55 protein-coding genes and 2 pseudogenes (1 of these 57 cut by a window edge) are annotated in these 56,501 nt (G+C 61.4%); 34 read left to right on the top strand and 23 right to left on the bottom strand.

Translation table 11 applies throughout. The features are described from left to right. The 3 genes in view from HME9302_RS00970 to HME9302_RS00960 are tightly spaced (each overlapping or abutting the next) and all read left to right on the top strand, a layout consistent with a single transcriptional unit that may run on beyond the window. On the top strand, window positions 1-724 hold the end of the coding sequence (locus HME9302_RS00970; RefSeq protein ID WP_115365454.1) for a GTPase domain-containing protein. Its footprint begins 737 nt before the window's first position; the window shows 724 of its 1,461 coding nt (coding positions 738-1,461); its start codon lies beyond the left edge, outside the window; it ends in the stop codon at window positions 722-724. Continuing rightward, window positions 721-1,869: a cupin domain-containing protein gene (locus HME9302_RS00965; protein ID WP_115365453.1), complete on the top strand. Its 1,149-nt coding sequence runs from the start codon at window positions 721-723 to the stop codon at window positions 1,867-1,869. Before HME9302_RS00970 ends, HME9302_RS00965 begins: the two co-directional genes overlap by 4 nt. After that, entirely contained in the window at window positions 1,866-2,420 is a 555-nt protein-coding gene (locus HME9302_RS00960; RefSeq protein ID WP_115365452.1) for a pseudouridine synthase, read from the top strand. Before HME9302_RS00965 ends, HME9302_RS00960 begins: the two co-directional genes overlap by 4 nt. Before the next feature lie 9 nt (window positions 2,421-2,429). On the opposite strand, the gene HME9302_RS00955 is transcribed toward HME9302_RS00960, so the two are convergent. From HME9302_RS00955 to HME9302_RS00940, 4 genes are all read right to left on the bottom strand, one after another. Beyond that, window positions 2,430-3,104, bottom strand: coding sequence for a potassium channel family protein (locus HME9302_RS00955; RefSeq protein WP_230079813.1), 675 nt, complete (start codon window positions 3,102-3,104; stop codon window positions 2,430-2,432). Further along, the gene (locus HME9302_RS00950) at window positions 3,094-4,422 is read right to left on the bottom strand and encodes a TrkH family potassium uptake protein (protein WP_115365451.1); all 1,329 of its coding nucleotides are present in this window, start codon (window positions 4,420-4,422) and stop codon (window positions 3,094-3,096) included. The genes HME9302_RS00955 and HME9302_RS00950 overlap by 11 nt, the downstream gene beginning before the upstream one ends. 66 nt (window positions 4,423-4,488) lie before the next feature. Further along, window positions 4,489-6,900 carry an FtsK/SpoIIIE family DNA translocase gene (locus HME9302_RS00945; protein ID WP_115365450.1) on the bottom strand — a complete coding sequence of 804 codons (2,412 nt, stop codon included), beginning with the start codon at window positions 6,898-6,900 and terminating at the stop codon, window positions 4,489-4,491. Between the two features lie 106 nt (window positions 6,901-7,006). Then, window positions 7,007-7,537, bottom strand: coding sequence for a thiamine phosphate synthase (locus tag HME9302_RS00940; protein ID WP_115365449.1), 531 nt, complete (start codon window positions 7,535-7,537; stop codon window positions 7,007-7,009). A gap of 26 nt (window positions 7,538-7,563) precedes the next feature. Here HME9302_RS00940 and HME9302_RS00935 point away from each other — a divergent pair, with 26 nt between their 5' ends. Continuing rightward, window positions 7,564-8,247 (top strand): YggS family pyridoxal phosphate-dependent enzyme, encoded by a 684-nt coding sequence (locus tag HME9302_RS00935; RefSeq protein ID WP_115365448.1) that lies wholly within the window; start codon window positions 7,564-7,566, stop codon window positions 8,245-8,247. A 42-nt stretch (window positions 8,248-8,289) separates the two neighbouring features. Here HME9302_RS00935 and HME9302_RS00930 read toward each other — a convergent pair whose 3' ends face one another. Then, window positions 8,290-11,055 (bottom strand): [protein-PII] uridylyltransferase, encoded by a 2,766-nt coding sequence (locus HME9302_RS00930; protein ID WP_115365447.1) that lies wholly within the window; start codon window positions 11,053-11,055, stop codon window positions 8,290-8,292. Window positions 11,056-11,064: 9 nt separating this feature from the next. Further along, the gene (locus HME9302_RS00925; protein ID WP_115365446.1) at window positions 11,065-12,759 is read right to left on the bottom strand and encodes a class I adenylate-forming enzyme family protein; all 1,695 of its coding nucleotides are present in this window, start codon (window positions 12,757-12,759) and stop codon (window positions 11,065-11,067) included. Window positions 12,760-12,935: 176 nt separating this feature from the next. Here HME9302_RS00925 and lgt point away from each other — a divergent pair, with 176 nt between their 5' ends. The 3 genes from lgt (at window position 12,936) to HME9302_RS00910 (ending at window position 15,438) form a co-directional block, all read left to right on the top strand. Then, complete coding sequence (lgt, locus tag HME9302_RS00920) at window positions 12,936-13,829, top strand: prolipoprotein diacylglyceryl transferase (RefSeq protein ID WP_115365445.1); 894 nt, start codon at window positions 12,936-12,938, stop codon at window positions 13,827-13,829. 40 nt (window positions 13,830-13,869) lie between these two features. Then, entirely contained in the window at window positions 13,870-14,931 is a 1,062-nt protein-coding gene (locus HME9302_RS00915) for a class I SAM-dependent methyltransferase (protein ID WP_115365444.1), read from the top strand. An 81-nt stretch (window positions 14,932-15,012) separates the two neighbouring features. Continuing rightward, window positions 15,013-15,438 carry a DUF2147 domain-containing protein gene (locus tag HME9302_RS00910; protein WP_115365443.1) on the top strand — a complete coding sequence of 142 codons (426 nt, stop codon included), beginning with the start codon at window positions 15,013-15,015 and terminating at the stop codon, window positions 15,436-15,438. 18 nt (window positions 15,439-15,456) lie between these two features. Here HME9302_RS00910 and HME9302_RS00905 read toward each other — a convergent pair whose 3' ends face one another. From HME9302_RS00905 to HME9302_RS00895, 3 genes are read right to left on the bottom strand one after another with little or no spacing between them, the layout of a single operon-like run. Next, the gene (locus HME9302_RS00905; RefSeq protein WP_115365442.1) at window positions 15,457-17,010 is read right to left on the bottom strand and encodes an ABC transporter permease/substrate-binding protein; all 1,554 of its coding nucleotides are present in this window, start codon (window positions 17,008-17,010) and stop codon (window positions 15,457-15,459) included. Then, on the bottom strand, window positions 17,007-17,813 hold the full coding sequence (locus HME9302_RS00900; protein WP_181815639.1) for an ATP-binding cassette domain-containing protein: 807 nt from the start codon (window positions 17,811-17,813) through the stop codon (window positions 17,007-17,009). Before HME9302_RS00900 ends, HME9302_RS00905 begins: the two co-directional genes overlap by 4 nt. Next, entirely contained in the window at window positions 17,810-19,249 is a 1,440-nt protein-coding gene (locus HME9302_RS00895; RefSeq protein ID WP_230079812.1) for a PAS domain-containing protein, read from the bottom strand. The genes HME9302_RS00900 and HME9302_RS00895 overlap by 4 nt, the downstream gene beginning before the upstream one ends. A 203-nt stretch (window positions 19,250-19,452) precedes the next feature. On the opposite strand from HME9302_RS00895, the gene HME9302_RS00890 reads away from it, so the two are divergent. The 7 genes from HME9302_RS00890 (at window position 19,453) to HME9302_RS00860 (ending at window position 25,384) form a co-directional block, all read left to right on the top strand. Next, window positions 19,453-20,616 carry an isovaleryl-CoA dehydrogenase gene (locus tag HME9302_RS00890; protein ID WP_115365440.1) on the top strand — a complete coding sequence of 388 codons (1,164 nt, stop codon included), beginning with the start codon at window positions 19,453-19,455 and terminating at the stop codon, window positions 20,614-20,616. Between the two features lie 58 nt (window positions 20,617-20,674). Then, window positions 20,675-21,112, top strand: a complete 438-nt coding sequence (locus HME9302_RS00885) for an endonuclease domain-containing protein (protein WP_115365439.1) — start codon at window positions 20,675-20,677, stop codon at window positions 21,110-21,112. Beyond that, window positions 21,109-22,710, top strand: a complete 1,602-nt coding sequence (locus tag HME9302_RS00880) for a carboxyl transferase domain-containing protein (protein ID WP_115365438.1) — start codon at window positions 21,109-21,111, stop codon at window positions 22,708-22,710. Before HME9302_RS00885 ends, HME9302_RS00880 begins: the two co-directional genes overlap by 4 nt. A gap of 8 nt (window positions 22,711-22,718) precedes the next feature. Next, window positions 22,719-23,267, top strand: coding sequence for an HXXEE domain-containing protein (locus HME9302_RS00875; protein ID WP_181815638.1), 549 nt, complete (start codon window positions 22,719-22,721; stop codon window positions 23,265-23,267). A 102-nt stretch (window positions 23,268-23,369) separates the two neighbouring features. Further along, window positions 23,370-24,029, top strand: a complete 660-nt coding sequence (locus HME9302_RS00870; RefSeq protein WP_230079811.1) for a lysophospholipid acyltransferase family protein — start codon at window positions 23,370-23,372, stop codon at window positions 24,027-24,029. After that, window positions 24,026-24,838, top strand: a complete 813-nt coding sequence (locus tag HME9302_RS00865) for a DUF1295 domain-containing protein (protein ID WP_115365436.1) — start codon at window positions 24,026-24,028, stop codon at window positions 24,836-24,838. Before HME9302_RS00870 ends, HME9302_RS00865 begins: the two co-directional genes overlap by 4 nt. An 81-nt stretch (window positions 24,839-24,919) precedes the next feature. Beyond that, window positions 24,920-25,384, top strand: a complete 465-nt coding sequence (locus HME9302_RS00860; protein WP_115365435.1) for a copper resistance protein NlpE N-terminal domain-containing protein — start codon at window positions 24,920-24,922, stop codon at window positions 25,382-25,384. A gap of 94 nt (window positions 25,385-25,478) precedes the next feature. Here HME9302_RS00860 and HME9302_RS00855 read toward each other — a convergent pair whose 3' ends face one another. The 4 genes from HME9302_RS00855 to gyrB all read right to left on the bottom strand — a co-directional run bounded on the left by HME9302_RS00855 (window position 25,479) and on the right by gyrB (window position 31,858). After that, window positions 25,479-26,828: a metallophosphoesterase gene (locus tag HME9302_RS00855; RefSeq protein ID WP_115365434.1), complete on the bottom strand. Its 1,350-nt coding sequence runs from the start codon at window positions 26,826-26,828 to the stop codon at window positions 25,479-25,481. A 63-nt stretch (window positions 26,829-26,891) separates the two neighbouring features. Further along, on the bottom strand, window positions 26,892-28,061 hold the full coding sequence (locus HME9302_RS00850) for a BaiN/RdsA family NAD(P)/FAD-dependent oxidoreductase (RefSeq protein WP_115365433.1): 1,170 nt from the start codon (window positions 28,059-28,061) through the stop codon (window positions 26,892-26,894). A gap of 7 nt (window positions 28,062-28,068) precedes the next feature. After that, on the bottom strand, window positions 28,069-29,205 hold the full coding sequence (locus HME9302_RS00845; RefSeq protein WP_115365432.1) for an AI-2E family transporter: 1,137 nt from the start codon (window positions 29,203-29,205) through the stop codon (window positions 28,069-28,071). A gap of 25 nt (window positions 29,206-29,230) precedes the next feature. Next, window positions 29,231-31,858, bottom strand: a complete 2,628-nt coding sequence (gyrB, locus tag HME9302_RS00840; RefSeq protein WP_115365431.1) for a DNA topoisomerase (ATP-hydrolyzing) subunit B — start codon at window positions 31,856-31,858, stop codon at window positions 29,231-29,233. A 145-nt stretch (window positions 31,859-32,003) separates the two neighbouring features. Between gyrB and HME9302_RS00835 the strand changes: the two genes are divergently transcribed. The 6 genes from HME9302_RS00835 (at window position 32,004) to HME9302_RS00810 (ending at window position 38,516) form a co-directional block, all read left to right on the top strand. Continuing rightward, entirely contained in the window at window positions 32,004-33,581 is a 1,578-nt protein-coding gene (locus HME9302_RS00835) for a class I adenylate-forming enzyme family protein (protein WP_115365430.1), read from the top strand. Between the two features lie 502 nt (window positions 33,582-34,083). Then, window positions 34,084-35,691, top strand: a complete 1,608-nt coding sequence (gene guaA / locus HME9302_RS00830) for a glutamine-hydrolyzing GMP synthase (RefSeq protein WP_115365429.1) — start codon at window positions 34,084-34,086, stop codon at window positions 35,689-35,691. 72 nt (window positions 35,692-35,763) lie between these two features. After that, the gene (locus HME9302_RS00825) at window positions 35,764-36,585 is read left to right on the top strand and encodes a class I SAM-dependent methyltransferase (RefSeq protein ID WP_115365428.1); all 822 of its coding nucleotides are present in this window, start codon (window positions 35,764-35,766) and stop codon (window positions 36,583-36,585) included. 75 nt (window positions 36,586-36,660) lie between these two features. Then, window positions 36,661-37,104, top strand: coding sequence for a CHRD domain-containing protein (locus HME9302_RS00820; RefSeq protein WP_115365427.1), 444 nt, complete (start codon window positions 36,661-36,663; stop codon window positions 37,102-37,104). Window positions 37,105-37,125: 21 nt separating this feature from the next. Continuing rightward, window positions 37,126-37,845, top strand: coding sequence for an endonuclease III domain-containing protein (locus HME9302_RS00815; protein WP_115365426.1), 720 nt, complete (start codon window positions 37,126-37,128; stop codon window positions 37,843-37,845). Next, window positions 37,791-38,516, top strand: coding sequence for an endonuclease III domain-containing protein (locus HME9302_RS00810; protein WP_230079810.1), 726 nt, complete (start codon window positions 37,791-37,793; stop codon window positions 38,514-38,516). The genes HME9302_RS00815 and HME9302_RS00810 overlap by 55 nt, the downstream gene beginning before the upstream one ends. Here the strand turns inward: HME9302_RS00810 and HME9302_RS00805 are convergent. The 5 genes from HME9302_RS00805 to HME9302_RS00785 form a co-directional block, all read right to left on the bottom strand. Further along, window positions 38,506-39,060 (bottom strand): DUF924 family protein, encoded by a 555-nt coding sequence (locus tag HME9302_RS00805; RefSeq protein WP_115365425.1) that lies wholly within the window; start codon window positions 39,058-39,060, stop codon window positions 38,506-38,508. The genes HME9302_RS00810 and HME9302_RS00805 overlap by 11 nt on opposite strands. Then, window positions 39,057-39,491 carry a hypothetical protein gene (locus HME9302_RS00800; RefSeq protein WP_181815637.1) on the bottom strand — a complete coding sequence of 145 codons (435 nt, stop codon included), beginning with the start codon at window positions 39,489-39,491 and terminating at the stop codon, window positions 39,057-39,059. Before HME9302_RS00800 ends, HME9302_RS00805 begins: the two co-directional genes overlap by 4 nt. A gap of 80 nt (window positions 39,492-39,571) precedes the next feature. Further along, complete coding sequence (gene tldD / locus HME9302_RS00795) at window positions 39,572-40,996, bottom strand: metalloprotease TldD (RefSeq protein ID WP_115365424.1); 1,425 nt, start codon at window positions 40,994-40,996, stop codon at window positions 39,572-39,574. A 58-nt stretch (window positions 40,997-41,054) separates the two neighbouring features. Then, window positions 41,055-41,366: a zinc-finger domain-containing protein gene (locus tag HME9302_RS00790; RefSeq protein WP_115365423.1), complete on the bottom strand. Its 312-nt coding sequence runs from the start codon at window positions 41,364-41,366 to the stop codon at window positions 41,055-41,057. Window positions 41,367-41,458: 92 nt separating this feature from the next. Then, the gene (locus HME9302_RS00785; protein ID WP_115365422.1) at window positions 41,459-42,061 is read right to left on the bottom strand and encodes a DUF4402 domain-containing protein; all 603 of its coding nucleotides are present in this window, start codon (window positions 42,059-42,061) and stop codon (window positions 41,459-41,461) included. Window positions 42,062-42,197: 136 nt separating this feature from the next. Here HME9302_RS00785 and HME9302_RS00780 point away from each other — a divergent pair, with 136 nt between their 5' ends. From HME9302_RS00780 to HME9302_RS00745, 11 genes and pseudogenes are all read left to right on the top strand, one after another. Beyond that, the gene (locus HME9302_RS00780) at window positions 42,198-43,151 is read left to right on the top strand and encodes an ABC transporter ATP-binding protein (RefSeq protein ID WP_115365421.1); all 954 of its coding nucleotides are present in this window, start codon (window positions 42,198-42,200) and stop codon (window positions 43,149-43,151) included. Between the two features lie 2 nt (window positions 43,152-43,153). Then, window positions 43,154-44,740 carry an L-aspartate oxidase gene (nadB, locus tag HME9302_RS00775; protein WP_115365420.1) on the top strand — a complete coding sequence of 529 codons (1,587 nt, stop codon included), beginning with the start codon at window positions 43,154-43,156 and terminating at the stop codon, window positions 44,738-44,740. Window positions 44,741-44,851: 111 nt separating this feature from the next. Next, window positions 44,852-44,923, top strand: a pseudogene (locus HME9302_RS13620) (GIY-YIG nuclease family protein); the annotation flags it as partial. Next, window positions 44,914-45,048: pseudogene (locus HME9302_RS13615) on the top strand (hypothetical protein); the annotation flags it as partial. The pseudogenes HME9302_RS13620 and HME9302_RS13615, both read left to right, overlap by 10 nt. Beyond that, a complete protein-coding gene (locus tag HME9302_RS13610; RefSeq protein WP_407641338.1) occupies window positions 45,049-45,177 on the top strand; it encodes a GIY-YIG nuclease family protein in 129 nt (42 codons plus the stop codon). Between the two features lie 55 nt (window positions 45,178-45,232). Further along, window positions 45,233-46,117, top strand: coding sequence for an alpha/beta fold hydrolase (locus tag HME9302_RS00765; protein WP_115365419.1), 885 nt, complete (start codon window positions 45,233-45,235; stop codon window positions 46,115-46,117). Between the two features lie 383 nt (window positions 46,118-46,500). Continuing rightward, entirely contained in the window at window positions 46,501-47,052 is a 552-nt protein-coding gene (locus HME9302_RS00760; RefSeq protein ID WP_115365418.1) for an energy transducer TonB, read from the top strand. A 626-nt stretch (window positions 47,053-47,678) separates the two neighbouring features. Further along, window positions 47,679-49,745, top strand: a complete 2,067-nt coding sequence (locus HME9302_RS00755) for a ribonucleoside-diphosphate reductase subunit alpha (protein WP_115365417.1) — start codon at window positions 47,679-47,681, stop codon at window positions 49,743-49,745. Window positions 49,746-49,781: 36 nt separating this feature from the next. Beyond that, window positions 49,782-49,952, top strand: a complete 171-nt coding sequence (locus HME9302_RS13210) for a hypothetical protein (protein WP_181815636.1) — start codon at window positions 49,782-49,784, stop codon at window positions 49,950-49,952. A 73-nt stretch (window positions 49,953-50,025) separates the two neighbouring features. Continuing rightward, on the top strand, window positions 50,026-50,184 hold the full coding sequence (locus HME9302_RS13205) for a hypothetical protein (protein WP_181815635.1): 159 nt from the start codon (window positions 50,026-50,028) through the stop codon (window positions 50,182-50,184). A gap of 216 nt (window positions 50,185-50,400) precedes the next feature. Further along, window positions 50,401-50,586 (top strand): hypothetical protein, encoded by a 186-nt coding sequence (locus tag HME9302_RS00745; RefSeq protein WP_115365415.1) that lies wholly within the window; start codon window positions 50,401-50,403, stop codon window positions 50,584-50,586. A gap of 86 nt (window positions 50,587-50,672) precedes the next feature. Here HME9302_RS00745 and HME9302_RS00740 read toward each other — a convergent pair whose 3' ends face one another. The 3 genes from HME9302_RS00740 to HME9302_RS13200 form a co-directional block, all read right to left on the bottom strand. Beyond that, window positions 50,673-50,909, bottom strand: a complete 237-nt coding sequence (locus HME9302_RS00740) for a DUF2171 domain-containing protein (RefSeq protein ID WP_115365414.1) — start codon at window positions 50,907-50,909, stop codon at window positions 50,673-50,675. A gap of 86 nt (window positions 50,910-50,995) precedes the next feature. Further along, a complete protein-coding gene (locus tag HME9302_RS00735; RefSeq protein ID WP_115365413.1) occupies window positions 50,996-51,250 on the bottom strand; it encodes a hypothetical protein in 255 nt (84 codons plus the stop codon). Beyond that, window positions 51,247-51,408: a hypothetical protein gene (locus HME9302_RS13200; protein ID WP_181815634.1), complete on the bottom strand. Its 162-nt coding sequence runs from the start codon at window positions 51,406-51,408 to the stop codon at window positions 51,247-51,249. The genes HME9302_RS00735 and HME9302_RS13200 overlap by 4 nt, the downstream gene beginning before the upstream one ends. A gap of 104 nt (window positions 51,409-51,512) precedes the next feature. On the opposite strand from HME9302_RS13200, the gene HME9302_RS00730 reads away from it, so the two are divergent. The 3 genes from HME9302_RS00730 to HME9302_RS00720 all read left to right on the top strand — a co-directional run bounded on the left by HME9302_RS00730 (window position 51,513) and on the right by HME9302_RS00720 (window position 54,589). Beyond that, window positions 51,513-52,037 carry a hypothetical protein gene (locus HME9302_RS00730; RefSeq protein WP_147270736.1) on the top strand — a complete coding sequence of 175 codons (525 nt, stop codon included), beginning with the start codon at window positions 51,513-51,515 and terminating at the stop codon, window positions 52,035-52,037. A gap of 214 nt (window positions 52,038-52,251) precedes the next feature. Next, window positions 52,252-53,316, top strand: coding sequence for a ribonucleotide-diphosphate reductase subunit beta (locus HME9302_RS00725; RefSeq protein ID WP_115365411.1), 1,065 nt, complete (start codon window positions 52,252-52,254; stop codon window positions 53,314-53,316). A 4-nt stretch (window positions 53,317-53,320) separates the two neighbouring features. Continuing rightward, a complete protein-coding gene (locus HME9302_RS00720) occupies window positions 53,321-54,589 on the top strand; it encodes an AAA family ATPase (protein WP_115367368.1) in 1,269 nt (422 codons plus the stop codon). A gap of 407 nt (window positions 54,590-54,996) precedes the next feature. Here HME9302_RS00720 and HME9302_RS00715 read toward each other — a convergent pair whose 3' ends face one another. Together HME9302_RS00715 and HME9302_RS00710 are read right to left on the bottom strand one after the other, a co-directional pair. Continuing rightward, window positions 54,997-55,686: a thermonuclease family protein gene (locus HME9302_RS00715; protein ID WP_115365410.1), complete on the bottom strand. Its 690-nt coding sequence runs from the start codon at window positions 55,684-55,686 to the stop codon at window positions 54,997-54,999. A 124-nt stretch (window positions 55,687-55,810) separates the two neighbouring features. Continuing rightward, complete coding sequence (locus HME9302_RS00710; protein WP_115365409.1) at window positions 55,811-56,482, bottom strand: hypothetical protein; 672 nt, start codon at window positions 56,480-56,482, stop codon at window positions 55,811-55,813. Window positions 56,483-56,501: the final 19 nt, after the last annotated feature.

Below are 56,501 nucleotides of genomic sequence, written 5' to 3'. Positions count from 1 at the left end.
CGACCGCGAAAGCGTGCGCGGCTCCACCTGGCGCGACGAGCTGGGTAGCGCCTTGCGTGCAGGGCGCGGCGAACGGCCGGAAACGCGCGAAGCCATGACCAAACTGGCGGAGCGTCTGGCGGCGGGCACGCATAGCTCCACCGACGCGCTTATCCAGCTGCACGGATTGTCGGGCAAGGCATCGCGCAAGGTCCTGGAACGCATCGCCGCGGACTATCGTAGCGAGGAAAAAACACCCGAAGGCGCAGCAGCCTTGCTGGGCGGTCTGGCATCGGGCGCGGTGACAGGCCTCGCTGCAGACCTTGCCGCAGGTGGGCTGACGCTGGGCGGCGGCATGATCGTGGGCGGCATCCTTGGCGCGTTGGGCGGCGGCGGGCTGGCGCGCGGGATCAACATGGCCAAGGGCGAGGATGGCAGCGTGGTGCGCTGGTCGGACGATTTCTTCGCCGATCTCGTTGGCACATCGCTGCTGCGCTATCTCGCCGTGGCGCATTTCGGGCGCGGGCGCGGCGAATGGGAGGAAGGCGAACACCCCGCCTTCTGGCACGACCGCGTGCGCGCGGTGGTAGAGAAACACCGCGAAACCATCGACCGCCTGCACCGCGATGCGCGGCGTATGGATGCAGGCGAACTGGCCGGCGGGATCGATGATGTCATGCGCCAGATGGGTGCACAGCTCCTGATCGATTTGTACCCCAAAGCCGCACAGGTTCTTTCGCGGTGAGGCTGCATGGGCTGGAGCCGGCACAATTCCTGCGCGAAAATTGGCAGAAGAAACCGCTGCTGCTGCGCGGTGCATGGCCAGACTGGCAGAACCCGGTCGCGCCGGACGATCTGGCCGGGCTAGCTTGCGAAGAAACCATGGAGTCACGGCTGGTGGTTCAGCAAGGCGATGCGCTGAGTGTCGAACACGGTCCGTTTGATCCTGGACGTTTCGATACGCTGGGGCGGAGCGACTGGACTTTATTGGTGCAAGGCGTGGACCGGATCGACCCGGATGTCGCCGCCATGATCGAACCGTTTCGCTTCATCCCCGACTGGCGGATCGACGATGTGATGGTCAGCTTTGCCGCGGAATGTGGCGGGGTGGGCGCGCATTTCGATGCGTATGATGTGTTTCTGGTGCAGGGCCTCGGCCGCCGCCGCTGGCGTATCGGGCAAGTGTGCGACGCTGACACGCCGTTGCTGCCGCATAATGATCTGAAACTGTTGGCTGACTTTCAGCCGGTCGCGGAATATGTGCTGGAGCCGGGCGACATGCTCTACGTACCGCCAGGCATTGCGCATGAAGGGACAGCACTGGCAGGCGATGGGGGTGGCGCGGACGAAGGCTGCATGACCTACTCGATCGGCTTCCGCGCGCCGTCGGACATCGAATTGCTGGCCGACTATACCGACGATATCGTCGCGGAATCCTTGGCAGAAACGCGCTACACTGACCCCGACCTGCGTTGCGCAATCAATCCGGGCGAGATCGGTGAAGACGCGATCGACCAGATGCACGCCATGGTGCTCGCCCGGTTACAGGATCGCGAAAGCTTCACGCAGTGGCTCGGCGCGAACCTGAGCTCCGGGAGGCATGGCCCGCCGGACAGCGATCCGGACGCTGTTTTCCACCCGGCAACTGCGCTGATGCGTAACCCCGAAAGCCGCTTCGCCTATATCGCGGCTGGACCGGACAATGTGACCTTGTTCGTGGATGGCGAGGCCTATGAATGCAGCGGGCCATGCGCCGAATTTGCAAAACGTCTCTGCGCTGCGTCGCACGGTCAGCTGGATGACGAGCTGCTTGCGAATGCGGCAGACCGCGATCTCATCGAGGCCCTACTGGTATCGGGCGCGCTGATTCCTGCGGACGATATGGAATGAGCGGCACGCTGGTCCTGTTCAACAAGCCGTTCGGCGTGCTGTCGCAGTTCACCGACGCCAAGAGCCCTACCGAACGCCCCACCCTGTCGCTCTACATCGACCGGCCCGGCGTGTATCCCGCGGGCCGCCTCGACCGCGATAGCGAGGGGCTGTTGCTGTTGACCGATGACGGCAGATTACAGGCGCGCATTGCCGATCCGAAGTTCAAGACGCCCAAGACCTATCTTGTGCAGGTCGAAGGCGAACCGGACGAGGCTGCGCTGGAAAAACTGCGCGGCGGTCTGACACTGAAGGATGGGCCGACACTGCCCGCACAAGCTCGCCGAATTGACCCGCCCGACTTATGGCCGCGCGATCCACCGGTGCGCTTTCGCAAGACAGTGCCGGATTGCTGGCTGGAAATCACTATCCGCGAAGGCCGCAACCGCCAGGTCCGCCGGATGACTGCCGCCATCGGCCATCCCACCCTGCGGCTGGTGCGCTGGCGCATTGGCGACTGGTCGCTGGACGGCCTCAACAGCGGCGACTGGCTGCTCAACGCGCCGCGCTGAAAAGCGTCGTCAGCGCTTGGCTGTCGCGGCGAAGCGTTCCACTTGTGCAGTTGTGCCCGATACGATCATCAGATCGTCCGCCAGCACCACGGTATCGGGTACGGCATAGACGAAATCCGCTTGCGGGCGCTTCACCCCTACAACCGTCACGCCGAACTTTTCGCGCACCCCGCTTTCCTCCAGCGTCCTGTCCACGATTGCGGTGGGCGCGCGCATTTTTGCAATGGCGAACTCGTCATCGAATTCGATGAAATCTATCATCTGGCCGGTCAGGATATGCGCCACGCGCTCACCCATCCGCGCTTCGGGATAGACGATGTTGGTCGCTCCGGTGCGTTCCAGAATGCGGCCGTGATTGTCGTTTACCGCCTTGGCCCAGATGCTGGTAACGCCCAGATCGCTCAGCGCCAGCACGGTCAGCACGCTGGCCTCGATATCGCTGCCGATGCCGACCACGGCCGCGCCGAAATCCTCCATCCCTAGCCGCCGCAGCACTTCGATATCGGTCGTGTCCGCCTCGATCACGGAGGTCAGCGATCCGGCCATCGCCTGCACACAGCCAGGGTCGCTGTCCACGCCCATCACCTCGTGACCCATGCGTAGCAGCGAGTTTGCCACCGCACTGCCGAAGCGCCCAAGGCCAATGACCATGATCGGTTTCTTGATGTCTGCCTTATCCGACAATGGGGTTCTCCTCCGGGAAACGATAGGGTTTGCGCGCCGCACCCAGCGCCAATGCGGTGGCCACGGTGATCGTGCCGACGCGGCCGATGAACATTAGCGCGATGATGATGGCCTGTGCGGGCGCGGGCAGATCGCCGGTTACGCCGGTTGACAGGCCGACGGTGGAAAAGGCGCTGATCGCTTCGAACAGGGCGTCCTTCATATCCATGTCGGTAAAGGCGAGCAGCCCCATCGCCCCTGCGCCGATCAGGCTGGCGGCCAGCACCGCGACTGACAACGCCTGCCGCTCGATGCCAGTACCGAACCGCCGTCCGAACATGCTGGCATCGCGGTGGCCGCGGATTTCCGACCAGACGACCGCCAACAGCACAACAAAAGTGGTGATCTTGATCCCGCCCGCCGTGCCCGCACTGCCGCCGCCGATAAACATCAACACGTAATTCACCGCCAGAGTGCTGTCTCTAAAACTGCTGACATCCAGACTGTTGAACCCGGCGGTGCGCGGCATCACGGAATGAAGCAGCGCATTCAGCGCCTTATCGCCCAGCGCCATCGGGCCCAGCGTATCGGCATTCGCCCATTCCGCCCACAATATCGCGATAAACCCTGCCGCCAGCAGCACAGCGGTCCAGGTCACCGTAATCTTGGTATGCAGCGTCCATTTGCGAAACTGCAAGGGGGCAGCGCGCAATTCCTGCATGACCGGGAAACCCAGTGCGGTGACGATCACGGCAAGCATGATCGGGGCCAGCATCAGCCAATCCGACTGGAACCCCATCACGCTGTCGGAAAAGCTTGAGAAGCCTGCATTGTTGAACGCGCTAATGGCGTGGAACAGCCCGTGCCAGGCGGCATCCGCCCATTCCATATCGTAGAAAAACCGCAATCGGCAGGTCAGAATGAGTGTCACCAGTGCCTCCACCGCGATGGTGATGATCAGCACCAGCTTGAGCACTTCGTGCCCATGGCCCAGATCCAGCCTGCTGCGTTCCACTTGCGTGGCCATCTTGTCCGACAGGCGCACGCCGCGTCCGACCGCCAGGCCCAGAAATGTGGCGGCTGTCATGATACCGAAGCCGCCGATCTGGAACAGCGCCATGATGATCCACTGTCCTGCCTGCGACCAGTATGTCGGCGTGTCGACCACTATCAATCCGGTAACCGCCACCGCGCTGGTGCTGGTGAACAAGGCCGTCATCAGCGGCGCTGCGCCCGCCCCCGCCCGCGCGAAAGGCAGCATCAGCAAAACCGTGCCGAGCAGGATTACACCCAGAAACAGGACCGGGATCAGCTGGACCGGATTGCGGGTTTTCAGCATGGTTCGGACAGCACGTACAAGTATCCTTCGGCGACGCCTTTCGGCAGCGCAAATCGTGTTACGCCCCTAAAGCGGGCTGCCATCCTTGTCGCGGTAGATGTCACGGCGGCCGACGTGGTTGGCGGGGCCGACCAGCCCTTCGCCTTCCATCCGCTCGATCCACTTGGCGGCGGTGTTGTAGCCGACGCCCATCTGCCGTTGCAGCCAGCTTCCGGACGCCTTCTGGTTTTCGAAAACCACCTGGCAGGCCTGCAGATATTTGCGCTCGTCCGGATCGTCGCTGGCGGTCATGTCGTCGCCGCCGAATGCGAAGCCGCCATCTTCGGGTTCTTCGGTCACGGCGTCGATATATTCGGGCGTGCCCTGCGCGCGCCAGTGATCGGCCACCACTTCGACTTCCTCGTCCGACACGAACGGGCCGTGGACGCGCACCGTCGCGCCAGTGTTGGGCTTGTACAGCATGTCGCCCTTGCCCAGCAGCTGTTCCGCGCCCTGTTCGCCCAGGATCGTGCGGCTGTCGATGCGGCTCGTCACCTTGAAGCTGATGCGGGTGGGCAGGTTGGCCTTGATGACGCCGGTGATCACATCGACCGACGGGCGCTGCGTCGCCATGATGAGGTGGATGCCCGCCGCGCGGCTTTTCTGGCTGAGGCGCTGGATCAGCACCTCGATTTCCTTGCCCACGGTGACCATCAGATCGGCCAGTTCGTCCACGATCAGCACGATCAGCGGCAATGGCTGGTAATCGAGCTGTTCTTCCTCGAACAGTTCCTCGCCGGTGTCGGGATCGAAGCCCGTCTGCACGCGGCGGCCGAGCGGCTTGCCCTTGGCAGCGGCGGTGCGGACTTTCTCATTGAAGCCGCCGATATTGCGCGAATTCACGCTCGACATCATGCGGTACCGCCGCTCCATCTCCTCCACCGCCCATTTCAGAGCGCGAACGGATTTGGCAGGCTCCGTCACCACGGGGGAAAGCAGATGCGGAATATCGTCGTAGCTCTTCAGCTCCAGCACCTTGGGATCGATCAGGATCAGGCGGCATTCCTCGGGCGTAAAGCGATAGAGCAGACTGAGGAGAATGCAGTTCAACCCGACTGACTTGCCCGAACCGGTGGTGCCCGCAACCAGCAGATGCGGCATGGCGGCAAGATCCGCCACGATCGGTTCGCCGGCGATATCCTTGCCCAGGATAATCGGCAGCATCCCATCGGCATCGGCAAAGTCTGCGCAGGCCGCCAGTTCCTTGAGCGCCACCATCTGCCGGTCGGCATTGGGCAGTTCGATGCCCATCACGGTCTTGCCCGGGATGGGCGAAACACGTGCCGAAATCGCGCTCATATTGCGGGCGATGTCTTCTGCCAGCCCGATCACGCGGCTGGCCTTGATACCGGGCGCCGGTTCCAGTTCGTACATCGTGACCACAGGCCCTGTGCGCACGGCGGTAATCTCGCCCTTTACGTTGAAATCGTCGAGCACGGTTTCGAGCAGGCGCGCATTGCGTTCCAATGCCATCTTGTCGAGCGCGGGCGCCGGGTGTTCCGGCGGTTCGGCCAATAATTCAAGGCTGGGAAGTTCGTAATCGGCGAACATGTCGCGCTGGCTCTTCTTGGTCGGGGTAGCCTTCTTCGGAGGAGCGCTGCGATCCGCGATGGTGGGCGCGCGGCGTCCCGCATCCTCGATAATGGGAAGGGTGGTATTCGGGGTTCGCGTATCGTCTTCGGCTGGCGCGTTTCCTGTATGCGTTTTGGCCGCAGGACGCGGTTCGGGCGAGCCTGAGCGGCGCGGCAGGATGGACCACATAGCGCGGCTGACGCTGTTATTTATCAGGAAATGCGGCAGCGTCAGCAGCGATGCCCAGTCGATCGCGAAAACGCGGGTGACAAGCGCCGTACCGCCGCCCAGAGCCAACAGCGCCATTGCCAGCACCAGCCAGCCGGACATTTTGCCGCCGAACCGGTCTGCCACTGCCTCGATCCCGCCAGCGCCCAACAGGCCGGTGACCCCACCCATGGATGCCGGCAGCGTGCCGCCGGGGCTATCGAATGCAAGGCTGAGAGTGGTGGACAGCAGCGCCATCGCCAGCAGCAACATGGCGAACGGCATCCACCAACGCGTGGTGGTGTCGCGGTCCTCCTCCTCCACATCGCGCCACAATTTGCGCGCGAAAATGTACAGCATCGGCAACAGCAGCACGCCGACCACACCGAACAGCATCAGTACACGCTCCGCCGCCCACGCCCCGCTTGCCCCCATCCAGTTGCGGATATCTGCGCCCGATGCCGCGGTGGAATTGCTGGGGTCGGTCTGGGTATAGCTGGCCAGGGCAAGGCCGAGGAACACCATGGTCGCGGCCAGCACGGCAGCGCCGGTCATCTGTATCGTGCGTCGCAGGCTACGCCGGAACGCAGCGCGCCAGTCGACCGCCTTGCCACCCCTCGCCATGCTATTCCTCGAGTGTCCCGCCGCGCGCGTTGCCATTCCATGTCCTCTGGTTCGAGCCCTATCCATGAATCGCGCAGGCCAGCGGGTCAAGTTTTGCGCGGTGTATCGGTGCCTCCGACAGACCCGTTCAAGACAGGCCCACTCAAGATAATCCGTCGATCGCCGCCCAATGGGGATGGCCTAGCAATCGCGCCCGCATCCGAGTCATTCCGCCCAAGGCGATAACCGGCAGGCCGGCGTGGCGCGCCAGCAGCCGGAACCGCGCCGGGCCGAGCGAAGTGCCGTTTGGGTGAGAGCGGGTGGAAAAGACCGGCGACAGAAACGCCGCGTCCGCTCCTGCTCGCGCCGCAGCGCGAAGTTCCGACCGGTTATGCGCGGTGGCGAGAGTCAGCAGCCCGTCCGATCCCCCCAGCATGTCCGGCGTGCCGTATGTTCCATCAGCTTTCCACCTGACGGCAAGGCTCGCAGGACCGGACAGGACCACCGCGTGGCCGTGCGCCCGCGCGATTGCCGAAATTTCGGAAAACCGCTGGCGGCGCGCTTCTTCAGCCAAGTGATAGTGCCGAAAGACCACGCCTGATCCGCGCGGCAAGCGGGTGATCGCACGCTCCAGCACGGCGTCGTTGCGGGCATCGGTCATCAGCCAGATGCGGGGAAGGAACTGGCGTGGCATGGTGCAGACGCTATAGCGCGAAACCCATGGACACAGCACCCGAAACTTCCGCTCCCGATACACCGCTGTCTGCTGTGAACGCTGCCATTGCCAAAAGCTGCAAGATTGCGCGCCGCGAACCGGACGAGGTTACACTGATCGCGGTCAGCAAGACGCGCGAAGCAGGCGAAATTGTTCCGCTGCTGCAGGCCGGTCACCGGGTGTTCGGCGAAAACCGCGTGCAGGAAGCGCAGGCGAAATGGCCCGCCCTGCGTGAGGCGTATGACGGCGTCGAACTGCACTGCATCGGCCAGTTGCAGTCCAACAAGGCGGAGGACGCCGCCGCCTTGTTCGATTGCATCCATTCGCTCGACCGGACGAGCCTGCTCAAGGCATTGGCCAAGGCGTTCGACAAGACCGGCCGCCGCGTGCCCTGTTTCGTGCAGGTCGATATAGGGCGCGAACCGCAGAAGGGCGGCGTGCCGATCGAAGAGTTGTCAGCGTTTCTCGCCAAGGCGCGCGAGATGGACGTGCCGGTCGTCGGGCTGATGTGCCTACCGCCGTCCGACATCGAGCCGGCCCCGTTCTTCGCCCTCCTGCACAAGCTGGCGCACGACAACGGGCTGAACCAACTCAGTATGGGCATGAGCGGCGATTACGAAACCGCTGTGCGTTTGGGCGCGACCCATATTCGCGTAGGAACGGCGCTGTTCGGCCCGCGAGCAGGCTGACTTCCGCGCGCCGCCCGACATCAGCGGCGCGCTAGAAAGCTCCTAGGCGTTTTCCATTTCTTCCTGCCATTCGTCGCTGGCGCATTCCACCAGTGCCGTTTCGATCGCCTGCAACTTGTCCGGTGCGGTGACTTTGCCGTTCGTCAGATCGGTCACGTAGAACACGTCGACCGCGCGTTCCCCATAATGGGTGATGTGGGCGGAATGCACCATCAGGCCTGCTTCGAACAATGCGCGGGCGAGACGGTTGAGGAGGGCGGCACGGTCGCGGGCGTTCACCTCGATCACGGTGAAGCGCCCCGAGGCATCATTGTCGATAATAACGCGCGGCTGGACATCGAAAGCCTTCGACCGGCTGTGGGTCAGCGGGCGAGCGGCGAGCTTAGGGATAAGTTCCACCCGGCTGGCCAGCGCATCCGCGATGCTGCGCTTGATCCGTTCCAGCTGCGCTGCTTCCCTGAATGGCCGACCATGCGGGTCCTGAATCAGGAAGTTGTCAACAGCGAAGCCGCTGCGCGTGGTGTGGATGCGCGCATCGATGATGTTCGCACCGGCAAGGTGGATGCCGCCGGCAATGCGGAAGAACAGCCCCGGATGGTCGGCTGCAATGACTGTCACCAGCGTGGCTCCGCGCGCTTCGTAATATTCGCAGTGGACCGACAATTCGTGGTCGAGCCTGCGGGCCGCATCATACTGCACGATGTTGAGCGCGATGATGTCTTCCGGTTCCGCAATGAAATAGGCGTCGGGGAACTCGGCTTTGTGCGTTTCCAGCACCGCCACCTTGTCACCCAGCGACGCGCGCACGGCATCGCGCTTGGCAGTGACTTTCTGCGCCCGGCCATGGCGCTTGTGACCCAGCCGCAACCGCTCCTGCGAGGCGTCGAACAATTCGCCCAGCAACTGACCTTTCCAGCTGTTCCAGACGCCCGGTCCGACCGCGCGGATATCGACCGCTGTCAGGATGGCAAGCTGGCGCAGGCGCTCCATGCTCTGCACCTCACCGACGTAATTCTCGATTGTGGCCGGATCGGTCAGGTCGCGCTTGAAAGCGGTATGACTCATCAGGAGGTGCTGCTTCACCAGCCAGCTGACAAGCGCCGTCTCACCCGCATCCAGCCCGAAACGCGGACACAGTTCGTGGGCAACTTCTGCCCCAAGTTCGGAATGGTCGCCGCCCCGCCCCTTGGCAATATCGTGCAGCAACACGGCGACATAAGCCGCGCGGCGGCTGGCAACGCGGTGGATTTCGCGGGTGGCGCGCGGATGGTCGTCCTCCAGCTCGCCGCGCTCGATACGGGACAGCAGGCCGATGGCGCGGATCGTATGTTCATCCACCGTATAATGGTGATACATGTCGAACTGCATCTGCGCGTTGACTTTGCCGAAATCCGGCACGAACCGGCCGAATACCCCCGCCTCGTTCATCCAGCGCAGCACGCTTTCAGGATTGTTGCGGCCCGTCAGCAGTTTGAGGAACAGGGCGTTGGCGCGTTCGTCTTCCTGAACGTCCTTCAGGATCAGGCCGCTGTCACGGTCTGCCTGCCGCATGGTGGCGGGATGAATTTCCAGCGCATGTTCCTCGGCCAGCTGGAAGATCTCGACCAGGCGGACGGGATCCTGGCGGAACCAGTCATCCGATGGCGCGGAAATGCGCCCGGCCAGCACCTTGTATCCCTGCAGATCGCGCGGCTTGGGATCAAATGCCGCAAGGATGCCCCGGCGCTGTTTCGCCGCGGCGAACTCGTCCTCGATATGGGCGAGGAAAACGCCTGTCAGCGAACCGACGCGCCGCGCCTGCAGGAAATAGAACTGCATGAAACGTTCGACCGCACTTTTGCCCGGACGGTCGGCAAAATTCATGGCCTCGGCCACCTGCCGCTGCAAATCGAATGTCAGCCGGTCTTCCGCCCGACCCGTAATGGTGTGCAGATGGCTGCGGACCGCCAGCATGAACCGTTCCGCGCGGCGGAAACTGCGATATTCGGCCCGGGTGAACAGCCCCACATCGACCAGCTCGGCGGCGGATTTCACGCCGTGGGTATATTTGCCGATCCAGTACAATGTATGGAGGTCGCGCAGGCCGCCCTTCCCGTCCTTGACGTTGGGTTCCACCACATACCGGCTATCCCCCATCCGCTGGTGCCGGGCATCGCGTTCCGCCAGTTTCTCGGTCGTGAACTGCTGCCGGGACCCATGCACCACTTCGGACTGGAAACGGCGCGAAATCTCGTCATACAGCTGCTGGTCGCCCCAGATATAACGCCCTTCCAGCAGCGCGGTACGGATGGTCAGGTCTTCCTTCGCCATGCGCACGGTATCGTCCACGCTGCGGCTGGAATGGCCCACCTGCAGACCCAGATCCCAGAACAGGTACAGCATCGCCTCGATCACCTGTTCGCACCACGGAGCCTTCCGAGTGGGAGTGATAAAAGCGATATCCACATCGGAATGCGGCGCCATTTCGGCCCGGCCGTAACCGCCCACCGCCATGATCGACAGCCGTTCGCCCGCCGACCGGTTGCCAGCAGGATAGACCTGCGCGGTGACATGATCGTGGATCACGCGCACCAGCTGATCGACCAGAAACGCATAACCGCCGGTAATCTCGTGGCCCGCGCTGGGTTTGTCCGCCAGCCGCCGTTCCAGTTCAGCCCGCCCCTGTTCAAGCGCCACCTTCAGCACTTCCACGACGTGTGGGCGCACATCTGCAGCGTTGCCCGTATCCGGCCCCAGCGCGGCAATCTGCGCCACAAGCTTGCGCCGGTCGAGAATGGCGCGCTGGTTGGGGATACGGAGGTTGTTCAAGCAGTCTACCTAGGCGGAATCGGAACGGTTTTCGTAAAGCGACTTCACCGTGCGCTTGTCGATCTTCTGCGTGCCAAGGCGCGGCAACGACGCTTTGCTGTGCCAGATCTTCTCCGGCATCTTGAAAGGCGCAATGCGGCCCGACACGAATTCGCGCAAATCGTCCGCGCCGACATCGGCCCCATCGCGCACGACATAGACGGCCGCAACGATCTCGCCGAATTTCTCTTCCGGCAGGCCGAACACGCTGCATTCGGTGACGTCGGGATGGCCGTACAGCGCTTCCTCCACTTCGATGCAGGAGATATTCTCGCCGCCGCGGATGATGATGTCCTTCTTGCGGTCGACGATGAACAGGTAATCGTCCTCGTCCAGATAGCCGAGGTCGCCGGTGCGGAAATAGCGGTCCTTGGTAAAGGCTGCCTCGGTGGCTTCGTCATTGTCCCAGTAGCCCAGGAAATTGGCAACCGAGCGGATGCAGATTTCGCCCACTTCGCCCTGCGCCAGCTTGCCGCCATCGTCGTTCAGGATCGCGAGGTCGACGATGGGCCTGCTAGGCTTGCCCGTGCTGCCCGGCTTGTTCAGGTAGTTCTCGTTGAAATTGCCGCAGCCCACCGCATTGGTTTCGGTGAGGCCGTAACCCAGTAGCGGAAACGCTTCCGGGAAACTGTCTGCGATCTTGTTGACGTGATCGACGGGCCGGGCTGAACCGCCCGCGGCGAAGCTCTTGCAGGCGCTCAGGTCGTAATCCTTGCGCTCTTCGCGTGTGGCGAGTTCGTAGCTCATCAAAGGAACGCCGACGAAATAGGTCACCGTTTCCGCTTCCATCAGACGCATGGCATCCACGGCATCCCATTTCGGCATGAGCACAAGCTTGCGCCCGATGGCGATGGATTGGAGCAGGACGGGAATTTCGCCCGTCACATGGAACAGCGGCACGGCCACCAGCGCGCAAGGCTGGCCCGTTGGCGCTTCGCCTTTGCCGGTCATGTATTGCAGCGCCATCACCGTCTGCGCGACGTAGTTCATGATGCCGTGCAACACGCCGCGATGGTCGGAATAGGCGCCTTTCGATGCACCGGTCGATCCAGAGGTATAAAGGATGGTGGCCAGATCGTCCGGGCCCAGATCGGGCAGAGTTTGGTCTGCGCCGTTTTCGGGCCAGATGTTCGCCAGCCCCTTCGCCGGAGCGACGCCGTGATCGAACAGCACGATCTTGTCCGCATGCGGGCTGCCGTCGAGCCGTTTGGCACGGGGTTCATCGGCCAGCACGATCGAACAATCGACCAGCGCAATAGCGTCTTCCAGCTCGTTGCCGGTGGAAAAGCCGTTCAACAAAGTGGAACAACCGCCCGCCATGATGATGGCCATATGCGCCACTACCCAATTGGCGGAATTGCGCGCCGCAATGCCGACGCGGTCGCCCCGCTTTAGCCCTTGCCGGGTTACCAGCCCGACCGCGGCGGACTGAGCGGCCGCATAGGTTTCGGCAAAGCTCAGCCGGACATCGCCATCGACCAGAAAAGTCGCGTCACCATGTTCGTTGCAATAATGTGCGAAATAATGGCTGAGACTGGGCGGTGCGGCCTTGAACGCCGGCATTTCGACACCCCCGCGATCGATCGGCGCGGTGCCGAACATCTGGTCGGGCGCGGTGACCGCGTCCATGATTCGGTCTAGCGTAATGTCGAGTTCTGTCGGCATATCGGTGTCGGTCCTCTCCGTATGGCATCTGTGTTCCGTTACGGCATGGCGGTGCCCTCTTGTGGGGTTTCACCGTCTGCCGCCCTGTGGCAAAGGCTGCCCTGCCGGGATGACCGGCATCGCAATCTCATGTCCACGGGAATAACACGTCCCTGGCAATCTAAGGAACGCATCCCTTGCTGTCACTACTCGCGAGCGCAGGCGATGCTCCCATCCAGTGGGCGGAACTCGGGCTGAAGCCCGGTATCGATCTCGGCTTCTTTACTTTGCGCTATTACAGCCTGGCCTATCTGGGCGGGATTGTGCTGGGGTACTGGCATCTGACGCGCATGATCAAGGCGCCCGGCGCCCCGATGGCGGCGCGGCATGCGGAAGACCTGTTTTTCTATTGCACGCTCGGCATCATCCTGGGCGGACGGCTGGGCTATGCGATGTTCTACGATCCTTCGCTGTTCACCAGCTTCGATGGCGACGGCTTCGTGTCCTGGGGTCTGTTGCGCCTCTGGGACGGCGGGATGAGCTTCCACGGCGGGCTGATGGGCGTACTGGTGGCGATTGCCTGGGTTTCGCGCAGCGGCGGGCTGTCGTTCCTGCGGGTGTGCGATTACATTGCGGTCAACGTGCCGTTCGGCATGTTTTTCGGCCGCATGGCAAACTTCATCAATGGCGAGCTGTGGGGCCGCCCGACCGACGTGCCGTGGGCGATGGTCTTCCCGACCGACCCGCTGCAAGTTGGCCGCCATCCCAGCCAGCTATACGAGGCTGCGCTGGAAGGCGCGATCCTGATCGTAATCCTGTTGCTGTTGTTCTGGAAAACTCGCGCACGCTATCGCCCCGGGCTGCTGGTGGGTGTGTTCACCGCCGGCATCGCGCTGGGCCGCTTCACCGTCGAATTCTTTCGCCAGCCGGACGCCCAGCTGACCGAGTTCGCGCGCGATACCGGCCTTTCGATGGGCCAGTGGCTGACCATTCCGCTGATCTTGCTGGGCATATTCGTGACGGTGCGTGCACTTATGAAACCGCCGATCGGCAAAACGACCGTGCCCCCGCCCGAGCCGGAGCCTGCGTGAAGCAAACAGGTCTGCAATACCGGTGACGAAGGGTGAACCCATGTCTCTGGCAGACACGTTCCGCCGCCTGATCCGCAACACTGGTCCGATATCGCTTGCCCAGTTCATGGGCGAGAGCAACGCGCAGTATTATAGTCGCCGTGATCCACTGGGCCGTCCTACGGAAACAGGTGGCGGTGATTTCGTGACCGCACCGGAAATCAGCCAGATGTTTGGCGAACTGATTGGCTTGTGGCTGGCCGATATTTGGATCAGGGCCGGGGGCATCGAACCTGTCCATTATGTTGAACTGGGCCCGGGCCGCGGGACGCTGGCGAAGGATGCGCTGCGCAGCGCCAAGCAATACGGGTTGGTGCCGCATGTCCACTTTGTGGAAACATCGCCCGCGCTGACGGTTATCCAGCGCAGCACCGTACCCGATGCTATCTGGCACTCCGATCTTTCCACCGTACCGCTAACTGGGCCGGTGCTGATCGTCGGCAATGAGTTCCTGGACGCGCTGCCGGTGCGGCAACTGGTCCGAACCACCGACGGCTGGCGCGAGAGGATGGTGGGATTGGCAGACGATGCCTTCGGTTTCGTGGCTGGCATGCAACCGATGGACGCGGCGGTTCCGGCGCCGATGCGCAATGCCGAGCCGGGCACGATCTTGGAAACCTGCCCTGCCGCGGCTGCGATCCTGTATGAAATCGCAGGCAGGCTGGCCGGACAGGGCGGCGCGGCGCTGCTGATCGATTACGGACATAACGACATGCGCGCAGGTTCCACCCTGCAGGCGGTGCGCGCCCATCAGAAAGTCGATCCGCTGGCAACGCCGGGGGAGGCGGACCTTACGGCCCTGGTCGATTTTGCCACACTGGCCCGCATCGCGCAGTCGCGCGACGCGGTGCATATGGGTACAGTCACCCAAGGCGATTGGCTGCGCGCGATGGGTATCGAGGTGCGGGCGGAGCAGCTGGCACAGAAGGCTCCGCAATATCGCGACGAACTGATGGCCGCGAAAGAGCGTTTGATCGCGCCTGACCAAATGGGCGAATTGTTTAAGGTGATGGGGCTCGGCGCACCGGGCTGGCCCGAAGGCGCGGGCTTCGCGCCGGAATGATGACCCGGTAAAACCAGACCATCAGGGACCATTCATCGCGGCCTGTGCATTGATGATGCGAACAATAGCAGGATGCCGTCCATGAAATTTGCTCTTCCACTTACCGCTACCGCCCTTGCCATGGCCGCTCCGGCTTTCGCCGCCGCGCCGATTGCGGGCAAATGGGTGACCGAAGACGGTGATGCGGTGGTGACGATCGCCAAATGCGGATCGACATATTGCGGGCGGATCAGCGAATTTCTCGTCATTCCGCCGGAAGGCAAAAATCAGCGCGATATCAACAACCGTAACAAATCCCTGCGCAGCCGCAAGATCTTGGGAATGCCCGTCCTCACCAATTTTCGTGAAGATGGCGACCAGTGGCGGGGCAAGATTTACGATCCCCGTAACGGCAAGACCTATACCAGCATCCTCCAGCGGCAATCGAATGGCCGCCTGAAGGTCGAGGGATGTGTGAAGGTGGTCGTGAATATCTGTGACGGACAGACCTGGAAACCGGCCCGCTAGATTACTCGGCCCGCTAAATCATTTGCCAGAAAGGTCGCGGTCCAGCAGCCGCGCTGCTTCGGCCGGGGTTATTTTTTCCCCGTCCGTCCGGTCCACAGCCAGATTGGCTTCCCGCATCCGCTCGACTTCGATTGCCCCGATCAACGGGCGTAACGCGCCGAGCAAACGCTCATCGCCCGCACGATCAGGCGCGACGAGCAGGATCGCATCGTAATTGGGTAAAGCTTCCTTCGGGTCCGCCAGCACCGTCAGCCGGTCCGCCGCGATGCGCCCGTCGGAAGTGTAGGCGCTGATGACATCGGCTTCGCCCGACTTCAGCGCGTTGTACATGAACGTGCTGGTGAAAGTGCGCTGGCCCGCAAATCGCAACCCGTAGGCGTCGCGCACTGCGAACCATTCGGGCCGCTCGAAGAATTCGACGTCGCCGCCGACAGTGAGTTGCGGAGCCGTGCGCGCCAGATCGGCCAATGTCTCGATACCCAGCTGCGCGGCGCGCTCTTGCCGCATGGCGAAGGCGTAGGCGTTTTCGAACCCCAGCCGGCCCAACACAAGCGTGCCGCTCGTTTCCGCTTCCCACGCTACGATGCGGTCATACATTGGTTGCCGCCCCGGATTGTCGAATCGGCCGAGCTGGTTGGTCCATAATGTGCCGGTGTAATCGATCGAAATATCGACCGCGCCGCTTGCCACCGCTTCATGCACCACCGCGCTGCCCAATCCATCGCGATAGGCGACGTCATATCCGACAGCTTCCAGCCTGCGACCAATCAATTGCGCGAGAATGTATTGTTCGGAGAAGCTCTTGGCCGCGATCACTACCGTATCGCCGTTACCACTCACTTTGGATGGCCCGTAAAGCGCGAGGGCCGATGCCGCGACGCCCGCCAGCGCCAGCAAGCCGCCGGTCCAGACCATGACCGGTTTTCGCATGGCAAACCCGCGCTCGACCATGCCGAGCAGCGCATCCGCAATGATCGCGAGGCCTGCCGAGGCGAGGCAGCCGGCCAGCACCAGCGCCCAGTTCTGCGTCTGCAATCCTGCAAAGATGGGATCGCCCAAGCTCGGCTGACCGATCGTAGTGGACAGCGTGGCTGCGCCAATGGTCCACACGGCGGCGGTTCGGATGCCCGCCATGATAAAGGGCGCGGCAAGCGGTGCCTCGACCAGCCGCAATTTCTGCCAGCCATCCATGCCAACTCCGTCGGCGGCTTCCAGCACGCCCGGCTCCATCTGTTCACGCGCCGTGACGGCGTTTCGCAGGATCGGTAGCAACGCATAGAGTGACAGTGCCAGCAGCGCCGGTAGAAATCCCAATGTCGGCAAACCTTCACCGAACACCGCCCGCAGGCTGAGCAGGACCGGAAAGAACAGCGCCAGCAAGGCAAGCGCGGGAATGGTCTGGACGAGGCTCGCGAAGCCCAGCGCGAGCCGTGCCACCGTTGCCGAGCGGCCCGCCCATACGGCGAGCGGCAAGGCCACTGCGATACCCAGCGCGATGGCGGCGGCGGCCAGCAGGACATGCGCGGCAAGCTTGTCGCCAAGCCCAAGCAGCACGGTCCAGATATCGCTCATGCAGCGCCGCCCTGCGGTGCGTGCATCATCGCTTCCAACGCATCGGCCTGCGCGCGCGGCACGGCGACCAGAGCCTGCGCGATGTCGCCACCTGCGCCAGCCAGCAGTGCCGCCGGGTTTTCATCCGCCACCACGCGTCCGGAATCCATTACCAGCACGCGGTCCGCCAACAACAATGCCTCGGCCATGTCGTGCGTCACCAGCACCGTCGTCAGTCCAAGCCGCTCGTGCAGCGCTCGCACCCGCTTGCCCAGCGCATCACGGGTTACCGGATCGAGCGCGCCGAACGGTTCATCAAGCAGCAGCAGTTCCGGCCCCGCCGCCAGCGCCCGCGCCAAGCCGACGCGTTGCCGCTGCCCGCCCGACAGTTCATGCGGCATGCGGCGCGCATGATGCGGTTCCAGCTCCACCAGTTCGAGCAGCTCGGCAATTCGCGCATCGTCCGGCGCAGCGCCTGCGAGTTTCGGTCCGATCCCGATATTGCGCGCGACATCCATATGCGGAAACAGCCCGATCGACTGAAAGGCATAACCGATCCGCCGACGGATCGCCGCAGCAGGACCATCCAACACATTCGCCCCGTTCAGCAGCACCCGCCCGCCGCTCGGCTCGATCAGCCGGTTGACCATTTTGAGAAGCGTGGATTTGCCCGAACCGGATGCACCGACCAGCGCGGCGAATTGGCCATGCGGCACCAATAATGAGACATTATCGACTGCTGCGAGGGTGCCGTAATCCTTGCGTATATCCTCAAAAGCCAGCGCTGCCGTCCGGCTTTCTGTTCGCCTTGTGTCGGCGTTCAAATCGCTATCGACTCGGCAGGAATGCGGATCTGCACTTCCAGCCCGTTATCGTGCCAAATGCGCTCGATCGATCCGCGCAGCTGGCTTTCCACCGCCATTTTGACCAGCTTCGATCCAAAGCCGCGCCCTTCCTGATTGCCGGGTGCCGGACCGCCGGTCTCCCGCCAGTCGATCGCCACCGTCTCGCCATCGCAATCCATCGACAGTATCACTTTACCATCGACCACCGAAAACGCGCCGTACTTCGCGCAATTGGTCGCGAGTTCGTGAAACACGAGCGCGAGCGGCGTGGCGGCGCGATGGCCGATCTTGCAATCTTCGCCGATCATTTCGATCAGGCCGTCGCCTTCTTCCGTATAAGGCGCCAGCAGTTCGCGCAGCAATCCGCGTAAACTATCGGAATTACGCCCATCGATCGGCCGCACGAAATCATGGGCCCGGCCCAGCGCATGGATGGTGCCTGTCAGGTCCGTGGCAAATTCCTTTGCTTCCGGGAAGCGGCGGGACCGAAGCGCGACCAGGCCGGAAACCACGGCAAAAATGTTCTTGATCCGGTGCGACAATTCGCGCGCCAGAACGTCGCGTTCTTCGGACAATCGATGCCCATCGTCGATATCGGTCATTGTGCCGAACCAGCGGTCCACCTTGCCGTCGGAGCCGTCCAGCGGCAGCGCTCGGATCAGCATCCAGCGATATTCACCGTCTGCACGGCGATAGCGCACTTCATCCGCAAATGGTGCGCCCGCTGCCACCGCCTTGTTCCATTCAGCCATGACCGCGTCATACTGGTCGGGGTGAATGTATTGCGTTGAGCGCGCAATATCCGCGCTTTCATCCAATCCGACGAATTCATACCAGCGGCGGTTGAAGTAATCGAAACTGCCGTCCGCCGTCGCCGAGAAAGCGATGTCGGGCATGGAATTGGCGAGGTCCTCCAGCCGCTGGCCGCGCGCCTGGATTTCCTCCGCCGCTTTCAGGCTGAAACGCTGCGCCACCAGACGGCGCATCACGGCACGGGCGAGGACTTGCAGGCTATCGCGCTGCAAATCGGTTAAACCGCCGGGCCGCGGCTCTGTATCGATAACGCACAATGCCCCAAGCGGCGCACCTTCCTGGCTTATCAGGGGCGCACCGGCGTAGAACCGTATATACGGCATTCCCGTTACAAGCGCGTTTTCCTTGAAATCCGGATGCTGCGACGCATCCTCGATCTCCATCGGTGTCGCACGCAGCATCGTGTGCGCACAGAAGCTTGTCGGGCGCGGGGTTTCACGCTCTTCCACACCCTGCCTCGCCAGGAACCGCTGCCGCTCCTTCTCAACCAGACTGACCAGCGCGACCGGCGCATTGCACAACCGACCCGCCAGATCCGTTATCGCCATCAGTTCGGGATCGTCTTCGAGCGTGTCCAGCCCGTAGGACGCAAGTACCTGCATCCGGTCGTCCTCGCCGCAAAACGTAGGAGCTGGCAGCGTGCCGGGGGGCCAGAGGGAGTGGTCGTGCAACATGGATATGTGCCGTACCTATACGGTAAAATTCGCGCGCTGCAATTGCCGAGCGGTAAGGACGTTTGCGGCGTTGCCACCGCTTCGCTATGCGGGGCCGACAAGTTTCATTGGCAACCCGGTAAGGACCCTAGATGCGCGCGACGCCCGATTTCGATTTCCAGCTTGGCGACAACGCCGACATGATCCGGGAAAGCACCGCTCGCTTCGCCGACGAACAGATCGCCCCCTTGGCCGAAAAGGTCGACCGCGAGGACTGGTTTCCGCGCGATCTGTGGACCGGCATGGGCGAGCTGGGCCTGCACGGCATCACCGTGGACGAGGCGGATGGCGGGCTGGGCTTGGGCTACCTCGAGCACGTTATCGCCGTCGAAGAAGTCAGCCGCGCCAGCGCCAGCGTAGGGCTGAGTTACGGCGCGCATTCCAACCTTTGTATCAACCAGGTCGCGCGCTGGGGCAACGATGAACAGAAGGCCAAATACCTGCCCAAGCTGGTAAGCGGCGAACATGTCGGCTCTCTTGCCATGAGCGAAGCGGGCGCGGGGTCCGATGTCGTATCCATGAAGCTGAAGGCCGAGGCGGTTCAGGGCGGATATGTGCTGAACGGAACCAAATTCTGGATCACCAACGCACCCTATGCCGATACGCTGGTGGTCTACGCCAAGACCGACAGCGACGCCGGATCGCGTGGCATCACCGCGTTCCTGATTGAGAAGGACATGCCCGGTTTTTCCATCGGTCAAAAGATCGAAAAGGTCGGAATGCGCGGCTCGCCCACGGCGGAACTGGTGTTCGACGATTGCGAAGTACCCGAAGACGCCGTGATGGGCCCGAAAAACGGCGGTGTGGGCGTGCTGATGAGCGGGCTTGATTACGAACGCGTTGTGCTATCCGGCATCCAGCTCGGCATCATGCAGGCCTGCCTCGATACGGTCATCCCCTATCTGCGCGAACGCAAGCAGTTCGGCAAATCCATCGGCAGTTTCCAGCTGATGCAGGCCAAGGTGGCGGATATGTACGTCGCGCTGCAATCGGCCCGCGCTTACACCTATGCGGTCGCCAAGGCGTGCGATGCTGGGCAGACCACCCGCTTCGACGCGGCAGGCACGATCCTGTTGAGCTCGGAAAACGCCTTCCGCGTGGCCGCCGAAAGCATCCAGGCGCTGGGCGGCGCAGGCTACACGCTGGACTGGCCGGTCGAACGCTACATGCGAGATGCCAAGCTGCTGGACATCGGCGCAGGCACCAACGAAATCCGCCGCATGCTGATCGGCCGCGAATTGATCGGGGCCAATTAATCCTCCCCGAACCGGGGAGGGGGACCATCCGCAAGATGGTGGAGGGGCACGCGCAGCTATGATCACTGGCCCGCAGCAAACGGTCAATCGCGCGCGAAAACTGCGGAGCGAAATGTCGCTGCCGGAGACGCTTCTCTGGCGCGAACTTCGCGAACGGCCTGGCGGGTATAAATTCCGCCGCCAACATCCTGCGGGGGAATACGTGCTCGATTTCTTTTGTGCAGCAACAAAACTGGCGGTGGAAATCGATGGCAGAGCGCATGACAGCGCTGATGCGGCAAGGCACGACAACGCGCGGTCGCATTACTTGCGGTCGCAGGGTATTGCCACGACACGGATACCGGCACACGCCGTTTTGTCCGACAGGGAGAGCGTCGTTTTGAGACTGGTCCAGATATGTAGTGCGCGGACGACCGAGCTCGCGCTGAAGGTGGACGTGCCCCTCCACCATCTTGCGGATGGTCCCCCTCCCCGTGCCGGGGAGGATGTTTCGTGACCGCGCCTACCCTTACTTCGAAAATCGACGTCGAAAGCCCAGCGGCGAAGGATAACGCCTCTCATAACCGTGCGCTGAACGCCGAGCTGCGCGCGAAAGTTGCGCAAGCCGCTTTGGGCGGTTCCGAAGGCTCGCGTGAGCGCCATGTTTCGCGTGGCAAGCTGCTTCCGAGGGAACGCGTGGAGCGGTTGCTCGATCCCGGCTCGCCATTTCTCGAAATTGGCCAGCTGGCCGCCAATGGCATGTATAAGGACACGATCAACGGCGCTGGACTGATTGCCGGTATCGGGCGCGTGTCAGGCCGGCAGGTGATGATCGTGTGCAACGATGCCACCGTCAAAGGCGGCACCTATTATCCGATGACGGTAAAGAAGCATCTACGCGCGCAGGAGATCGCGCAGGAGAACCGGCTGCCCTGCATCTATCTGGTCGATAGCGGCGGCGCGAACTTGCCGCATCAGGCGGAAGTCTTCCCCGACCGCGACCATTTCGGCCGCATTTTCTTCAACCAGGCCAATATGAGCGCGCTCGGCATTCCGCAGATCGCCTGCGTTATGGGCAGCTGCACGGCGGGCGGAGCCTATGTCCCTGCAATGTCCGACGAGAGCGTGATCGTGCGCGAACAGGGCACCATCTTCCTCGCCGGGCCGCCGCTGGTCAAGGCCGCGACGGGTGAGGAGATTACCGCCGAAGACCTCGGTGGCGGCGATCTGCATGCGAAAAAATCCGGCGTGGTCGATCACTTAGCTGAAAACGACGAACACGCGCTGACCATCGTGCGCGATATCGTCAGCCATTTGGGCCACGATCCTGGCGCGGAGGTCGCCCTGCAAGACCCCCGCCCGCCCAAATTCGATGCCGAAGAATTGTACTCTATCATTCCGGACGATGTGCGCGCGCCATATGACGTGCACGAGATTATCGCGCGGATCGTCGACGGGTCAGAATTTCACGAATTCAAGGCGCAATACGGCGCCACTCTGGTCTGCGGCTTCGCCCATATCTGGGGGATGCCCGTGGCGATCCTTGCCAATAACGGCGTGTTGTTTTCCGAATCCGCGCAAAAGGGCGCGCATTTCATCGAACTGGCGGCGCAGCGCGGAATACCGCTGCTGTTCTTGCAAAACATCTCCGGCTTCATGGTCGGCGGGAAGTATGAGGCGGAAGGCATTGCCAAACACGGCGCGAAGCTCGTTACGGCGGTTGCCACCGCACAGGTGCCCAAGATCACCGTGGTGATCGGCGGCAGTTTCGGCGCGGGCAATTACGGCATGGCAGGCCGCGCTTACAGCCCGCGCTTCCTGTTCACCTGGCCCAACGCACGTATTTCGGTGATGGGAGGCGAACAGGCCGCCAGCGTTCTCGCCACCGTCCACCGCGATGCGGACGACTGGAGCGAGGAAGAGGCTGAGGCGTTCAAGGCCCCGATCCGCCAGAAATACGAAGACGAAGGCAATCCCTATTACGCCACCGCCCGCCTGTGGGACGACGGCGTGATCGACCCGGCGCAAACCCGCGATGTATTGGGCCTCGCCTTCTCGGCCTGCCTTGAAGCACCTTTCCCCGCACGCCCGCGCTTCGGCGTGTTCCGGATGTGAATGGGAATTTGGAACGGGGTTCGAACCGGGCGCTGTACACTCGCTGGCTGCTGATCGCGATCGTCCTGCACAATTGCGAGGAAGTCTTCGCGCTGGAACGGACGCCCGGTGTGGTGGACCGGATGCGTGAAATGTTCGAGCTTACCATCGCTATGCCCGGCCTCGATACCATTCGCGCCGGGCTAGCCACGCTTGCCCTTGTGCCCGCGCTGATCTTGTGGCGCGCGTGGAGCGATGCAAAGGCGGCGGAGCAAGGGGCTGTGCCGTCCACGCGTTTCGCATTCGTCACTTGCATGATCGCGGCCATGACCACCGCCAATGCCATCGTGCCGCATCTGGCGCTCGGGGTGGCGCTGGGCGGTTACGTCCCCGGACTTGCCAGCGCCATTGCGCTGACGCTGCCGATTGGTGTGCTCACGCTGATGGCAGGTTGGCGTGAGGAATGGCTGGGCCGCGAGGCGCTGTTGACCGCAGTGTTGCTCGGCATTGCCCTATTACCGCTGGTGCTGGGCGGGTTCTGGGCACTTGGCGAGCTCGCGGCGGAAATCTCGGCATAGCTATCGCACGACACTTTGCGCGGGCGGACGCTTTGCGATAGCAGGCCTGCACCAGCAACAGGCAGAGCGCGGATTACAGCGCGCCGCATTCAGGAGAGAGCATTGGCACCCGGCACCCGGCAGGACATCAGCAGTGAGGGGCGCAAACCATCATTGCTATCGCGGTTCGCGCGCTGGGTTTTCCTGAGCATTTATCGCTTCAAAGGCTGGAAGATCGACAGCCCGCTGCCGCCGATACCCAAATACGTGATTGCCGGCGCCCCGCATTCCTCCAACTGGGATTTCGTGTTTTTCGTCGGAGCGACGGCGGATCAGGGCGTCATCCCCAATTACATGGGCAAAGCGGCCCTTTTCAAATGGCCGATGACCGAATTCATGCTGGATATGGGCGGGGTCCCGGTCGATCGGTCCAAACGTGCCAACTACGTCGAGCAGGTGGCCGACGAATATGCCCGTCGCGATCATATGGCGCTGGTGATTGCACCCGAAGGTACCCGTTCCAGCAAAGGGGAGTGGCGTTCGGGCTTCTACCACATCGCCGTGGCAGCTGACGTGCCGATCGTGCCGGCTTGGGTGAATCCGCAAACCCATGTGCTGGGCTTCGGTCCGCCAATCCACCCGACCGGTGATTACCCTGCAGACCTTGCGAAGATCGCCGCCTGGTTACGTTCCAAACGCCCGGATTACGACCGATACAAGGTCCTGGAAGCGCAGGCGGAACGGCTCGCCCGGGAACAGGCGGCGGAAGGGAGCGTGCCATGATTTTGGGTCTTGTCATGAATGCTGCCGTGCTGCTGGTGCTGATGATCGGCCTGTGGCTGGTGGCCGTGAAGATCGACGACGTGTCGTTCATCGACGCCGTCTGGGGTGGCGGCATGGCGTTGCTCGCGCTGGTCAGCCTGCTCCACGTACCGCATGGCAATCCCGGCGCGCTGGCGTGGCTGATTTTAGGCATGACCGCGGCTTGGGGCATACGTCTGTTCGTGCATCTGTTCACCCGCTGGCGGCGAGATGGTGAAGACAGCCGGTACAAGCGCATCCTGAAGAAAGACCGCGAACAGGGCCGGTTCGCCATCGCTGCCTTGTTCAAGGTATTCCTGGGACAGGCCGTGCTGCTTTATCTTGTGTCCAGTCCGGCGCAGGCAGGCATACTCGCCAGCGAGGCGCCCGCACCGATTACCGCGCTCGCCTGGGCTGGGCTGGCCTTGTATCTGGTCGGCATATTCTTCGAATGGGTCGGCGACTGGCAGCTGAAGCAGTTCAAGGCGGATCCGTCCAACGAAGGTGAAGTGCTGGATACCGGCCTGTGGCGATACACCCGCCACCCAAACTATTTCGGCGATGCGTGTGCATGGTGGGGGATCTGGCTAGCCGCCGCATCGGCCGGTTGGGGCGTGGCGCTGTGGACCATTGCGGGACCGATCTTCCTCACCTTCACGCTGACGAAATGGTCGGGCGCGGCGCTGCTGGAGCCCGGCATGAAGAAGAAGCGCAAAGGCAAGTATCACGATTATATCGAGCGGACTTCCGCCTTCATCCCTTGGCCGCCCCGGTCTGCGAAACATTCGTAGAGCGACGCCTGAAGTATTTGCGTTGAAACCAATTGGCCTGCTCGATCGTTGGGCGGGCAACAACAAAAGGAATTCAACCCCATGCGTAAGATACTTGCCTTCGCCGCCCTGGCTCCTGCGGCCCTCGCCCTGACCGCGTGCGGCGGCGAAACGGCGACCGACGAAGGTGAAGTCACCACGGCGGATGCCGAAGCGACATCCGATACCGTCGTTGCGTCCGGCGATGAGGACTTTCCCGAGGTGGTTGCCGATGCGCGCAACACCGTGAATTATGCCGGTACGTACTCGCAGACAGGCACCGATGGCAGCACCACCTCGCTGACGCTGAACGATGACGGCACCTACACTGCGCGCGATGCGGCAGGCATGGAAACCAACGGCACTTATAACTGGTACAGCGACAACAGCCGCATCCTGATCAAGGAAGGCGACCAGAACCGGGTTTATGCAATTGCCGACGGTGCGATTTACCAGCTGGCCGACGCCGACACGCCGACGGACGGCGCAAAGAGCCCGGCACAGACCTACCGCCGCGACGCGATGTAGCACCACGCTCGCGATAGGGTTTTAAAACAACAATAAACCGGTCCGGTGCAGCAGCATCGGGCCGGTTTTTTGTTAGCAGATACTCAGGCGGTAGCTACTCGCCCAGCTCCAGCACTTCCGTGCCGACGGATACCGGTGCGGGATGTGCGTGCCCGGCAACCGGCTCTGCTGCGCGGTCTTGTCCAGTGGCGATATCATACGGATCGGCATAGATATTCGCGCTGCGCGCCGCGTCGATATAGGTCTGGATATAACTTGCCACGCCGCCATCGGCTGTAAAGACCGGGAAGGCGGGATTGGTCGCAATGGGATTGCCAGCCCTATCCGTGGCCTGCCGTTGCAACACAACATTGCGCGCATTGGCGGCGGTTACGCGGCTATTTGCGGCATCCACCGTCAATTCCGTATCGGTGAACATTGCCCCGGCCGAAGTGGTGCTGGTTACCAGGAATTGCCGCGAGGCATCGACGGTGCCAAAATCGCAGATGTAAGCCTGATGGGTATGACCGGACAGCACCAGATCGACGCCGGTATCGAGCTGGTCGAGGATCGTACGCAGCGGGCCGGCAATCGCGCCGCAACCATTGATCGGACTGCCCGCATTCTGGGTCAGCCCCTGATGGATGGCCACCACGACCGCGTCCGCCCCGCGCGAACGCAGGCTGCGCGTTTCGCGGTTGATGGCGTCGGCCTCGTCCGTGAAAGTCAGCCCGGAAGTCGAGCCACTGGTAGCTTGCGGCGTGCTGCGCAGCGTCAGCCCGATCACGCCGACCTGCACCGCATTCGCGCCACTGCCGAGCGTACGGAGCGCGCTTGCGGGGAACAGGGTGCCGGTGCCCTGCCGGACATTGGCGGCAAGGAACTGGAAGTTCGCGCCGCCGAAATTCGATTCCACCCGGCACGGGATCAGGCTGGTATATTTGGTACAGCCGCCACTCGCCAACCGTTCAAGCTCCCGCACACCTCGGTCGAATTCGTGGTTTCCGACGGCCGCGAAATCAAGCCCTACCCGGTTCATTGCCCCGATGGTGGGTTCTTCGAGGAAGCGGTCGGACAAAGGCGCGCTGGCGCCGAACAGATCGCCAGCCGAGATGACCAATGTGTTGCCATTGGCCGCGCGAATAGCCGCCACCGCGCTGGCCAGATAGGCCGCGCCGCCGGCATAGGCCTGCTGCACGCCGCTCGCAGTGTTGAAGCCGATATTGCCGCGCGGTTCGATAAATCCGTGCAGATCGTTAAAGCCCACGATCCGGATCGAAACCGGGTTGGCGGCAGGCGGAGTAGGTGTGGGCGTGCCGCCACCGCCGATCGGACCCCCGCCTGACGACCCGCTACCAGACGACCCGCCGCCGCAGGACAACAAGGCGAGGGAAAGCAGGGCGGGCAGGAACGGACGTGGCATGATCTCAGTGTGGCGCAGCGAAACGCGCGTCGCAAGCATCATTCCATCCCGTCCGGGCCAACCGCTTTTGCACCAAATCCCGGAAAGGACTGGCCAAGTGCCGGATCAGATCGCCTGTGCCGCCGCCCAACCGCTCGACCAGGCCCATTGGAAGTTATACCCGCCGAGCCAACCGGTCACATCCACCGCCTCGCCGATCGCATAAAGGCCCGGCACAGCGCGCGCTTCCATCGTTTGGGAAGACAGTTCGCCGCACGCGATGCCGCCCGCCGTCACTTCGGCTTTGGCGTATCCCTCGCTGCCATTAGGCATGAAATGCCACGCAGCCAGCCGCGCCTCCGCCTGACGCAGCGCCTTGTCGGTCTGACTGCCAAGCTCGCCTGCAATCTCCAGCCGCTCCGCCAAAGTGCCCGCCAGTCTTTCGGGTAGGCGCTCGCGCAGGACCGACATGAATGCCGTACGCGGCGCTTCGTGTTTGTGCGCGACCAGCCATCCGGGCTTTTCGTCGGGAAAGAAGTCGACCGTCACCCCGTCGCCATTTCGCCAGTAGGAACTGACTTGCAGGATGGCGGGGCCGGACAGGCCGCGATGGGTGAACAGCGCCGCCTCCCGAAAGGTGGTCTTGTTCGCGGTGGCGGCGACATCGGCGCTGATGCCGGACAGGTCGCGGAACAGCACGTCTTCCCCGCCCAACGTCAGCGGAACGAGCGCCGGGCGCGGCTCCACGATTTTCAGGCCGAACTGGCGCGCCAGCCGATACGCGAAATCGCTCGCTCCCATCTTCGGGATCGACGGCCCGCCAGTGGCGATGACCAGCGCAGGTGCTGTGTCGGTGCGGGTTGCACTGGTGATGGAGTAGCGCCCATCCGAATGCTCCACCGTTTCGACATCCTGTCCGGTCGCAATCTTTACCCCCGCAGCCTCGCACTCCTCCACCAGCATGGCGACAATCTGGCGGGCGGACCCGTCGCAGAACAATTGCCCGAGTGTCTTTTCGTGCCAGGCGATGCCGTGGCGGTCGACCAGATCGATGAAGTCCTGTGCGGTATGGCGGGCGAGCGCCGATTTGGCGAAATGGCGGTTGGACGAAAGATAGGCTTCGGGCCGCGTGTGGCGGTTGGTGAAATTGCACCTGCCACCGCCGGAAATCAGGATTTTCTTGCCGACTTTCTCGCCGCGCTCCAGCACCAGCACGCGCTTGCCCCGCCGGCCCGCATGCATCGCGCAATACAACCCGGCCGCCCCGCCGCCGAGGATGATTGCATCATATTCCATGACCGCGTCAGATCTGCGCGGCGGGTTCGGCCGCATCGTCGTTTTCAAGCGGCAAGTCGGCCACCCCCTCGCGCTGATCGCGCAGGATGGTCCAGCCGGCGATGGCGAGCCCCGCCAACAGCGGGCCGAGCACGATGCCCGACAGACCGATCGTGGCGATACCCCCCAGTGTCGTCACCAAGATCACCCAATCGGGAATGCCAGTATCGCGGCCCACCAGGATCGGGCGCAGCAGATTGTCCGCCATGCCGATGACCGCCACGCCGCTCACGATCACCACCACACCCTGCCAGATGAAACCCGTTGCCAGCAGATAGACCGCCACAGGCAACCACACGATCGCCGGTCCGAGCGCAGGCAGCAGCGAGAAGATCGCCATCAAGAGCGCGAACAAGATGGCGGACGGTACGCCCGCGATCCAGAAGGTAATGCCGCCCAACGCGCCCTGCACCAGCCCGACCACGACCGATCCCTTGATCGTTGCGCGCACGATGGCGAGGAACCGCTCGCCCAATGCCACCGCAATCGGCGTCTGCACCGGCAGGCCGCGCAGCATGGCCGCGCCCAGCCTCGTGCCGTCGCGCAGCAGGAAATAGGTGACATACAATCCGACGCCGAAACCCAGCACGAGGCCAAAGACGCCGCCGCCAATCGCCAGCGCCCGCTGCACGATTACGCCCGCGCTGGCCGTGACGAATTCTTCCGCCCGTTCGCGCAAGGCGGCGATGTTACCCCAGCCAGAATTGTCCAGCGCATCGCGCATCTGCACCGGCAGGCTGTCATGCAACTGCAGGAATATCGCGGCGAGATCGATCCGCCCTTCCTGGAATGCGACGATCAGCGCGGCGGCCTCCTCCACCACGAGCGAGCCGATGATGATCGCCGGAATGACCACGGAAATCGTGATGACCAGCAGGCTGAGCATGGCCGCCCGGTTCGGATAATGCGGCATATGCGACAGCACACGCTGGTAGAGCGGCTGGAAGATGATGGCGGCCAGCACCGCCCACAGCAACGGCGCGGCAAACGGCCAGACAACCAGTACCAGCCCGGCCGTTATCAGGATCAGCAGGACAAGAAAGCCGGCACGCTCCACACCGGTGGACGGGATTGGCGCAATCGGCGCGCTGTTGTCCTCTGCCATATGCTCCGCCCGCCCCCGATTTGTCTCAGACGTCGAGATTGGCGACGTTGAGCGCATTGTCCTGAATGAACTCGCGGCGCGGTTCGACCACATCGCCCATCAACCGGGTGAAGATTTCGTCGGTCACATCGGCGTCTTCGACTTTAACCTGCAAGAGCGCGCGGTTTTCCGGATCGAGCGTGGTTTCCCAAAGCTGTTCCGCGTTCATTTCGCCCAGCCCCTTGTAGCGGGCGATGGCGAGGCCTTTGCGACCTGCCGCGAGCACCGCATCGAGCAATTGCGTAGGCCGCGTAATCGCCGCTTCGGTCTTGAATGCGGGCGCATCGGCGTCGGTTTCGTCGTCGCTGGCCGGATCGATCGGTTCGGCTTCCGCCACCGCGTCGTCCGCCGTACCTTTCACCAGGAAGGTCGGCTGCACGTAGGTTTCGGCCACATCCGCCACCAAGCCATGTAGCTTGCGCGCTTCGGCGCTTTCGAAAAATGCCGCCTCGATTTCATGCGCGTCGGTTACGCCGCGCCATACCCGTTCGAGCAGGATCGCGCCTGTGCTCTCATTCTCACTTTCGCCGGAACCGTCCCGAATGCGGGCGGACCATTTCGCATCGTCATCGCCCATCTGCAGTCGGGCGGCAGCGGCATCCAGCGCAGCCTCGCGCGCCTTTTTGTCGAGGCCCGGGGCAAGCGCGCCGGCAATGGCCAGCTGTTCGATCAGCGCAGCATCGTATTTGCGCGGTACGAAGGCAATCAGATTGCGGATGCGCAGCGCATGTTCGACCAGAGCGGCCAGATCCGGCCCGCCGCGCGCACCACCACTCGTTTGCAACACGCGCCCATCCAGCCCGGCATCGACCAGATAACGGTCGAGCGCGGCTTGATCCTTTAGATAGACTTCGCTGCGGCCCTTATTCACCTTAAACAAGGGCGGCTGCGCAATGAACAGATGTCCGTTGCGAATGATTTCGGGCATCTGGCGGTGGAAGAATGTCAGCAGCAGCGTGCGGATATGCGCGCCGTCGACATCGGCGTCCGTCATGATGACGATCTTGTGATAGCGCAGCTTTTCCAGATTGAACTCGTCGCGAATGCCGGTGCCCATCGCTTGGATCAGTGTGCCGACCTCCTTCGACGAAATGATCCGGTCGAACCGCGCGCGCTCCACATTCAGGATCTTGCCCTTCAGCGGCAGGATCGCCTGCGTCTTGCGGTCGCGGCCCTGCTTGGCGGAACCGCCGGCGGAATCGCCCTCGACCAGGAACAGTTCGCACAAGGTCGGATCGCGTTCCTGGCAATCGGCCAGTTTGCCCGGCAGGCTCGCTATGTCCATCGCGCCCTTGCGCCGGGTCAGTTCGCGTGCCTTCTTGGCCGCCTCGCGCGCGGCGGCGGCGTCGATCACCTTCTGGATGATGGTCTTTGCATCGGCCGGGTTTTCCTCCAGCCATTCGGTCATCTTGTCGCTCATCAGGCTTTCCAGCGGAGAGCGCACTTCGGATGAGACCAGCTTGTCCTTGGTCTGCGAACTGAACTTGGGATCGGGCAGCTTGACCGACACGATGGCTGTCAGCCCCTCGCGCATATCCTCGCCCGAAAGCGTAACCTTTTCCTTCTTCAACATGCCCGACGCGTTGGCGTAGTTGTTGAGCGTGCGGGTCAGCGCGGCGCGGAAGGCAGCCAGATGCGTACCGCCGTCGCGCTGCGGGATGTTGTTGGTGAAGCAGAGGACATTTTCATAATAGCTGTCGTTCCATTCCAGCGCCACGTCGATGCCGATCATGTCGCGCTCGGCAGAAATCGCGATGGGTTCGGGGATCAGCGGCTGCTTGTTACGGTCGAGATAGCTGACGAAGGCCGCAATGCCGCCTTCGTAGAACAGGTCATGCTCGGCCACCTCCTCGCCGCGCTTGTCGCGCAGTTTGATGTGGACGCCGGAATTGAGGAAGGCGAGCTCGCGGTACCGGTGCTCCAGTTTCTCGAAATCGAAATCGGTGACGTTCTTGAATGTGTCGGTACTGGCCTGGAAGGTGACCCGCGTACCCTTGCGCAGGCCGCCATCCTCAGCGGGCGGCGCATCGCCTTTCTCCACCAGCGAGCTAACCGCGTCGCCATGTTCGAAGCGCATCCAGTGCTCTTTTCCATCGCGCCAGATGGTCAGTTCGAGGAATTCGGACAGCGCGTTGACCACCGACACACCCACGCCATGGAGCCCGCCCGAAACCTTGTAGGCATTGTCGTCGCTGGTGTTCTCGAACTTACCGCCGGCATGCAGTTGGGTCATGATGACCTCGGCTGCCGAAACGCCCTCTTCCTTGTGCATATCTACCGGAATGCCGCGGCCATTGTCCTCGACCGACACGCTGCCATCGGGGTTGAGCTCGATCAGGACCAGGTCGCAATGGCCCGCCAGCGCCTCGTCGATGGCATTGTCGCTCACCTCGAACACCATATGGTGCAGACCGCTGCCATCGTCGGTGTCGCCGATATACATGCCTGGCCGCTTGCGAACGGCATCCAACCCCTTGAGAACCTTGATTGAATCGGCGCCATAGGCGTTCTTGTTCGGGTTCGCCGCGCTATCGCCCTGCGGGGTATCTGCGGCGGGGATCGCCGGATTGGAGCTGGGGTCGGGGTTGGGCGTGTTTTCGGGTGTTTCACTCATGCATCCGATATAGGCGCAAAGGCGCGCAAACCCAAACTTCACACGCAGCGCGGACGGTGTTTTTCCCCGCCTCCGCCCGATCCCGCCGCCAGCGCTTGCCAGCTTCCGCCGTGCGCGCCTAACCACAGGCGATGGAGGATGGATAATGGCGGCAGAAATCGAGGCGATTTTAGGGGCGGAAATCGGCACGTATCGCGCGATTTTCGACCACTGGCGGACAGCCCGGCCGGACGCACCCGCTCTGCTCGACGATGCCGGATCGCTGAACTGGGGCGAGATGATGGACCGGGTGGACCGCATCGCCGCGCAATTGCGGACAGACGGGCTGGAACAGGGGCAATCCGTCGCAATCCTGGGCACCAGTGGTATCCCCTACGCGCTGGTATTTCTGGGGGCCGTGATGGCGGGCGGTGTAGCGGCACCGCTGACCACCAGCGCCACACCCGAGCAGCTTGCCGGCATGGTCGCGGATAGCGGCGCAGCGCATCTGTTCGTCGATCGGGCCAAGCTCGCTGAACTGGGCGAGGATTTCGCGCCGGACCTGCGTGTCGTAGTGTTGGATGAAGAGCTGGGGGACTGGATGGCACCTGCAGGTACGCCAGCGCCAGCCGTGGAGCCTTCAGCCGACGATCCCTTCAACATCATCTATTCCAGCGGGACGACCGGCATACCCAAGGGCATCGTGCATTCGCACGCGATGCGCTGGCGGCAATTCGCTCCGACCGCGGCTGCATGGCTGAAGGGCGCTCGCGGCAACGCCGGTAGCAGCGAGCCTGAACCGATCCGCGCGCTGGCCTCGACCCCGCTATATTCCAACACCACCATGGTCGTCTTCCTCGCCGCGTTGCTGGCGGGCGGCAGCGTGCGCATCATGGGCAAGTTCGATGCGGCGCGCTGGCTCGCCCATGCCGAAACCGACCGGACCAACACCACCATGCTGGTGCCGGTACAATATCGCCGGCTGCTGGACGATCCTGCATTCGATCGCACGAACCTGTCTGCGCTGCGGTATAAATATTGCACGTCTGCCCCCTTCGCGCCTACGTTGAAGCGCGAAGTGCTGGACCGGATGCCGGGCGCGCTGATCGAGATCTATTCCATGACCGAAGGCGGCGTCGTCTGCCTGCTATACGCGCATGAGCACCCCGATAAGTTGCACACCGTCGGCAGGCCGGCACCGGGCCACCGCTTGCGCGTGCTGGACGATGATGACCGCGAGGTTGCACCGGGCGAGGCCGGGAACCTGGTCGGCCGCAGTCACACCATGATGAGCGGTTACCGCAACCGGGCAGAAGCCACGGACGCCGCGCGCTGGATCGATCCCGAGACTGGCGAGGCATGGATGCGGATGGGCGATATCGGCCGCGTCGATGCCGACGGCTTCGTCGAGCTGGTTGGGCGCGCGAAGGACATGATCATCTCCGGCGGCTTCAACATCTACCCTGCCGATCTGGAAGCCGAGCTGGAGCGGGAAAGCGGCGTGGTCGAGGCCGCCGTGGTTGGCATTGCCAGCGAACGTTGGGGCGAAACGCCGGTCGGGTTTGTGGTAGTAGCAGATGGCGCGCCGCCCGTGGATACCATCCTGAGTGCGGTCAATGCCCGCCTCGGCAAGACCCAGCGGCTATCCGCGCTTCATACGATCGCAGCCATGCCGCGCAGCCATATCGGCAAGCTGCTGAAGACCGAATTGCGCGACCTGGCACAGCAATGTGGCGCGTCCTGAGGGTTGCCAAACGACGAAAGCGCGCTGACCCTGACAGGGCCGGCGCGCTTTCATTTTGTCATTGCGACCTGCCATTTACGGCGAAGCCTAATTCAAAGCCTGTCAGGCGATCGTGGCGCCCAGCGTCATTCCGCTGATTGCCGCAGCCGCGAACAGAGCGATGATGTTAACTGCAACATTGTTGCGCATATCATGTCTCCTAATGAGCGACCGCCGGAAGCCCCGCATCGAGGGGGAGGGGGAGAGGAGGCGAGTACTTCCGGTCGGCTCGAGAAGTGAAATAATCTTTCGTGCGGCTTTGCGAAAGTGAGTTTACCGGGAGACGTGTTGCAAAATACGCACCAAACTATTTCGTGATCCAGTAACACCTGCGCTTTCCTGCATCTTTGGGAGCGGATTAAACCTTGCTGCGCCTTGCGCGAGTTCCCAAAGCGCAGTGTCGGTCGGGACCTGGCCGCGTGGCCGCTGGACGCAGGCAAATCGTGCATCTATCGGGGGCGGCATGACCGAACTCCTAGTACCAGAAGCCGGCTTCACGCCCGAAGCGCTCCATTCCGAATCAATCCTGATTGTCGATTTCGGCAGTCAGGTAACTCAGCTGATTGCGCGCCGGGTGCGGGAAGCGGGCGTCTATTCCGAAATCGCCCCGTTCAACTCCGCCGCCGAAGCGTTCGAGCGGATGCAGCCTGACGGCATTATCCTGTCGGGCGGCCCCTCCAGTGTGAACGACGAGGATGCGCCGCTGGTGCCAGACGCGTTCTATCAGGCAGGCGTTCCGATACTTGGCATCTGTTACGGCCAGCAGGTTATGGCCAAGCAACTGGGCGGCGAGATCACCAGCCACGAAATGGGCGAATTCGGCCGCGCATTTGTCGATATCGAAACCACCAGCACCCTGTTCGAAGGAGTCTGGAGCAAGGGCGAGCGCCACCAGGTCTGGATGAGCCATGGCGACAAAGTAACCAGCCTTGCTCCCGGCTTCACCACGGTGGGCACTTCGGACGGCGCGCCGTTTGCTATCACCGCCGACGAAGAACGCCGGTTCTACGGTATCCAGTTCCACCCCGAAGTGGTGCACACGCCGGATGGCGCCAAGCTGATCGGCAATTTCGCGCGCCATGTCTGCGGCCTGACCGGCGACTGGAGCATGGCCGAATATCGCGCCACCAAGATCGCCGAAATCCGCGAACAGGTGGGTGTCGGCCCAGACGGCGGGAAAGTGATCTGCGGCCTCAGCGGCGGGGTCGACAGCTCCGTCGCAGCCATCCTCATCCATGAAGCGATCGGCGACCAGCTGACCTGCGTGTTCGTCGATCACGGCCTGTTGCGGCTGAACGAACGCGAACAGGTAGAAACGCTGTTCCGCGAACATTATCACATTCCATTGGTGGTTGTAGAAGCGGAAGACCGCTTCATGGCGGGCCTGGCGGGTCAAACCGACCCCGAGAAAAAGCGCAAGTTCATCGGCGGCGAATTCATTGCCGTGTTCGAGGAGGAAGCGGCCAAGCTCGGCGGCGCAGATTTCCTCGCCCAGGGCACACTATATCCCGATGTCATCGAAAGCGTCAGCTTTACCGGCGGGCCGAGCGTCACGATCAAGAGCCACCACAATGTCGGAGGCTTGCCCGAACGCATGAACATGGCGTTGGTCGAGCCCCTACGCGAATTGTTCAAGGACGAAGTGCGCGATCTGGGGCGAGAGCTGGGCCTCGACGACAAGTTCGTCGGCCGCCACCCGTTCCCCGGCCCCGGCCTCGCCATCCGCATTCCCGGCGAAGTTACCAAGGAACGCTGCGACATCCTGCGCAAGGCGGACGCGATCTACCTCGACGAAATTCGCAACGCCGGTCTGTACGATGCGATCTGGCAGGCATTCGCCGTGCTGCTACCGGTAAAGACCGTGGGCGTGATGGGCGACGCGCGCACCTATGACAGTGTCTGTGCCTTGCGCGCGGTCACCAGCACCGACGGCATGACAGCGGACATCTTCCCGTTCGACGCCAGCTTCCTGACAGGGTGCGCCACGCGCATCGTTAACGAAGTCAAAGGCATCAACCGCGTGGTGTACGACTATACATCCAAGCCGCCCGGCACTATCGAATGGGAATAATTCCTCAATTCCCTCGGCTTGACGCGCCTATGGCGCTCGGTCCCAGCTAATAATTCATACCGGAGACAAGCGATGACCGATTCCGGCACCTTCGCCTCGTTCGAAAAGAGCCCCTACCGCAGCGTCAAGGTATCGACCTATTTCGATACTTACGATCATCTGTTCGCCAAATACCGCGGCAAACCCATCACGTTTGTCGAAATCGGGATTTTCGGCGGCGGATCGTTGTTCATGTGGCGCGATTATTTCGGTCCCGAGGCGCGAATTATCGGCATCGACTTCAATCCCAATGCGAAAAAGTGGGAGAAGGACGGCTTCGAAATTTTCATCGGCAACCAGAGCGACGAGGGGTTCTGGGAAAACTTCGTGAAGGAAATCGGGCCGGTCGATGTGGTGCTGGACGATGGCGGGCACACTTACGAACAGCAGATCATCACGGTCGAAAGTCTGCTTGCCAACATGAAGGATGGTGGCACTCTGGCGGTGGAGGATACCCACACCTCCTACATGAACCGCTATGGCCGTAAAAAATACAGCTTCCTCAATTACGTGAAACAGTATCTCGACCGCATCAATCTGCGTTTCGGTTCTCTCGACAAGACGAAGGCGGACGACAGGGTCTGGTCGATCCAGGTGTTCGAATCGCTCGTTGCGTTTCACATCGACCGTGCTGCCTCACGCCGTAAATCCGAATTGATCGACAACAGCGCCGAACATGACGATGCGCAGGACTATCGGTTCGCGGACGACAGTTCTGCCGATGCTTTGCTGCAACGCGCCGACCGGCTGAAATGGCTGAAGGCCATACCCGGTGTGCGCAAATTGGGTGCCGGAATCGTCAACGCCGCATCGGGCCGCAAGAACGCTTCGCGGCTGAAGCGCTATTTCGATTGATGATCGCTGCGGGAACGCGCGAACGCGGCCTTCGTTGAGATTCCGACTGATCCGTTCACGATCGAGGAACCTGCCATGACACTTCGCGCCCTGACCCTTGCCGCTGCCGCTCTTACTCTGGGAGGGTGCGAGACGCTGCAGGAAGCCTATACTGAGACGATCTCCTCGACATATACCGCAGAATTGCGGGGCGCCAACGAAGTACATCGCGGCGATTTGAACGGTTCCGGCACGGCAGAGATCAGCTTTGCCGACGAGCTCAAGCGCGTGTGCTGGGACCTGAACGGTTTGAAGGGCCTCGGCCCGATCACCGGCGCACACATCCATCGCGGCCGTGCGGGTGTCGATGGTCCGGTGGTTCTCCCCCTGAAGCAGGCCACCGAAGGCGGCTGGCGCGGATGCAGCACCGATACCTCTTGGGTTCAGCGTGCGTTCGATGAAGGCTTGTCGAACTATTACGTCAACGTGCACACAGCCGAATATCCGAAGGGTGCCATTCGCGGTCAGTTGCGGCAGTAACCACCCGAAACGGTTTGCAACGTGACCAGCCAGCTACCGCTTGAAGACGACCCCCGAACAGATGTTCTGCGCAATTTGCAGCCGCTCCTGGTCCAGCGGTTCGGGCGCATTGAACGGACGGAGCGTGAACGCCGGGCACCGGAATGGGTGATGGTGCAAGGTGTCATCGGGGCGCGCACCAGATCCGAAATTTCCAACAAGGCTGCCGATCGGTTGTTGGACAAATATGGCTCATGGGAAGCCGTAGCGGCAGCTGCTCCGGACGAACTGCTCGCAGAGCTTGCCACGCAGACATATCCTAGGATTGCTGCCGAACGGCTGAAGGCTTGCCTTACTGAATTGGTCGGACGGCGTGGTAAAGTGGACCTGTCGCATCTGACGGACATGGAAACCAGCGCGGCGATGGACTGGCTGGAACAGCTCCCCGGCATCGGGCGCAAAGTCGCGGCGGGTGTAATGAACGCCAGCACGCTCAACCGGCGTGCCATCGTCCTGGATTCGCATCATCGGCGCATTCTGCAGCGCGTGGGTCTTGTGCCGCCCAAGGCCGACACGGCACGGGCATTCGATGCCATCATGCCCGCTATGCCGCCGGAATGGTCGGGCGCGGATTATGACGAGCATCATTTGCTGATGAAGAAAGTCGGCCAGACATGGTGCCGTCCCGCTGCTCCGCAATGCGAGCCATGCGCAGCACTGACTTGGTGCAAGACCGGCACCGCCCGCGTCGCAAGCCGCTGACCGATATGGCGCAAATGCTCAATGAAACCGAAGTTGAGACTGTCTACCGGCAACTGGCCGAGGCCATGCCGGGGCGTACGCCAGGTGCGAAGGGCCCCAAAGGGCAGCCCGACGCGTTCCGGTCCTGCATATCCTGTATGCTGTCAGCCCAGTCGCTCGACCGGAACACCGCCAAAGCGGCGCGGGCGCTGTTTGCGCTGGCGCGAACTCCGGAAGCCATGCTGGATCTGGACGACCGCGATATCGCCGCCGCGATAAAGCCCTGCGGCCTGTACAATATTAAAACGCGCAACATCCGCAAGTTCTGCGAGGCGCTGCTGGCCGAACATGGCGGCGTAGTACCGGACACGCGCGAAGGACTTCTTTCACTTCCGGGCATCGGCCGTAAATGCGCCGATATCGTGCTGAGCTTTACCTTCGGGAAAGACGTGATCGCGGTCGATACGCATGTTCACCGGGTGTGCAACCGGATCGGGCTGACCAAGGCAAAAACTGCAGACAAGACGGCGCAACAACTGGAGGCGCGCACTCCGCCTTGGGCACTGCGCGACGGGCATTTCTGGCTGATCCAGTTCGGCAAACGCATCTGCACCTCCCGCGCGCCCAAATGCGCGCAATGCCCAGTCAGCGATATATGCCTGTGGTACCGGGATGCTGCTGTTACCAGCTGAAACCGCGCGCAACGGCGCGTTCCTCCGCTGGCGTACTGTTACGCCCCAACGCTTCGTTCCGGTGCGGGAACCGGCCGAAGCGTGCGATCATCCGGTGGTGCGATCGCGCGAATGCCAATGCGCCGCGGTTGCCCGGTTGCGCGAACCAGCGGAGGCTGGCCTCCTGCGCGGCAATATCCTCGCTATGCATCAGCGGCATGAGCAGAAATTGCCGCTCCATGCGCGACAGTCCGGCGGTGCCCCAGCGCACCAGTGTCATTTCGCAAAGGTCCTTCGCAAGATCGTCCCAGGCGAAAGCCGCGGCCGTGCCCCGGTAGAGATTACGCGGCACCTGGTCGAACACCAGGATGGCCGCCCGGGCCGTTCGGCGCGATTGCATGAAATCCTGCGCGCGGCGGGTGCCAAGCGCGTGCAGGTCGTTCTCGAACCGCTGCTCCAACATCGCGTCGACAGCATCCCTAGGGACGAACCAGTCCGATGGTGTCAGGCGATGAAACCAAACATACAGAATTTCATCCGCCCACCGACGCGAGGTATCGATCATCCCGGCTTGGTATAAGGTACGAAGTCGGTAAGAAAAACGGCACCGGTGAAGAATCCGCCCAACCGGTCAGCAGTAGTGACCTGATCCAGGCGGCAAAGCTGAGTGCCGCCGAATTTGCGAATGACGAGAATATCATCGTCATCCAGCGAACGCGGATTCTGCGTCATGTTGACGTAAACTGTCTGACCGGAATCGTACACCAGCGCGGTTTCATCGACGATGCGCAAGGCCCGGTTGCCGAACGTCGAAATGCAACGCTGGGGTTCCCCGGCGACCATACCTTCGGTCAATTTGGCAAGCTCCAGCTGTCCCTTGGTCGGCCCGGCATCGGCAATGGATGCCGTTCGGGCAGAAGACGCTGCGCAGCCTGCAAGCGATAGGGCCGAACCTGCCAGAATTGCGGTTTTCAGAATTGCATTGAAACGTGCCATCATCTTCATCCTTTCAGGACATACCGTGCAAGGCGCCGGGTGAACTGTCGCTGACTTTGCACAGATCAACGCACGAACCGTCAGGCAGTGCCGCCCACCGTCAGCCCGTCCACCAGCAGGCTGGGTTGGCCGACACCGGCAGGGACGGTCTGGCCGCCCTTGCCGCAAGTGCCGACGCCTTCATCCAGCGCGAAGTCGTGGCCGATCCCTGCGACCTTCGTCAGCACGGTCGGCCCGTCCCCGATCAGCGTGGCGCCCTTGATCGGTGCGCCCAGCTTGCCATCCTGAATTTTGTAAGCCTCAGTGCAGGAGAACACGAATTTGCCGGACACGATATCGACTTGACCGCCGCCGAAGCTCTTGGCGAATATGCCGTTTTTCACGCGGGACAGCAGTTCCGCCGGATCGTCCTGACCGGCGCGCATGAAGGTGTTGGTCATGCGCGGCATGGGCGCGTGTTCGTAACTTTCGCGGCGGCCGTTTCCGGTGGGTTTCACGCCCATCAGCCGGGCGTTCAGGCGGTCCTGCATATAGCCTTTGAGAATGCCGTCCTCGATCAAGACGGTTTCCTCTGTCGGCGTGCCTTCGTCGTCGATCGATAGCGAGCCGCGGCGGTCGATCAGGCTGCCATCGTCCACCACCGTCACGCCAGGCGCGGCGACGCGTTCGCCCAGCCTGCCGGAAAACGCGCTGGTGCCCTTGCGGTTGAAATCCCCTTCCAGGCCATGACCGATCGCCTCATGCAGCAGGATGCCGGGCCAGCCGGGGCCGAGCAGCACGGTCATTTCGCCGGCCGGGGCGTCCACACTGTCCAGATTGACGAGCGCCTGCGCCAGCGCCTCGTCGATGCAGCGGTTCCACGTTTCCTCGCCCATGATACGGTCGTAGAGATACCGTCCGCCAAGCCCGAAATTGCCGGTTTCGCGCCGCCCGTCCTTTTCAACGACAATACCCACATTCAGGCGTACCAGCGGGCGAATATCTGTTGCCACGAATCCGTCGGCCCGCACGATTTCCACCACGCTCCAGCTGGCGGCGAGCGATGCGGTGACCTGCTTGACGCGCGGATCGCGGGCGCGGGCGGCAGCATCGATCCGTTCCAGCAGGGCGACCTTCTTTTCGAACGACACAGCGTCCAGCGGACTGGCATCTGTATAAAGGTGCCGGTTGCTGCGACGCGGCGGAGCGGCGGGTTTGCCTTTCGCCGGATCGAGCAGGCGCAGCGTTTCACCCGCGCGGCGGATGGCGGCAGTGCTGATTTCATTGGCATGGGCGAACCCGGTCATCTCGCCCGTTACACCGCGCAGACCGAAGCCTGGATCGCGGCTGTAATCGGCCAGTTTCAACCGGCCATCATCGAAGGCGAAGCTCTCCGACGCGGCGAATTGCAGATACAACTCGCCGTCGTCGCACCCTTTCAGCGTTTCGGCGGCAATTGCGCGCGCTTCATCGGGAGATAGCTTATCGGTAGCGTAAAGCAGCGAGCGGGGATCGGTTGCGGTCATACCGCTTGATATAGGTAGCCCGGCAACGCTTGAACAGCCGCGCTCCAATATCCCGCGCTTAGCGGTGGCCGGGATCGCCACCTTCCGAAATGTCGCGCAAGGTCGCCTGGTCCACCCCATCCGCCGGGCCGCCTTCCAGCACGAAGCGCCGGTCGCAATAGCCGCAATCGACATAGCCGTGCTCGTCGATTTCAAGGAACACGCGCGGATGCCCAAGCGCGGTTGCACCGATCACCGCGGCGCCGGGCGTCTTGCCTGGCGCTTGGCCCGGTATTTGACGAGGTGCCCGAATGCCGCTGGCTCCGTCACAGCTGACGCGGGGGGTGGTGACGGTGATGACTTCCGGCGGCGGTGTATATGTGGTGCGCATGGATTGCCGATTAAGGCCAATGCGGCGACTTCACAACGGCGGAATCGGTTTGAGCCGTTGGGCCGCTCATCAGTAGCACGAACTACTCACGGTCAATCGTAGTCGAGATTGACTTCGAACTGGCCGGTATAAAGGCCTGGCGCCTGGTCGGCGGCAACTGTCAGGGTGCCGCCCATCTTGAAGGTGAAAGTGCCATCGGGATTGATCACCAGATACCGAATGTTGCGCGAACGACCATTCTGTGTGAGCCGCAGTATACCAGTCTCACCGCCGATCACGACGTTGCTGACGATCATGTCTGCACCCGGCCCGGTCAGGACGATGCGGTTCTGTGCAGGCTTGCGAATGCGGATGCGGCGCAGAAATGCGCCCGTCGCATCGAATTGCGAAGCAACGCAGGTGCCATTGTGAATCAGCTGACCGGTCACGGTGCATGTCGTGTCCGCGGCAGGCGTCATCACGATGGTGCCGGCGCCCTGAACCAGGACCACGCCGAAATCCATATCCCATGGGTTGGACAGCTGCATACCGTCGGTAACCTGGGTGCGGGTGGTAATCGATTGGGAATGGGCCGCCTGTGCAAAGGCTGTCGCGGAAGGCAGCGCGAATGCAGCCGCCATCAGGATTACGGCCGCAGCTTTCCAGCCCTTCAGCCGGTGCGATACCCTGCCAGATAATGATGGAGTGCGACCCATGGTCCACAGGTCTACCCAACCGCTGTTAAGATATACCACTGTGAGATGGTTAATATTCGTATAAACACAGGCTGTCGGGCCACGAAAATCAGGCAGGCTTTACCCCCTGTCGCAGCGGCCCTATTGCACGGCCATCATGCCCGCCCCGCCCCCCGCCATATCGATCCGAAATCTCACCAAGCGTTACGCACCTGCAAAGGGCGCGACAGAACCTGACGCGGAGGGCAAACTGGCACTGGACGACGTCAGTTTCGATGTACCCGAAGGCGGGATTTTCGGCCTGCTCGGCCCAAACGGCGCGGGCAAATCGACCTTGATCAATATCCTTGCCGGGCTGGTAACGAAAACCGGCGGAGAAGCGGATATCTGGGGTTTTGACATCGACACCCAGCGCCGCAATGCCAAGCGTGCGATCGGTATCGTGCCGCAGGAAATCGTGTTCGACCCGTTCTTCACCCCGTTCGAAGTGCTGGAAAACCAGGGTGGATTTTACGGCATCTCAAAAACGCTGCGCCGGTCGGAGGAATTGCTGCGCGCGGTGCATCTGGCGGATAAGCGCGATGCCTATGCGCGCACCTTGTCGGGCGGGATGAAGCGGCGGCTGCTGATCGCCAAGGCGATGGTGCATTCCCCGCCGATCCTGGTGCTGGACGAACCGACGGCTGGCGTCGACGTCGATCTGCGACGGCAGCTGTGGGAACTGGTGACCGAACTCAACCGTGACGGCGTAACGGTCGTGCTGACCACGCATTACCTCGAAGAAGCGGAAGAATTGTGCGAGCGCATCGCCATCATCAATCACGGCCGTCTGATCGCTAACAAGACCACCCGCGAACTGGTCGACATGGCCCGGACCAAGATCGTGCGCGTTACGGTGGACAAGGATCTGGCCGGACCGCCCATGGAAGATATATTCGTGAAGGGCGAAGTGACCCAGCCGCGTACGCTGGAGGTTACCTATGACCGCGATGTGACTACCGCCGGGCAGGTCCTCGCGCGGATCCAGCAACATGGTTATGCTATCGAGGATGTGACTACGCTGGAGCCCGATCTGGAAGATGTGTTCGTATCGCTTACGAGCGGAAATTGAACGTGGCGGCCAATACGCATGATGTGCTGGTCATCGGATCGGGCGCGGCCGGGCTGACCGCGGCGCTCGCGTTGGCGGAACACAAAAAAGTGCTGGTGCTGGCCAAGGGTTCGCTCACCGGCGGGAGCACGGCTTGGGCGCAAGGCGGCATCGCTGCGGTGCTGGATGCGGGCGATACGTTCGACGATCATATCCGCGACACCATGGTGGCGGGCGCCGGCCTCAACAACCGGGAGACGGTAGAGTTCGTCATCGAACGCGCGCCGCGATCTATCGAGCGACTGGTCGAACTCGGCGTGCCGTTCAACGGCGATTCCGGCGACCTCCACCTGACGCGCGAGGGCGGGCATTCCCACCGCCGGATCGTTCATGTCGACGACGCCACCGGCTGGGCCGTTCAGGAGGCGCTGCTGAAGGCGGCCGACGCCAATCCCAACATTACCATGCTTGCGGGCCGCACCTGCGTCGACCTGATTACTGGCCAGAATGCTGCGAGATTCTCCGGCAGCGGACGGGTGTGGGGGGCGTATGCATTGGATACGCAAACCGGCAAGGTCGAAGCGCACGTCGCACGCGCCACTGTCATGGCGGCAGGCGGAGCGGGACGGGTGTATCAGTTCTCCACCGCACCGCGCGGCGCAACGGGGGACGGGATCGCCATGGCGTGGCGCGCCGGTGCCCGCGTATCGAACATGGAAATGATGCAGTTCCACCCGACCTGCCTCTACAATCTTGAGGTCAAGAATTTCCTCATCACAGAAGCTGTGCGGGGCGAAGGTGGGCACCTGCTGCACCCGGACACCGGCCATCGCTTCATGGCCGATTACGACCCCGAACGCATGGAGCTCGCCCCGCGCGATGTGGTGGCTCGGGCGATCGACGACCAGATCAAGCGCTACGGCCTCGATTACGTGCATCTCGACATCAGCCACCTACCGGCCGACTTCGTGCGCGCGCATTTCCCGACCATCCATGAAAAGCTTATCGGCCTCGGCATCGACATGACGGCGCAGCCCATCCCCGTGGTCCCGGCGCAGCATTACACTTGCGGCGGCGTGGTCGTCGGCCTCGATGCGCGCACCGATTTGCCGGGCCTGTGGGCGGCTGGCGAAGTGACCGAGAGCGGTCTGCACGGCGCCAACCGGCTGGCCAGCAACAGCCTGCTGGAATGTTTCGTCTTCGGCGAGGCGGCGGCGCGCGACATTCTTGCCCGGTTCGATACGCTGGACGATCCGCCAACCATCCGCGAATGGGACGAAAGCCGGGTTACGGATTCCGACGAGGAAGTCGTCATCAAGCAGAACTGGACAGAAATCCGGCGCATGATGTGGAACTATGTCGGCATCGTGCGCACTACGAAGCGCTTGGAACGGGCCCGCAACCGAATTACTCTGCTGGGTCGGGAGATCGACGATTATTACGGCGCGTTCCGTGTCACCACCGATCTGATCGAGCTGCGCAACCTTCACCAATCCGCCCAGCTCATCGTCGACAGCGCACTCGCCCGCCACGAAAGCCGCGGGCTTCACTACACGCTCGACTACCCCGAAACGAAAGACACAGCGCGCGACACGGTACTGGTGCCTTGAAGTTGGATTGTGTGTGGCGCTCGCTCTGGGTCCCCGCTTTCGCGGGGATGACGAAGGGTTCTATCTACCACCCCTTTTTCGTCATTTCCGCGAACGCGGGAACCTAGGGCATTGAGGCGCGACGCCATACCAACAGTCTACCTCCTCGCTTCACAACGCAACGGCACCCTCTATTGCGGCGTGACCTCGAACCTTTTGCAACGCATTGCACAGCACCGCGAATTGCACAGCACCGTGAAGGGACTTTCTCAGGCTTCACGAGGAAACACCACATCCACAAACTGGTTTGGTTCGAACAGCAGTCCACAATGGAACACGCGATTATCCGTGAAAAGCACATCAAGAAGTGGAATCGCGCATGGAAGCTGGATCTGATCGAGACGGAAAACCCGCGCTGGGTTGATCTTGCGGTCGATTTGGGGTTCGAACCCCTTTGACGCCCTGGGTTCCCGCATTTGCGGGAATGACGATGGGTTGAAACAGGAACGTCCAATGACCCAGATCCAAGCCAACGGCATTGCCATCGAGTACGAATCCTATGGCAAGGATACCGATCCTCCGCTGTTGCTGATCATGGGGCTTGGCGCGCAGCTGACGTATTGGCCGATGGAGCTGGTCGAGGCGCTGGCTGGCCGCGGTTTTCGTGTCATACGCTATGACAATCGCGATATCGGACTGTCGGAAAAATTCACGCATACCGGCACCCCATCGATCCCGGTGACGGCCATCATGACCAAGCTCGGCTTGCGGAAGAAACTGCCTTATCAGCTGGCAGATATGGCGGACGATGCGGCTGCGCTGCTCGATGCGCTGGACATTCCCGCCGCGCATATCGTCGGCGCATCGATGGGCGGTATGATCGCGCAGCATGTGGCGATGCGGCATCCCACAAAGGTACTCAGCCTCACATCCATCATGTCCACCACCGGCAACCCCAAGTTGCCTGCCGCGCGCAAGGATGCGATCAAGGCACTGACGCAGCGGCCGAAGGATACCGACAAGGCCACCATCACCGAGCTCGGACTGACTATTGCACGAGCTATCGGCAGCCCCGATTTCCCGCGCGACGAGGAGCGCCTGCGCGAGTTTGCCGGCAGCAATTACGACCGCAGCTTCCACCCCACGGGAATGCCGCGCCAGCTAGCCGCGATTATTGCCGATGGCGACCGGCGCAAACGCTTGCAGGCCGTGAAAGCGCCGACCCTTGTCATCCATGGTGAGGCCGATCCCTTGGTGCCGGTAGAAGGTGGTCACGACACGGCGGAGGCTATTCCCGGGGCAAAGCTGCATACCATCCCCGGCATGGGCCATGATCTGCCGCTGGAACTGGTAGACGAAATGGCTGACGCCATAGCTGGACATGCCAAAGCCGCCTGAGCCTCCACTATCGCAGCGCGATCCTTGTTCCATGCAAACCGGCGCCGCACATGCAAATGGCCATGTGCGATAGGCGCCGCAAGCTGAACCTTGGGCCGAGTCGATCTAGGAAAAGCGCGAACAGTGAGTGAACTGGAGGGGCGGCGGCCGTTCCATCGTTAACATTGTCATTTTTAATTCAAGGATTTGCAGCTGGCGCCTGGGAAATTGGCAGAACTGCGTTGCTTTGATGCCCTTTTCCTATATTATAGTAAGCAGAAATCCGGTGAACCGCAGTTGCCGCTTTCTCGATCGACCATCAAGTCGTCGCGAAGGTAGTGGGGTCGCAATAGCGTTTTCGCATACGAATATGGTCGATCATTTACTTTAAAAAGGATGATCCCATGAAATATATACTTTCTGTAACTTTGGCAATTATGCTGACGTCGTTGCTGGCGTTGTCTGTTGCACTGCCTGTCTATGGTCGCGAAGGAGGCTCCGGCCAGAATATTCCAAGCCGCGATATCATCGTGAGCAGCGATGCGCAGGTTTTCGCTGACCGCGCCAGACTTGACCTGGAACGACAATTGGACCGAGTGGAACGATCGATAGTCAACAACCGCGCATCGAGCGTGTCCGGTATCGCACAGGTTCGTTTCGAACATGATGGCCAAGGCAACGTCGTCAATGTCGGCCACTATCGCAAATCCGGCAACCACATGCTTGACCGGATAGCTACACGGGCGGTTCAAAACCTGACGGTTCTGGAGCAATTCCCCGAAGAGGCGCGGCCAGGCCAGGCGTTTCTCGCCAATATCGTCATGTCCGATTCGCCTATCAAGCTGAAACGGCTGACCGCGAAACTTAACCGGCGCGAACAGTTGCGTCTTGCCAATCGGTCCGATGGGACAGCGCCACTGCTGGCGATCGGCACCATCTCCCGACCTTCGGCCTGACTTTTAGGAACGAAGCTTCCGACATCGCTGGTTCGTCGTTCTGCGGACGATGGCCGGTGGTGTCGGTTCGAATAAAAGCGCTCCCGGCGACCGGAACCGAACCGGTGATTTTCGTGCCCCAACACATTGCTTCATATAGCGGCGGGTTCATCTCGTCCTGTTCCGGAAATATTATGGTTTTCCCGAATTAGGGGTTGCGCGGGCCGCCACCCCAGCTTGCACCGCGCGTCGCGGTGTTTGGCGCGGGCAACACACCGTCTCGCGGATGACTCTGCCAACCTTAAAACTTGATTAACCCCCTTGCGTGCGAATTGCAGATGATTCACTATCTATTGGGTAGGGAATGCAGGATCACACACCATACCTAGTGTATGACGGGTGTAGCCAAACGCGGCGAGAACACAGCGAAAGTGCTGTTTTTGCCCATGTTGCGGCAAACGGGAAACCGGCCTGCACAACCCCTGGCTGTGGGTAAAATGGGGAGAAGTAATCTCCTTAAATCGCTCGCAGGAATGCTAGGTGAAGCCGCAAGACAGCAAAGCGGCCACCGAATCGAGGGCTGATACCCGATGCGGCGCGCAAGCTTTCGCAAACGGGCGAGATATACAGGATTGGGGTAGGGAATAATGGAATTCAGCAAGGGCGACGAGCAGGCGATGGCGATGGACGATACCGTGATCATGGAAAACGAAACCGCCCCTGCATCGACACCGCCCAAGACGGATGCGGCAAAGGATAAGGCACTGCCAATGGACAAGCAGGATACCGGTAGCGAAGCACTAGCCACGGCTACGGCAAGCGCGATGGCAACAGCTGCCAATGCGCTGGCCGAACAGGTGACCGATGCTGCCGAAATAAAAGCCGAGTCCGACAGCAAGAGGGTCAATGACCGCCGCTTTACCATTGTCACCGACGATGTGCGCGACGCCAACCTGACCGAATTCGGCAAGGCCACGCTGACCGATCGTTACCTGTTGCCCGGCGAAACCTTCCAGTCGCTGTTTGCGCGCGTAGCCGATGCCTATGCCGACGACCAAGAGCATGCACAGCGGCTGTATGATTACATGTCGAACCTGTGGTTCATGCCTGCCACGCCAGTATTGTCGAATGGCGGCACCGGGCGCGGCCTGCCAATTTCGTGCTATCTGAATAGCGTCGATGATAGCTTGGGCGGTATCGTGAATACCTGGAATGAAAACGTCTGGCTGGCGTCCAAGGGCGGCGGCATCGGCACCTATTGGGGCAATGTGCGCGGGATCGGCGAACCGGTCGGCCTCAATGGCAAGACCAGCGGAATTATTCCGTTCGTGCGCGTGATGGACAGCCTGACGCTGGCCATTTCGCAAGGCTCGCTGCGGCGCGGATCGGCTGCCTGCTATCTCGACGTGTCGCATCCGGAAATCGAGGAATTCCTCGAAATCCGCAAGCCATCGGGCGATTTCAACCGCAAGGCGCTGAACCTGCATCACGGCGTGCTGCTGACGGACGACTTCATGGAAGCCGTACGCGCAGGCGACAAGTTCGAGCTGAAATCCCCCAAGAGCGGCGAAGTGCGCGGCGAAGTGGATGCGCGCGGCCTGTTCCAGAAACTGGTCGAAACGCGCCTGTCTACGGGCGAGCCCTACATCGTGTTCTCCGACACCGTGAACCGCATGATGCCAAAGCATCACCGCGAGTTGGGCCTGAAGGTTTCCACCTCCAATTTGTGCAGCGAAATCACCTTGCCCACCGGCCGCGATCACCTCGGCAACGACCGTACGGCGGTCTGCTGCCTATCCTCGCTCAACCTGGAAAAGTGGGAAGAGTGGGAAGGCGACAAGGATTTCGTGGAAGACGTCATGCGCTTCCTCGACAATGTGCTGCAGGACTATATCGACCGCGCACCGGACGAAATGGCACGCGCGAAATATTCCGCCAGCCGCGAACGTTCGGTGGGGCTCGGCGTGATGGGCTTCCACTCCTTCCTCCAGTCCAAGCAGATCGGCTTTGAAAGCCCGATGGCGAAGGTGTGGAACCTGAAGATGTTCAAGCACATCAGCGGCAAGGCAGAAGAAGCCTCGATGATGCTGGCCAATGAACGCGGCCCCTGCCCGGATGCCGAAGATATGGGCGCGATGGAACGGTTCAGCTGCAAGATGGCAATCGCGCCGACCGCGTCGATCTCGATTATCTGCGGCGGTACCAGCGCCTGCATCGAACCGATCCCGGCCAATATCTATACGCACAAGACCCTGTCGGGCAGCTTCGTGGTGAAGAACCCGTATCTGGAAAAACTGCTGCAGAAGAAAAGCAAGGATTCCACCAACACCTGGAATTCGATCCTCGAACGCGGCGGCTCGGTCCAGCACCTGGACTTCCTTACCGTGGACGAAAAGGCGGCGTTCAAGACCAGCTTCGAAATGGACCAACGCTGGCTACTGGAATTCGCCGCCGACCGTGCGCCGTTCATCGACCAGGCGCAGAGCCTCAACCTGTTCATCCCCGCCGATGTCGACAAATGGGACCTGATGATGCTGCACTTCCAGGCGTGGGAAAAGGGCATCAAATCGCTCTATTACCTGCGATCGAAATCCGTACAGCGGGCAGGCTTCGCCGGCGGTGTGGAAGCGGATAACACAGCCGATGCAGCCAAGTTCGAATTGGCTGCAGAAGGCGAACAGACCGATTACGAGGAATGCCTGTCCTGCCAGTAGGCGGACGGGTTTTCCGTTGGCAGAGGTGGCCGTGCGATGACGACGATCGTGGTGATACTGCTGGTGTTGGGTGTGTTGCTGATGGCGGCTGCGCGTGTTCCCTCCGCCGCCGGCAAGAGCCGCGCAGGACCTCTGCGCACGGCAGCTTTGGCGTTGTTGTTCACTGCTCTGTTGCTCGCCGTAATCGACGCATTCGACATTCTCTAACGCCGTCAGCTATCGCAAACATTGGACGCGAGCGATCAGGTGATCGGTACGCGAGCACCGGGGGAACGGAATAATGGGTTACGTCGGTTATATCGCCTTGGGCATCTCGTTTCTCGCCCTTGGCCTGATCTTCCGCAAACAGGGTATCGGCGGAAAACTGGCATGGGTGCTGTTCGTGCTGGCCGGCGGACTGTTTCTCGTCGCAGCGCTCGGTAATGCGGGCCTGTTCTGATGACCGTCTTCCTGATTGGCCTTGCGGCGCTTACACTTATGCTGGTCTGCGGCGTGCTATTGCAGCAAAGCGGGGCGAAAAATGGCGATAACACACGGCGCAGGGTTGGGCTGTTCCTCGTCATAGCCGCTGCGGTTCTGCTTATAATAAATGCCGGGATTCGTATCGGATCGGTTGTTTGACCGTCCTTCCACGCTCCAATCGGGTAGAGCCGCGATGATCAGCCAGATCCTGTTTTATGCCATGATGGCACTGCTGGCCGGCGTGTTCGGCTTCACTTTTTCGGGCAATGTTTCGAAGAAACGTCCGGTGATAGGACGCGCCATATCGCTGGTGTTCTACGCGCTTGCGCTCGCCTGTATTGCGGGGATCGCGATAACCCTGCTGGGCGCGGCGCGGTAAGCCCCAATACGAAAAGCCCCCGCGCTGCGCTGTGGCAGGCGGGGGCCAATCACGATTTCGTCGGACCCAGTTAGGATTGGACCCAGTTAGGAAACGGCTTTGTTGCCCAGGCCTTTAGGAAGGTGTGTGCCTTCCTTGAGATAGACGCGGTTGTCTTCTACGCGGTCGACATCGGCCATATTGAGGAAATGGTGAATGCTATCGGCGCTGTCCGATTTGGTCAGCTTAATCTTGTCACCCTCGACATCGTCGACCGTGCCGACGTGCTGGCTGTTGCAATCGGACACTTCCATGTGTTCCTTGATGCGCAGTCTCTCGAACATAAATGCTCCTTAAGTAATGAACGGTTCACCTGCTCAACGGCCCGCGCGGGCGGCAGGTTCCGTGATTTGGCCGAAAACGGGTGGGTCTATTCTTCCTCGTCCGGCTGATAGAGCGGCCGTGCTGCATCGGCCTGCGCCCGGGCTGCCGGGTCGCCCGATACTTCGCCGGGAATGGCGGTATCGCTGTTATCTACAACGTCCGGCTTTTCTTCGCCTGTATCCTTGCCGGAAGCCTTGGCCACGTCCTGCTCGCTGCGCCCTTCGGCATCGCGGCTATTGCCGTAAGCGGACTGCGCCTTGCCGGTTTCCTTGATTGGCGTGTGGTCTGATCCGGACATCATGTGCGCTCCCTGTCGTCGCGCTTGTCCTTGCTGTCCTTGCCCTTTTCCGCCTTTGCGCGCGCTTCCGCCTCGCGTCCGCCGGTCGGCTTCAGCCCCGCTGTATCCTTATCCGTGTCGAGTGTGACATTGCGGGAATCGTTCGGTTCATACTGGCCCATGGCGTTGCTCCTTGTCGGGGATTGGTCGCCTACGTTCAGGCGTTATCCCATCAACGCTTGTCGCAGGCTCGGCGTTCCGGCATTCTCGCCCCATGACAGCGATGTTGGACGCCGGACTGCTGGACGCGGCATGGCAGTGGGCGCGCGAAAACGAGCTCGCGGATGCGGCGTTATTCGCCGTAGTTGGAGTAGGCATTGGCCTATTGGCTTTGGGTGCGCGCCAGTGGGGTGCCGCGCGCTTGGCGGCGCGCCAGCTTGAATCGGTGGAAGCCTGGCAGAAACAATCCGACGATGCACCCGATGAAACGGAAGAGGATGCGACCACGCATACGCCTCTCTCGATTCTCTGGACTGGAGGAATTGTTTTTGCTGCAAGCGCCTCCTTTCCCTTGGCCAGCTTGCTCGCCCAGGCAACTGGCATCGCTTCTGGATACTGGATAGCGACCGGTGTGTCGGCGCTGATGCTTATCTTTGCATACAAATTCTGGAACCCCTCGATGGACGATTCCGGCACCCGGTTTGCCGATGTAGGCGCGGAAGCGGATGACAATCATTTCTCCATCGGCCTTATCGTCGGCAGCGTCGTTATCCTGGGACTTGTGGCCACGATCGCCATGGGTTCTGCGTAAACGCCGCGTTATCCCAAAGATATGCCCATCGTCGGTATTCGCACCGCTTGCGCGACTCAGAGGCGGGGTGCACGATACGCGGCAGGGGAAGGGCTGGTGGACTGCCGACTTTCTGCGCGCAAACCACAACATATAGTTGCAGGTGGCATCGCAACCCACTAGCCTTATCTATTCACGCCCCTATCCACGCCGATCCGTTCGTTAAGGAAATCCCATGTCGCTGCTCGAAGCCCGCAAGACCTACAAGCCGTTCGAATATCCGTGGGCGTATGATTTCTGGAAACGCCAGCAGCAGATCCACTGGATGCCCGAAGAAGTGCCGTTGGGCGAGGATTGCCGCGACTGGGCGCAAAACATTACCGAGCACGAGCGCAATCTGCTCACCCAGATTTTCCGCTTCTTCACCCAGGCCGATATCGAGGTGCAGGATTGCTACCACGAGAAATACGGCCGCGTGTTCAAACCGACCGAGATCAAGATGATGCTGGCCGCGTTTTCGAACATGGAAACGGTCCACATCGCGGCCTACTCGCACCTGCTCGACACGATCGGGATGCCCGAAAGCGAATACAGCGCCTTCCTCGAATATGAGGAGATGAAGGACAAGCACGACTATCTGCAGCAGTTCGGTGTTGACACGGACGAGGATATCGCCCGCACGCTGGCGGCGTTCGGCGGCTTCACCGAAGGGCTGCAGCTGTTCGCCAGCTTCGCCATGCTGATGAACTTCCCGCGCTTCAACAAGATGAAGGGCATGGGCCAGATCGTCAGCTGGTCGGTGCGCGACGAGACGCTGCACTGCGAAGGCATCATCCGCCTCTACCACGAATTCGTGCGCGAGCGGGACTGCCTGACCAAGGCAGTGAAGGAAGACGTGATGGACATCTGCCAGACGAGCGTGCGCCTGGAAGACAATTTCATCGACCTCGCCTTCGAAATGGGCCCCGTCCACGGGATGACGGCTAAGGAAATCAAGAAATACATCCGCTACATCGCCGACTGGCGACTGGGCCAGCTGGGCCTCCCCGCCATCTACATGGTCGAAGAACACCCCCTCCCCTGGCTCACGCCGCTCTTGAACGGCGTGGAGCACGCCAACTTCTTCGAACAGCGCGCGACGGAATATTCCAAGGGCGCGACAACGGGCGACTGGCAGGACGTCTGGTCGAACTTCGACAAACGCCAAGGCGCAGGCAAAGCCGCCAACGCCGAGGACGACGTTGCGGATGACGGGCCGGGGCTGTTCGGTGATGGTGTTGCGGGTGTGGCGGCAGAGTAGGGCAATGGAACAAAAACCAACTATTGGGACAGTATTCGTGCCGGGAGGTATGCCAAAATTTACCTACGTGCCACGCACAGAACGGGAGCTGGAGAAAGCGCTTCAAAAGGTAACCGATAATTTGTGCAAGTTAGTCGTTGTCACCGGTGCGACGAAGACAGGCAAGACAGTACTAACTCGTCGCGTCCTTTCCAACCAAGAACCACTCGTGAAAGTAGAGTGTGGTAGAATTCAATCAGAAGATGATTTTTGGCAAGAATGCATGATAGAATTAGGGGCTCGACTTGATGTTGAGTTGTCTGAGTCTTCTGGGAAAGCAGAAGGTGCCGATATATCGGGAACACTATCAGTAGGCGCATTTGGAGCAAAGCTTAAGACACAGGCACAAATTAATGAAGAAATTAATAGCCAAAAAATCGAAAAAAGCAAACCAGCGGGATCTCTCCGCTCTCGTACTATTCGCTATTTGCGAGAAACGAGTTCTATTTTAATTGCAGACGATTTTCATTATTTACCGCGCAGCTTACAGGGTCATATTGTTCGAGCTTTAAAAAGTGAAATTTTTGATGGCTTCCCTTTCGTTATAATAGCCATTCCTCACCGCAGATATGATGCAGTGCGCGTGGAACGTGAAATGAATGGAAGGATCGAACCTATAAAGGTACCAGACTGGTCCATCGAAGAGCTAGTGAAGATTCCCAAAATTGGGTTCCCGCTTCTTGGGATGAAGATCACAGACAAACTCTCCAAAAGATTAGCTGAAGAAGCATATGGAAGCCCACATTTAATGCAGGAATTCTGCAAGGAACTCGCTCAGAAATCAGACGAACTAACCGAGCCTTCCGTCGAACGAAGCTTCGATGATAGTATTTTCATTAAGATAAGCGAACACACTGGAAAGGTAATATTTGATAAGCTAGCTTCTGGTCCCCGACAGAGATCAGACAGAAAACAGCGCCGATTAGTAGGAGGTGGAACTGCTGATATTTATCGTGTGATCTTAATGGCGCTCTCGCGTTTAGAGCCCGGAATGCGTAAAGTCGATTACGAAAGTCTTCGAGCAAGTGTGAAAGATTTACTTTATCAGGAAGATATGCCTCAAGCGCATGAGGTCACTCGTGTTTTAGAAAAAATGGCTGAGATAGCTTCTAAAGAAGAGATGTCGGTTAAAGTTCTAGACTGGGACGAGGAGGAACAAAAGCTTCATATTACCGATCCGTTTTTTGCATTTTTTTTAAAATGGTCGCGTGATTATGTTGATACTTCGGTATAGCTAATAGTTATTAGCTGTTTACTTGGTAGTTATTTGAAGAATTTTTATTTAGCTTTAAGCGCCGGCAATCGTATCCGCTCCCTTAGACTTTCCTCACATTGTTGCGGGCGGCCCTTTGTGCCTATGACTGCCGTGACCTGGGACCTGGTGTTCACTACAGCGCTATTTCGTCATTGCGAGCGTAGCGAAGCAATCCAGAGCGCGGTGCTGTTGGATTGCCGCGTCGCCTGCGGCTCCTCGCAATGACGAGGTATCAATCCAGCGCTATTCGGTCCGCGACCAGCGGACCGCAAGCGCGAACGCACGCCCGAGCTTATGCGAGGAAGCAAGGGGTGCGGATGCACCCCGCCCGCAGGGTCCAAACAAAAACTCCCGGCAACCCAGCGCAACCTCGGCTAACCAAAACCCTACCCACACCACCTGATCCGCGTTCCGCCCCACTCTTCCGCCAAGCCTTCGCGCACCAGTGCCGCGCCCAAGCTCGCGCCGCCTCGCTCCAGCACGCGGAGTTTGCGGCCGTATTTGTCGGTGTCGGGGGTTCCGATGGGGCGGGTTAGCGTGAAGGCGCCTTCGTTCATCAGTTGCTGCATGCGGGTTGTCGCGCGAGCGCCGAGTTGGGCTTCGCGGGCGCAGCCGGGGCTGCTGACTTCCGGGGTGTCGATATCGGCGATGCGGATTTTTACACCATCATGCCAGAACGTGTCGCCATCGACGATGCAGCTGTTGCGCGCGCCTGTTCCGCACCGTCCGAACCTTTGCGCGACGCGCTGTCCGCCGGTGCTATGGCTTGGGCTTTGGCTTGGCCAGGCACCCGATTGCGTGTTCGTTTCGAAAGGCGGCGTCAGGTCCTGCGGCGGGGCATGCGGCCACGGGTTTGGCACCGGCACATCCGCCAGCCGGACCGACAGCGGCTGATCCGCATCCGCCACCGTGCTGGCCGCCCCGCCCGGAGGTCCGCCAGACAGAAACACGGCGGTAAACGCCGCCAATGGCAGCGCCACCAGCAAGGCGGTGAAAGCGCGGTTGTGGTCCAGCACGGAGCGCGGTTTGCGCTTGGCCGAGTGCCAGCTTGTCCGATGGGTCGATCGCTTCGCCATGATGCCGCGATGGTGGCAGCATATGGTTCAGATACTGTTAGCGTGGCGCGAAGTTTATCGTGCGCGTTGGATGTGTCCCGTGCATCACGTTCCCACCCATGGAACGCCGAGTGTTCGTTCGGTCTTACTCCCAGCCCCATGCGGCAGGCGGCGCGGGGACGGGTTTGCCGGCATCCATTTCCACCCGAAACAGCCGCGTGGGATCGTTGCGGCGGGTCAGCTGATAAGCGAAGCGCGCGCCGCCCGTCTGCGCGTCATCCACTTCCACCCGCCAGACATTGGTAACCGACACATCCAGCCCCTCGCGCCCGAACAGTGCGATCGAAAATGCATCTACCGGGAAATCCTGAATGCGGGCGGTTCCGGCGGACAGCGTATCGCCGCCATATTGCGTCACCGCATCCACGCTGCCGTCTTCGTGCCGGTGGTCATGCTTCAACCGCAGGCCCCCATATTTCGTATCGATCCCTGTCTCGTTCGGCGCGTGGCGGCTGACGAGCCATGTGCGGCTGCGGTCCCAGCCGGACCCGTCTGCTTCCTCGACATGAAAGGCCACGGCAATTTCAGTCGGGGTGCAGCGCGCCCAATGCGCCACCATCGCGCGCCTGGCCCAGTCAACATCGCGCGCATCGCTGCTGACCAGCTTGCCCGAATAGGCGTTACCGCAATGGCTTTCCAGCGCATCCCAGAACGCGTGCTGCGTCTGCGGCAGAGCGGGCAAATCTGGCGCGGTGGTGGCGCAGGCGGCCAGCGGCAGGAGGAGCGGCAGGGCGAGCAGGATGGCGGTGTTTCTCATAGCCGCAGCCTAGCAAGGG

Source organism: Alteripontixanthobacter maritimus (genome assembly GCF_003340475.1).
GTDB classification, from domain to species: Bacteria; Pseudomonadota; Alphaproteobacteria; order Sphingomonadales; family Sphingomonadaceae; genus Alteripontixanthobacter; species Alteripontixanthobacter maritimus.
Note: the sequence above shows the minus strand (reverse complement) of the source record. Positions and strands in the feature narration are given on the sequence as shown.

What these genes read in the sequence shown, in the direction of transcription:
- HME9302_RS00845 (WP_115365432.1), bottom strand. Translation starts at nt 29,205, where the DNA reads ATGGCAGAGGACAACAGCGCGCCGATTGCGCCAATCCCGTCCACCGGT.
- tldD (WP_115365424.1), bottom strand. Translation starts at nt 40,996, where the DNA reads ATGACCGCAACCGATCCCCGCTCGCTGCTTTACGCTACCGATAAGCTA.
- HME9302_RS00820 (WP_115365427.1), top strand. Translation starts at nt 36,661, where the DNA reads ATGACACTTCGCGCCCTGACCCTTGCCGCTGCCGCTCTTACTCTGGGA.
- HME9302_RS00740 (WP_115365414.1), bottom strand. Translation starts at nt 50,909, where the DNA reads ATGTTCGAGAGACTGCGCATCAAGGAACACATGGAAGTGTCCGATTGC.
- HME9302_RS00865 (WP_115365436.1), top strand. Translation starts at nt 24,026, where the DNA reads ATGATTTTGGGTCTTGTCATGAATGCTGCCGTGCTGCTGGTGCTGATG.
- HME9302_RS00755 (WP_115365417.1), top strand. Translation starts at nt 47,679, where the DNA reads ATGGAATTCAGCAAGGGCGACGAGCAGGCGATGGCGATGGACGATACC.
- HME9302_RS00760 (WP_115365418.1), top strand. Translation starts at nt 46,501, where the DNA reads ATGAAATATATACTTTCTGTAACTTTGGCAATTATGCTGACGTCGTTG.
- HME9302_RS00805 (WP_115365425.1), bottom strand. Translation starts at nt 39,060, where the DNA reads ATGATCGATACCTCGCGTCGGTGGGCGGATGAAATTCTGTATGTTTGG.
- HME9302_RS00800 (WP_181815637.1), bottom strand. Translation starts at nt 39,491, where the DNA reads ATGGCACGTTTCAATGCAATTCTGAAAACCGCAATTCTGGCAGGTTCG.
- HME9302_RS00905 (WP_115365442.1), bottom strand. Translation starts at nt 17,010, where the DNA reads ATGAGCGATATCTGGACCGTGCTGCTTGGGCTTGGCGACAAGCTTGCC.
- HME9302_RS00935 (WP_115365448.1), top strand. Translation starts at nt 7,564, where the DNA reads ATGGACACAGCACCCGAAACTTCCGCTCCCGATACACCGCTGTCTGCT.
- HME9302_RS00790 (WP_115365423.1), bottom strand. Translation starts at nt 41,366, where the DNA reads ATGCGCACCACATATACACCGCCGCCGGAAGTCATCACCGTCACCACC.
- HME9302_RS00895 (WP_230079812.1), bottom strand. Translation starts at nt 19,249, where the DNA reads ATGCAGGTACTTGCGTCCTACGGGCTGGACACGCTCGAAGACGATCCC.
- HME9302_RS00910 (WP_115365443.1), top strand. Translation starts at nt 15,013, where the DNA reads ATGAAATTTGCTCTTCCACTTACCGCTACCGCCCTTGCCATGGCCGCT.
- HME9302_RS13200 (WP_181815634.1), bottom strand. Translation starts at nt 51,408, where the DNA reads ATGGGCCAGTATGAACCGAACGATTCCCGCAATGTCACACTCGACACG.
- HME9302_RS00810 (WP_230079810.1), top strand. Translation starts at nt 37,791, where the DNA reads ATGCGCAGCACTGACTTGGTGCAAGACCGGCACCGCCCGCGTCGCAAG.
- HME9302_RS00885 (WP_115365439.1), top strand. Translation starts at nt 20,675, where the DNA reads ATGATCACTGGCCCGCAGCAAACGGTCAATCGCGCGCGAAAACTGCGG.
- HME9302_RS00855 (WP_115365434.1), bottom strand. Translation starts at nt 26,828, where the DNA reads ATGATGCTTGCGACGCGCGTTTCGCTGCGCCACACTGAGATCATGCCA.
- HME9302_RS00725 (WP_115365411.1), top strand. Translation starts at nt 52,252, where the DNA reads ATGTCGCTGCTCGAAGCCCGCAAGACCTACAAGCCGTTCGAATATCCG.
- HME9302_RS00860 (WP_115365435.1), top strand. Translation starts at nt 24,920, where the DNA reads ATGCGTAAGATACTTGCCTTCGCCGCCCTGGCTCCTGCGGCCCTCGCC.
- HME9302_RS00710 (WP_115365409.1), bottom strand. Translation starts at nt 56,482, where the DNA reads ATGAGAAACACCGCCATCCTGCTCGCCCTGCCGCTCCTCCTGCCGCTG.
- HME9302_RS00835 (WP_115365430.1), top strand. Translation starts at nt 32,004, where the DNA reads ATGGCGGCAGAAATCGAGGCGATTTTAGGGGCGGAAATCGGCACGTAT.
- HME9302_RS00735 (WP_115365413.1), bottom strand. Translation starts at nt 51,250, where the DNA reads ATGATGTCCGGATCAGACCACACGCCAATCAAGGAAACCGGCAAGGCG.
- HME9302_RS00940 (WP_115365449.1), bottom strand. Translation starts at nt 7,537, where the DNA reads ATGCCACGCCAGTTCCTTCCCCGCATCTGGCTGATGACCGATGCCCGC.
- HME9302_RS00825 (WP_115365428.1), top strand. Translation starts at nt 35,764, where the DNA reads ATGACCGATTCCGGCACCTTCGCCTCGTTCGAAAAGAGCCCCTACCGC.
- HME9302_RS00850 (WP_115365433.1), bottom strand. Translation starts at nt 28,061, where the DNA reads ATGGAATATGATGCAATCATCCTCGGCGGCGGGGCGGCCGGGTTGTAT.
- HME9302_RS00925 (WP_115365446.1), bottom strand. Translation starts at nt 12,759, where the DNA reads ATGCCGACAGAACTCGACATTACGCTAGACCGAATCATGGACGCGGTC.
- HME9302_RS00720 (WP_115367368.1), top strand. Translation starts at nt 53,321, where the DNA reads ATGGAACAAAAACCAACTATTGGGACAGTATTCGTGCCGGGAGGTATG.
- HME9302_RS00745 (WP_115365415.1), top strand. Translation starts at nt 50,401, where the DNA reads ATGATCAGCCAGATCCTGTTTTATGCCATGATGGCACTGCTGGCCGGC.
- HME9302_RS00960 (WP_115365452.1), top strand. Translation starts at nt 1,866, where the DNA reads ATGAGCGGCACGCTGGTCCTGTTCAACAAGCCGTTCGGCGTGCTGTCG.
- HME9302_RS00765 (WP_115365419.1), top strand. Translation starts at nt 45,233, where the DNA reads ATGACCCAGATCCAAGCCAACGGCATTGCCATCGAGTACGAATCCTAT.
- HME9302_RS00950 (WP_115365451.1), bottom strand. Translation starts at nt 4,422, where the DNA reads ATGCTGAAAACCCGCAATCCGGTCCAGCTGATCCCGGTCCTGTTTCTG.
- guaA (WP_115365429.1), top strand. Translation starts at nt 34,084, where the DNA reads ATGACCGAACTCCTAGTACCAGAAGCCGGCTTCACGCCCGAAGCGCTC.
- HME9302_RS00780 (WP_115365421.1), top strand. Translation starts at nt 42,198, where the DNA reads ATGCCCGCCCCGCCCCCCGCCATATCGATCCGAAATCTCACCAAGCGT.
- HME9302_RS00890 (WP_115365440.1), top strand. Translation starts at nt 19,453, where the DNA reads ATGCGCGCGACGCCCGATTTCGATTTCCAGCTTGGCGACAACGCCGAC.
- HME9302_RS00715 (WP_115365410.1), bottom strand. Translation starts at nt 55,686, where the DNA reads ATGGCGAAGCGATCGACCCATCGGACAAGCTGGCACTCGGCCAAGCGC.
- HME9302_RS13610 (WP_407641338.1), top strand. Translation starts at nt 45,049, where the DNA reads ATGGAACACGCGATTATCCGTGAAAAGCACATCAAGAAGTGGAATCGC.
- HME9302_RS00915 (WP_115365444.1), top strand. Translation starts at nt 13,870, where the DNA reads ATGTCTCTGGCAGACACGTTCCGCCGCCTGATCCGCAACACTGGTCCG.
- HME9302_RS13210 (WP_181815636.1), top strand. Translation starts at nt 49,782, where the DNA reads ATGACGACGATCGTGGTGATACTGCTGGTGTTGGGTGTGTTGCTGATG.
- HME9302_RS00945 (WP_115365450.1), bottom strand. Translation starts at nt 6,900, where the DNA reads ATGGCAACGCGCGCGGCGGGACACTCGAGGAATAGCATGGCGAGGGGT.
- HME9302_RS13205 (WP_181815635.1), top strand. Translation starts at nt 50,026, where the DNA reads ATGGGTTACGTCGGTTATATCGCCTTGGGCATCTCGTTTCTCGCCCTT.
- HME9302_RS00785 (WP_115365422.1), bottom strand. Translation starts at nt 42,061, where the DNA reads ATGGGTCGCACTCCATCATTATCTGGCAGGGTATCGCACCGGCTGAAG.
- gyrB (WP_115365431.1), bottom strand. Translation starts at nt 31,858, where the DNA reads ATGAGTGAAACACCCGAAAACACGCCCAACCCCGACCCCAGCTCCAAT.